At 40.3% G+C, this 49,901-nt stretch carries 66 protein-coding genes; 60 read left to right on the top strand and 6 right to left on the bottom strand.

Annotation, left to right across the window (positions count from 1 at the left end):
• Nucleotides 1-181: 181 nt before the first annotated feature.
• The 37 genes from EC604_RS27455 (at nucleotide 182) to EC604_RS27640 (ending at nucleotide 24,523) form a co-directional block, all read left to right on the top strand.
• Nucleotides 182-982 (top strand): hypothetical protein, encoded by an 801-nt coding sequence (locus EC604_RS27455; RefSeq protein WP_123067176.1) that lies wholly within the window; start codon nucleotides 182-184, stop codon nucleotides 980-982.
• A 218-nt stretch (nucleotides 983-1,200) separates the two neighbouring features.
• Nucleotides 1,201-1,650, top strand: a complete 450-nt coding sequence (locus EC604_RS27460) for a hypothetical protein (protein ID WP_123067177.1) — start codon at nucleotides 1,201-1,203, stop codon at nucleotides 1,648-1,650.
• Between the two features lie 225 nt (nucleotides 1,651-1,875).
• The gene (locus EC604_RS27465; RefSeq protein ID WP_240037256.1) at nucleotides 1,876-2,517 is read left to right on the top strand and encodes a hypothetical protein; all 642 of its coding nucleotides are present in this window, start codon (nucleotides 1,876-1,878) and stop codon (nucleotides 2,515-2,517) included.
• Nucleotides 2,518-2,696: 179 nt separating this feature from the next.
• Complete coding sequence (locus tag EC604_RS27470) at nucleotides 2,697-3,173, top strand: GNAT family N-acetyltransferase (RefSeq protein ID WP_123067179.1); 477 nt, start codon at nucleotides 2,697-2,699, stop codon at nucleotides 3,171-3,173.
• Nucleotides 3,174-3,269: 96 nt separating this feature from the next.
• Nucleotides 3,270-4,340: a serine hydrolase domain-containing protein gene (locus EC604_RS27475; protein ID WP_123067180.1), complete on the top strand. Its 1,071-nt coding sequence runs from the start codon at nucleotides 3,270-3,272 to the stop codon at nucleotides 4,338-4,340.
• Between the two features lie 254 nt (nucleotides 4,341-4,594).
• On the top strand, nucleotides 4,595-4,999 hold the full coding sequence (locus EC604_RS27480; protein ID WP_123067181.1) for a hypothetical protein: 405 nt from the start codon (nucleotides 4,595-4,597) through the stop codon (nucleotides 4,997-4,999).
• 260 nt (nucleotides 5,000-5,259) lie between these two features.
• Nucleotides 5,260-5,928, top strand: coding sequence for a hypothetical protein (locus tag EC604_RS27485; RefSeq protein ID WP_123067182.1), 669 nt, complete (start codon nucleotides 5,260-5,262; stop codon nucleotides 5,926-5,928).
• A 382-nt stretch (nucleotides 5,929-6,310) separates the two neighbouring features.
• A complete protein-coding gene (locus tag EC604_RS30060; RefSeq protein WP_429351325.1) occupies nucleotides 6,311-6,376 on the top strand; it encodes a putative holin-like toxin in 66 nt (21 codons plus the stop codon).
• A gap of 822 nt (nucleotides 6,377-7,198) precedes the next feature.
• The gene (locus EC604_RS27490) at nucleotides 7,199-7,576 is read left to right on the top strand and encodes a DUF6547 family protein (protein ID WP_123067183.1); all 378 of its coding nucleotides are present in this window, start codon (nucleotides 7,199-7,201) and stop codon (nucleotides 7,574-7,576) included.
• 164 nt (nucleotides 7,577-7,740) lie between these two features.
• Complete coding sequence (locus tag EC604_RS27495) at nucleotides 7,741-8,247, top strand: hypothetical protein (RefSeq protein WP_123067184.1); 507 nt, start codon at nucleotides 7,741-7,743, stop codon at nucleotides 8,245-8,247.
• Between the two features lie 4 nt (nucleotides 8,248-8,251).
• On the top strand, nucleotides 8,252-8,623 hold the full coding sequence (locus EC604_RS27500) for a hypothetical protein (RefSeq protein ID WP_151458128.1): 372 nt from the start codon (nucleotides 8,252-8,254) through the stop codon (nucleotides 8,621-8,623).
• 154 nt (nucleotides 8,624-8,777) lie between these two features.
• A complete protein-coding gene (locus EC604_RS27505; RefSeq protein ID WP_123067186.1) occupies nucleotides 8,778-9,575 on the top strand; it encodes a phosphotransferase in 798 nt (265 codons plus the stop codon).
• Nucleotides 9,576-9,681: 106 nt separating this feature from the next.
• The gene (locus tag EC604_RS27510; protein WP_123067187.1) at nucleotides 9,682-10,356 is read left to right on the top strand and encodes a hypothetical protein; all 675 of its coding nucleotides are present in this window, start codon (nucleotides 9,682-9,684) and stop codon (nucleotides 10,354-10,356) included.
• Nucleotides 10,357-10,578: 222 nt separating this feature from the next.
• Nucleotides 10,579-11,445, top strand: coding sequence for a serine hydrolase domain-containing protein (locus EC604_RS27515; RefSeq protein WP_240037258.1), 867 nt, complete (start codon nucleotides 10,579-10,581; stop codon nucleotides 11,443-11,445).
• Between the two features lie 228 nt (nucleotides 11,446-11,673).
• Complete coding sequence (locus tag EC604_RS27520) at nucleotides 11,674-12,162, top strand: hypothetical protein (protein WP_123067189.1); 489 nt, start codon at nucleotides 11,674-11,676, stop codon at nucleotides 12,160-12,162.
• A gap of 3 nt (nucleotides 12,163-12,165) precedes the next feature.
• Complete coding sequence (locus tag EC604_RS27525) at nucleotides 12,166-12,393, top strand: GNAT family N-acetyltransferase (RefSeq protein WP_123067190.1); 228 nt, start codon at nucleotides 12,166-12,168, stop codon at nucleotides 12,391-12,393.
• A gap of 74 nt (nucleotides 12,394-12,467) precedes the next feature.
• Nucleotides 12,468-13,235: a nucleotidyltransferase domain-containing protein gene (locus EC604_RS27530; protein ID WP_123067191.1), complete on the top strand. Its 768-nt coding sequence runs from the start codon at nucleotides 12,468-12,470 to the stop codon at nucleotides 13,233-13,235.
• Nucleotides 13,236-13,251: 16 nt separating this feature from the next.
• Entirely contained in the window at nucleotides 13,252-13,644 is a 393-nt protein-coding gene (locus EC604_RS30685; RefSeq protein ID WP_240037260.1) for a hypothetical protein, read from the top strand.
• 19 nt (nucleotides 13,645-13,663) lie between these two features.
• Nucleotides 13,664-14,077: a DUF7674 family protein gene (locus EC604_RS27540; RefSeq protein WP_123067192.1), complete on the top strand. Its 414-nt coding sequence runs from the start codon at nucleotides 13,664-13,666 to the stop codon at nucleotides 14,075-14,077.
• A 75-nt stretch (nucleotides 14,078-14,152) separates the two neighbouring features.
• Nucleotides 14,153-14,647, top strand: a complete 495-nt coding sequence (locus tag EC604_RS27545; protein WP_161557074.1) for a GNAT family N-acetyltransferase — start codon at nucleotides 14,153-14,155, stop codon at nucleotides 14,645-14,647.
• A gap of 185 nt (nucleotides 14,648-14,832) precedes the next feature.
• Nucleotides 14,833-15,414, top strand: coding sequence for a DJ-1/PfpI family protein (locus tag EC604_RS27550; RefSeq protein ID WP_123067194.1), 582 nt, complete (start codon nucleotides 14,833-14,835; stop codon nucleotides 15,412-15,414).
• Nucleotides 15,415-15,448: 34 nt separating this feature from the next.
• Entirely contained in the window at nucleotides 15,449-15,772 is a 324-nt protein-coding gene (locus EC604_RS27555) for a hypothetical protein (protein ID WP_123067240.1), read from the top strand.
• 137 nt (nucleotides 15,773-15,909) lie between these two features.
• Entirely contained in the window at nucleotides 15,910-16,176 is a 267-nt protein-coding gene (locus tag EC604_RS27560; protein ID WP_275670058.1) for a DUF2834 domain-containing protein, read from the top strand.
• Between the two features lie 40 nt (nucleotides 16,177-16,216).
• Nucleotides 16,217-16,678 (top strand): SRPBCC family protein, encoded by a 462-nt coding sequence (locus EC604_RS27565; RefSeq protein WP_123067195.1) that lies wholly within the window; start codon nucleotides 16,217-16,219, stop codon nucleotides 16,676-16,678.
• 140 nt (nucleotides 16,679-16,818) lie between these two features.
• On the top strand, nucleotides 16,819-17,394 hold the full coding sequence (locus tag EC604_RS27570; protein ID WP_123067196.1) for a dihydrofolate reductase family protein: 576 nt from the start codon (nucleotides 16,819-16,821) through the stop codon (nucleotides 17,392-17,394).
• A gap of 176 nt (nucleotides 17,395-17,570) precedes the next feature.
• Nucleotides 17,571-18,161, top strand: coding sequence for a GNAT family N-acetyltransferase (locus EC604_RS27575; RefSeq protein ID WP_123067197.1), 591 nt, complete (start codon nucleotides 17,571-17,573; stop codon nucleotides 18,159-18,161).
• A 207-nt stretch (nucleotides 18,162-18,368) separates the two neighbouring features.
• Nucleotides 18,369-18,797, top strand: a complete 429-nt coding sequence (locus tag EC604_RS27580; protein ID WP_123067198.1) for a hypothetical protein — start codon at nucleotides 18,369-18,371, stop codon at nucleotides 18,795-18,797.
• A 24-nt stretch (nucleotides 18,798-18,821) separates the two neighbouring features.
• Nucleotides 18,822-19,067: a hypothetical protein gene (locus EC604_RS27585; protein WP_123067199.1), complete on the top strand. Its 246-nt coding sequence runs from the start codon at nucleotides 18,822-18,824 to the stop codon at nucleotides 19,065-19,067.
• Nucleotides 19,068-19,192: 125 nt separating this feature from the next.
• Nucleotides 19,193-19,672: a hypothetical protein gene (locus EC604_RS27590; RefSeq protein WP_151458129.1), complete on the top strand. Its 480-nt coding sequence runs from the start codon at nucleotides 19,193-19,195 to the stop codon at nucleotides 19,670-19,672.
• 216 nt (nucleotides 19,673-19,888) lie between these two features.
• Complete coding sequence (locus EC604_RS27600; protein WP_123067202.1) at nucleotides 19,889-20,398, top strand: hypothetical protein; 510 nt, start codon at nucleotides 19,889-19,891, stop codon at nucleotides 20,396-20,398.
• 171 nt (nucleotides 20,399-20,569) lie between these two features.
• Nucleotides 20,570-21,043 (top strand): hypothetical protein, encoded by a 474-nt coding sequence (locus EC604_RS27605; protein WP_123067203.1) that lies wholly within the window; start codon nucleotides 20,570-20,572, stop codon nucleotides 21,041-21,043.
• A gap of 49 nt (nucleotides 21,044-21,092) precedes the next feature.
• Nucleotides 21,093-21,467, top strand: coding sequence for a pentapeptide repeat-containing protein (locus tag EC604_RS27610; protein ID WP_123067204.1), 375 nt, complete (start codon nucleotides 21,093-21,095; stop codon nucleotides 21,465-21,467).
• Nucleotides 21,468-21,870: 403 nt separating this feature from the next.
• Nucleotides 21,871-22,104: a hypothetical protein gene (locus EC604_RS27620; RefSeq protein WP_123067206.1), complete on the top strand. Its 234-nt coding sequence runs from the start codon at nucleotides 21,871-21,873 to the stop codon at nucleotides 22,102-22,104.
• A 480-nt stretch (nucleotides 22,105-22,584) separates the two neighbouring features.
• Nucleotides 22,585-23,241: a DUF4367 domain-containing protein gene (locus tag EC604_RS27625; protein ID WP_123067207.1), complete on the top strand. Its 657-nt coding sequence runs from the start codon at nucleotides 22,585-22,587 to the stop codon at nucleotides 23,239-23,241.
• A 73-nt stretch (nucleotides 23,242-23,314) separates the two neighbouring features.
• Nucleotides 23,315-23,659, top strand: a complete 345-nt coding sequence (locus tag EC604_RS27630; RefSeq protein ID WP_151458130.1) for a DUF6933 domain-containing protein — start codon at nucleotides 23,315-23,317, stop codon at nucleotides 23,657-23,659.
• 185 nt (nucleotides 23,660-23,844) lie between these two features.
• The gene (locus EC604_RS30690) at nucleotides 23,845-24,084 is read left to right on the top strand and encodes a hypothetical protein (RefSeq protein ID WP_240037263.1); all 240 of its coding nucleotides are present in this window, start codon (nucleotides 23,845-23,847) and stop codon (nucleotides 24,082-24,084) included.
• Nucleotides 24,044-24,523 (top strand): hypothetical protein, encoded by a 480-nt coding sequence (locus EC604_RS27640; protein ID WP_123067209.1) that lies wholly within the window; start codon nucleotides 24,044-24,046, stop codon nucleotides 24,521-24,523. Before EC604_RS30690 ends, EC604_RS27640 begins: the two co-directional genes overlap by 41 nt.
• A gap of 65 nt (nucleotides 24,524-24,588) precedes the next feature.
• Here EC604_RS27640 and EC604_RS27645 read toward each other — a convergent pair whose 3' ends face one another.
• Nucleotides 24,589-25,116, bottom strand: a complete 528-nt coding sequence (locus tag EC604_RS27645; RefSeq protein WP_151458131.1) for a hypothetical protein — start codon at nucleotides 25,114-25,116, stop codon at nucleotides 24,589-24,591.
• A 212-nt stretch (nucleotides 25,117-25,328) separates the two neighbouring features.
• On the opposite strand from EC604_RS27645, the gene EC604_RS27650 reads away from it, so the two are divergent.
• The 13 genes from EC604_RS27650 to EC604_RS27710 all read left to right on the top strand — a co-directional run bounded on the left by EC604_RS27650 (nucleotide 25,329) and on the right by EC604_RS27710 (nucleotide 34,720).
• Entirely contained in the window at nucleotides 25,329-25,895 is a 567-nt protein-coding gene (locus tag EC604_RS27650) for a histidine phosphatase family protein (RefSeq protein WP_123067211.1), read from the top strand.
• A gap of 12 nt (nucleotides 25,896-25,907) precedes the next feature.
• Nucleotides 25,908-26,177: a hypothetical protein gene (locus EC604_RS27655; protein WP_123067212.1), complete on the top strand. Its 270-nt coding sequence runs from the start codon at nucleotides 25,908-25,910 to the stop codon at nucleotides 26,175-26,177.
• A gap of 31 nt (nucleotides 26,178-26,208) precedes the next feature.
• Nucleotides 26,209-26,934, top strand: coding sequence for a hypothetical protein (locus tag EC604_RS27660; RefSeq protein WP_123067213.1), 726 nt, complete (start codon nucleotides 26,209-26,211; stop codon nucleotides 26,932-26,934).
• 31 nt (nucleotides 26,935-26,965) lie between these two features.
• Nucleotides 26,966-27,505, top strand: a complete 540-nt coding sequence (locus tag EC604_RS27665; RefSeq protein WP_123067214.1) for a hypothetical protein — start codon at nucleotides 26,966-26,968, stop codon at nucleotides 27,503-27,505.
• Nucleotides 27,506-27,526: 21 nt separating this feature from the next.
• Complete coding sequence (locus EC604_RS27670) at nucleotides 27,527-28,405, top strand: alpha/beta fold hydrolase (RefSeq protein ID WP_123067215.1); 879 nt, start codon at nucleotides 27,527-27,529, stop codon at nucleotides 28,403-28,405.
• Between the two features lie 34 nt (nucleotides 28,406-28,439).
• Nucleotides 28,440-29,126 (top strand): hypothetical protein, encoded by a 687-nt coding sequence (locus EC604_RS27675; protein ID WP_123067216.1) that lies wholly within the window; start codon nucleotides 28,440-28,442, stop codon nucleotides 29,124-29,126.
• A gap of 28 nt (nucleotides 29,127-29,154) precedes the next feature.
• A complete protein-coding gene (locus EC604_RS27680; RefSeq protein WP_123067217.1) occupies nucleotides 29,155-29,736 on the top strand; it encodes a chloramphenicol phosphotransferase CPT family protein in 582 nt (193 codons plus the stop codon).
• Between the two features lie 362 nt (nucleotides 29,737-30,098).
• Nucleotides 30,099-30,926, top strand: coding sequence for a transporter substrate-binding domain-containing protein (locus EC604_RS27685; protein WP_123067218.1), 828 nt, complete (start codon nucleotides 30,099-30,101; stop codon nucleotides 30,924-30,926).
• Between the two features lie 27 nt (nucleotides 30,927-30,953).
• Nucleotides 30,954-31,649: an amino acid ABC transporter permease gene (locus tag EC604_RS27690; protein ID WP_123067219.1), complete on the top strand. Its 696-nt coding sequence runs from the start codon at nucleotides 30,954-30,956 to the stop codon at nucleotides 31,647-31,649.
• Nucleotides 31,646-32,356 carry an amino acid ABC transporter permease gene (locus tag EC604_RS27695; protein WP_123067220.1) on the top strand — a complete coding sequence of 237 codons (711 nt, stop codon included), beginning with the start codon at nucleotides 31,646-31,648 and terminating at the stop codon, nucleotides 32,354-32,356. Before EC604_RS27690 ends, EC604_RS27695 begins: the two co-directional genes overlap by 4 nt.
• Nucleotides 32,353-33,105 (top strand): amino acid ABC transporter ATP-binding protein, encoded by a 753-nt coding sequence (locus EC604_RS27700; RefSeq protein ID WP_123067221.1) that lies wholly within the window; start codon nucleotides 32,353-32,355, stop codon nucleotides 33,103-33,105. Before EC604_RS27695 ends, EC604_RS27700 begins: the two co-directional genes overlap by 4 nt.
• A 48-nt stretch (nucleotides 33,106-33,153) precedes the next feature.
• Entirely contained in the window at nucleotides 33,154-34,164 is a 1,011-nt protein-coding gene (locus EC604_RS27705) for an LLM class flavin-dependent oxidoreductase (RefSeq protein ID WP_123067222.1), read from the top strand.
• A 61-nt stretch (nucleotides 34,165-34,225) separates the two neighbouring features.
• Nucleotides 34,226-34,720, top strand: coding sequence for a DinB family protein (locus tag EC604_RS27710; RefSeq protein WP_345789286.1), 495 nt, complete (start codon nucleotides 34,226-34,228; stop codon nucleotides 34,718-34,720).
• A 142-nt stretch (nucleotides 34,721-34,862) separates the two neighbouring features.
• Here EC604_RS27710 and EC604_RS27715 read toward each other — a convergent pair whose 3' ends face one another.
• Nucleotides 34,863-35,234: a hypothetical protein gene (locus EC604_RS27715; protein ID WP_123067224.1), complete on the bottom strand. Its 372-nt coding sequence runs from the start codon at nucleotides 35,232-35,234 to the stop codon at nucleotides 34,863-34,865.
• A 127-nt stretch (nucleotides 35,235-35,361) separates the two neighbouring features.
• Nucleotides 35,362-36,063, bottom strand: a complete 702-nt coding sequence (locus EC604_RS27720; protein ID WP_123067225.1) for an NAD(P)-dependent oxidoreductase — start codon at nucleotides 36,061-36,063, stop codon at nucleotides 35,362-35,364.
• Between the two features lie 195 nt (nucleotides 36,064-36,258).
• Between EC604_RS27720 and EC604_RS27725 the strand changes: the two genes are divergently transcribed.
• From EC604_RS27725 to EC604_RS27740, 4 genes are all read left to right on the top strand, one after another.
• Complete coding sequence (locus tag EC604_RS27725) at nucleotides 36,259-36,819, top strand: TetR/AcrR family transcriptional regulator (protein WP_345789287.1); 561 nt, start codon at nucleotides 36,259-36,261, stop codon at nucleotides 36,817-36,819.
• Nucleotides 36,820-36,845: 26 nt separating this feature from the next.
• Nucleotides 36,846-37,124: a hypothetical protein gene (locus EC604_RS27730; protein ID WP_123067227.1), complete on the top strand. Its 279-nt coding sequence runs from the start codon at nucleotides 36,846-36,848 to the stop codon at nucleotides 37,122-37,124.
• Nucleotides 37,125-37,275: 151 nt separating this feature from the next.
• Entirely contained in the window at nucleotides 37,276-38,316 is a 1,041-nt protein-coding gene (locus tag EC604_RS27735; RefSeq protein ID WP_123067228.1) for an ABC transporter substrate-binding protein, read from the top strand.
• A 1-nt stretch (nucleotide 38,317) separates the two neighbouring features.
• On the top strand, nucleotides 38,318-39,094 hold the full coding sequence (locus EC604_RS27740) for an IucA/IucC family C-terminal-domain containing protein (protein WP_123067229.1): 777 nt from the start codon (nucleotides 38,318-38,320) through the stop codon (nucleotides 39,092-39,094).
• Nucleotides 39,095-39,529: 435 nt separating this feature from the next.
• On the opposite strand, the gene EC604_RS27745 is transcribed toward EC604_RS27740, so the two are convergent.
• The 3 genes from EC604_RS27745 to EC604_RS31135 form a co-directional block, all read right to left on the bottom strand.
• Nucleotides 39,530-40,249, bottom strand: coding sequence for a peptide ABC transporter permease (locus EC604_RS27745; RefSeq protein ID WP_205127959.1), 720 nt, complete (start codon nucleotides 40,247-40,249; stop codon nucleotides 39,530-39,532).
• Between the two features lie 5 nt (nucleotides 40,250-40,254).
• On the bottom strand, nucleotides 40,255-40,890 hold the full coding sequence (locus tag EC604_RS27750; RefSeq protein WP_123067230.1) for an ATP-binding cassette domain-containing protein: 636 nt from the start codon (nucleotides 40,888-40,890) through the stop codon (nucleotides 40,255-40,257).
• A 152-nt stretch (nucleotides 40,891-41,042) separates the two neighbouring features.
• Nucleotides 41,043-41,246, bottom strand: a complete 204-nt coding sequence (locus EC604_RS31135) for an epipeptide YydF family RiPP (protein WP_123067232.1) — start codon at nucleotides 41,244-41,246, stop codon at nucleotides 41,043-41,045.
• A gap of 317 nt (nucleotides 41,247-41,563) precedes the next feature.
• Here EC604_RS31135 and EC604_RS27765 point away from each other — a divergent pair, with 317 nt between their 5' ends.
• The 6 genes from EC604_RS27765 to EC604_RS27795 all read left to right on the top strand — a co-directional run bounded on the left by EC604_RS27765 (nucleotide 41,564) and on the right by EC604_RS27795 (nucleotide 49,556).
• Nucleotides 41,564-43,291 (top strand): helix-turn-helix domain-containing protein, encoded by a 1,728-nt coding sequence (locus EC604_RS27765; protein ID WP_123067233.1) that lies wholly within the window; start codon nucleotides 41,564-41,566, stop codon nucleotides 43,289-43,291.
• Nucleotides 43,292-43,591: 300 nt separating this feature from the next.
• Entirely contained in the window at nucleotides 43,592-47,206 is a 3,615-nt protein-coding gene (locus EC604_RS27770) for an S-layer homology domain-containing protein (protein WP_123067234.1), read from the top strand.
• Between the two features lie 362 nt (nucleotides 47,207-47,568).
• Nucleotides 47,569-47,991, top strand: a complete 423-nt coding sequence (locus EC604_RS27775) for a hypothetical protein (RefSeq protein WP_123067235.1) — start codon at nucleotides 47,569-47,571, stop codon at nucleotides 47,989-47,991.
• A 289-nt stretch (nucleotides 47,992-48,280) separates the two neighbouring features.
• Entirely contained in the window at nucleotides 48,281-48,511 is a 231-nt protein-coding gene (locus EC604_RS27780) for a hypothetical protein (protein ID WP_123067236.1), read from the top strand.
• Between the two features lie 49 nt (nucleotides 48,512-48,560).
• Nucleotides 48,561-48,974, top strand: a complete 414-nt coding sequence (locus EC604_RS27785) for a hypothetical protein (protein WP_123067237.1) — start codon at nucleotides 48,561-48,563, stop codon at nucleotides 48,972-48,974.
• A 273-nt stretch (nucleotides 48,975-49,247) separates the two neighbouring features.
• Nucleotides 49,248-49,556 carry a hypothetical protein gene (locus tag EC604_RS27795; protein ID WP_123067238.1) on the top strand — a complete coding sequence of 103 codons (309 nt, stop codon included), beginning with the start codon at nucleotides 49,248-49,250 and terminating at the stop codon, nucleotides 49,554-49,556.
• The last annotated feature ends 345 nt before the right edge of the window (nucleotides 49,557-49,901 follow it).

Here is a 49,901-nt window from a genome sequence, read left to right on the forward strand (position 1 = left end):
AGAGAAATGTGCAGTAGATTCGAAGAAGGCAAGACCGTCCAATAACATCATATTCAAGCAGCGGCTCCGTTGGAGCCTCGGTCTGCGAGGTGGATTTCGAAGAGGCATTTCAGCAGACAACCCCTTCGGGGTTCATGAATACCGAAACGATAGACAAAATTAACTTGAAAGGATGAAAAATTTGAAATTATTTAAGAACACAAAAGAAATAATATATTTGCTCATTACATTTGCTGTATTAATTAAACTATTATTAACCGATTTTACAGGCTTCAAATTGCCCGAGAATTTAACGGATATCATTTCTCTTGCCTTAGCCTTATTCTCTGTTGGGCTATCAGCATTATTTTACTTCAAAGCAAACGAAGCAAGTAATCAGTTTTACAACAATACATATCAATTCACAAAAGACATTTCTGAAAAGATCGGTAGAATAGAAGAACGGTTTGGAAAAGATCTGGATAATATTGATAAAAATTATTCGAGAATGCTTGATAGAATCGATCGACTCCCCATTACTGAAACAATTCAGAAAGAAATAGAGCAAAAAACTGATAGTGAGAAACAAATTGTCGAAGAGAAAGAACGAATTATTAATGACTTAATTGAAAAATCAAGTATATCACAGGAAGAAAAAGAAATTATAACTCGACAACTTCATAAGAAGGAAAGAGAACTTGAAGCTGTTAAAAATCAACTATATGATTTGAATAATCAATTGGAAAACACTATTAATAAAAATAAATATCTAATACCTACACACACAATAAACATACTGTCTACTATAGTAGAGGGAATTATTGATAATAATGGAATTCCAGGTGACTTCAGAGAACTGATGGAGCTAGTAGAGAAAAGAATATCAGGGTTAAACGATAATAATAAAATTATATTAATGAATGAACGTATTATTGATTCAAATAATAAACTTAAAACTAGAGGAAAAAAAATAATTAGCAGTTTAATCAGTGAAGCAAGTTAACTCCGTCTAACAACGTTTTCACGCAGCGGGCCTTACAGCCCTTGGTCTGCAGTGGCATTTCGAGGAAGTGGAATCAGCAGACAACCCTGCACTGGCTAAGTCCGTCGGACCCGGCAGCTGAAGCTGTCTTAAGCCAGCGAGGGTTCATGAATACAGGAACGTTATGCGAAACCCTTGCAGAGTAAATCTGATTAAAGCCCAGTAATGGATGTGATGAAATGGATTTTAAGCTTGTAACGTGTACACATATAGGTGTGTATGGACACGCCCTTACCAAAGGGGGAATTTATCAGGCAGTGGATGAAGAAACAGATCGATTTAGAATCATTGGAAACCATCATAAGAGAGTATGGATAGATAAATGTTATTTTTCAGAGGGGGAAGTCGAGGTTCCCATTTTAAGTAGCTGGAAGTTTGATGATCGATTAGAAGATTTTGATCTAATTGAAGTAACCCTAACCTTTAATAACGGAATGAAGAGATGGTGTCTAATTACAACACCGGAGAGGTTAGTCAAACACTTTGAACAATCTCATTTAGACCCACCAGGGTTTAATATACAGCACTTAATCATTGTAAGAACGATTAATAATGATGATATTGAACAAACTTTAAAACACTTAGATGAACATGGCGAGATTGAGAAAGCAACCCTATTTTTAGGATAGAAGATTCGAAGAAGACAAGGGCATCGCATAACAATATATTCAAGCTGCGGGCATCCTTGATCCGGCAGTCGCCGGATACTCGACATGCGTCGAGTCGTGAATACAGGAATGTTAGCTGAAACACCTGAAATTACTTATTGAACTTTTGTTGTACATATTCAAAAAGAAATTTGAATATAATAGTTAAATTGTGTAAATCACTTCGTTAGATAGGGGATTATAAAAATGAGCGAGCAATTTAAAGAGATCATCAAAGTAGCTAACAATATTAATCCAACTTTCGGTGAAATTGTTCAGTCTGGCATGGAGTACGCACCGTATCTAGGAAAACTCTATCAAACAATAAAAGTAAATAGATTAATCAGAAGATTTAATGAGCATAGTGAAAAACTCGAAAACATAGGTCAACTATCAATAGATTCTCGTTTAAGTGCAGAATTTATAAATGAGAGAATTTTTCCTATAGTTTTTTCCGATCTTTTCGAAGAACATGAAGATGCAAAGATTAATTATATATTAACAGGTTTTGAAAATGTATTCATTGAGGAGAATAAACATGAATCGCTTGTAATTAGTTTTTTTGATACGTTGAGATCACTAAGGTATGCCGATATAAAAAGACTTTTTTATTTTTCAAATATAATAAAAGAACCTCTGTTTTCATTTTTGGAGAGTGATGATCATGTTTTACAAAGAAATAATGACCATAAATTAGAGTCTTTAGGATTAGTTTCGATAACAAAGATGTGGAGCGAACAAGAGAAAGATACGAATAAGGAAGATGTAAGAATAAACTTGTATGGGGATAGATTTTTAAGGTTTATTTTAGAAAAAGACATACTTGAGGAATACCTTAGTAATAAATAATTAAAATCATCTTGGATGTAATTCGAGGAGGGCAGGTGCATCAGCTAACATAATATTCACGCTGCGAGCATTCGCTCTTGGTCCGACATGCGTCGGACACCCGGCATATGCCGGGTCGTGAATACAGGAACGTTATCGGAAATAACATGCAGGTAAGAATTAAAGCGGAGGATTATGAAATGAATTTTGCTATCGTTCAAGTCAGTCAAAAGCTTAGAGAAGTATTAAATAATCTTATGCAATTTTATATTTATGATCTTTCCGAATTCCTCAACTTTGATGTAGAAGAGAATGGAAAGTATAGTCCTTACCCTTTAGATGATTATTTTAAAGAAGGAAACCACCATTTTGCTTATTTAATTAAGCGAGAAGAGAAGTATGTAGGATTTGTTTTAGTCCGTTTAATAGAAGACCTTGGACTTCGACGTTATTCGATTGCAGAATTTTTCATATTAAAGAAGTACAGAGGAGAAGGAATGGGAAAGTCAGTAGCAACTGATATATTTAACCGACATAAAGGACCGTGGGAGGTGCATCAAATTGAGAGTAATCAAGGAGCGCAGGTATTTTGGAAAAGAGTGATTAATGAATGCACGAAAGGTCAATTTGAAGAGCGGATAGAAAACGGAAAAACCATACAAACGTTTGTCAGTTAACTCAAGAAGAAATGTTACATCCGATAACATAATATTCACGCTACGGACATTCGTCCTTGGCTCGGCATTCGCCGAACACCCGACATACGTCGGGTCATGAACACAAGAACGTTAGGCGAAACCGCGAAGGTCGTAACCCTAAGAAACAATATTATTCCCGAAAGTGGTGATTTGGTGAATGCATTAAGCGCAATAAATAGTTATTTAGAAAGTAAATACCAGAAAGAAGAGTTTAGTGGTGCGGTTCTTGTTTCCAAGAACAACGAAATATTATTCAATGCGGGTATTGGAATAGCCAATAGAGAACATCAAATTAAATGTACACACGAAACTAAATTCCGTATTGGTTCAATAACTAAACAATTTACTTCAATGGCTATTATGATGCTTTCAGAGCAAGGGTTTCTTAGCGAGGGTGATAGACTTGCCAAGTTCTTTCCACTTTGTCCCTATGGCGAAAGTATAACTATCCATCATCTATTAACTCATACATCAGGAATCCCTAATATTACTCAACTTCAAGATTTTAAAAAATTAATGAAGGAATATACTCCACTACATATAAGCATAGAGCTAATAATGAAACTCCCATTGGATTTTCAGCCGGGATCTCAATTTAGATATTCGAATTCCGGTTATTTATTATTAGCTTACTTGATTGAGATGATAACAGGACAGTCCTATGAAGAATTCTTGATTGAGAATATTTTCTCCCCTTTATCTATGAATAGTTCAGGACCGGATAAGTATAAGGAGATTATTTTACAAAGAGCATCGGGGTATGAGTTCGATCATAAGATCGGCATTGTTAATTCTGACTTTATTGATATGTCTATTGCATCAGGCGGGGGAAACCTCTTATCGACCACAGAAGATTTGTATAAATGGGAGCTTGCTCTAACTTCAAACACATTAGTTTCAAATAAAGCAATGCAGCGTCTGTTTACTGATTACGGATTTGGCTATGGGTATGGTTGGTTTGTAAAAGACGAACTAATTTACAACAAAGCTCTTAAGAGTGTCTACCACGGAGGCGGAATTGTAGGATTTAAGAACAGAATAACCAGGTATCTTGACGAACATGTGTGTATTATTGTTTTGAATAATCTTTCGACTACGGACGTAGACGACGTTACTAATAACATCGCTAAATTAATATTTCAATAAATATAAGAACGTATGGGGTATCTCAAATCGGCATCGCCTAACAACGTATTCACGATGCGCGGCTACGCCCCTGGGTCTGCCGGGAAGGTTTTCGGGGAAGAAGAATCAAGCAGACAACCCTGCACTGGCTAAGTCCGTCGGACCCAGCGCTAACGCGCCTTAAGCCAGTGAGGGTTCGTGAATACAGGAACGTTATATGCAATCCCGGAGATTTAAGTTCCAATTGAGGATGAATGTATTAGGAGGGAAGGATGATGAATAATGGTATGGCATCATGGCAAGAACTGAAAATAGATTATGAAATTAATCAAATATCTCCCAATATATCAACTAGACTAGAAGATATTGAACGTATCCCTACGGAGCTTGGAATAAAAATACTCACTATCCTTATTGAATGGGCATGCCAGCCACAAAATACCCACCCAATTGAAATAGCGAGGAAAAAGATTAAAACAATTCCTTCTGATTGGCTAATAGAACATCTTCCTAATGTAGCTAAAACAGCAATTTGTCTTGACGATGAATGGGAGTATCGTAGATTGTTAGAGCTACTTTCAGAGGCAATTCCAAAATTGCTAGATTGGGGAATTGAATTGGGGATTAATTCTAAAAATGAAGAAATTAAAGAGGCAGCAAATGACTATAAAGAAAAATAACAGTTTTGTAGAGTGCAATGAAAATGAGAATGTAGATGTGGATTGAAGAAGTCGGTACGGCATATAACATCCTATCCACGCATCGGACCTGACGGTCCTCTGTTCGCCTGAGGGATTTCAGAGAAGTGGGGCTCAGGCGAACAACACTGCGAACGTAACCGCATCGCTGTCGGGAGCTGAAGCTACCTTAAGGTTCTCGGGCTCGTGAATACAGAGCGTTATAGTAAATTCTGGCAAGTTCAAAAAAAAGGAGTTACTCAATGAAAATTATAAGTTCAATAATTATATGTGTTATTTTACTTCTCATTGTTGGTTGTTCTGATTTCAAGGAAGAAAATTCCTCAATTACTGCTACAAATCCTTCGATAGAATCGCCAACGACAATTGCAAATTCAGAATCAGATTCTACAGAAGAGGCTGTATCAACTGATCCGCCAGTTTCAACTCTTGAATTAGGAAATATTAAAGAAGATAAATATTATTCAATAAAATATAAACAATCCCTTGTTCAACTGAGAGATGATGAAAAGACTGTAGTGCATATATTAGGGGAGCCAGACGAAGCTTCTCAAGTTAAGCAGCTCGGTGATGGAGCAGATACCTTTAGTGGTATGTATTCTAAGGATCTCTATTATAGTGGATTAACATTAAAGTTTCTGGGAATGGAAAAAAGCAGTCTATGGCTTTCAGAAATTATATTAGATAAGAATGAATATGAAACATCTGAAGGGATAAAAGTTGGGGATCATTTAGATAAATTGAAGAATGCATATTCAAATATTAAATATGAAAACCTGAAGACGATTGAGAACAAACCAAATTTAAAGATATATGAATACTTTCAAGGTGATCTTGGATTCTTCGCAGAATTTATTGTTGATGAGAGTGATGTCATAGAAGAGATTCATATGTATTTTCTTTTTGATTAATTGAGTATCCAGTAACTCAGGAAGGCCGGTACATCCTATAACAACATATTCAAGCTTCGGGCCATTCGGCCCTCGGTCCGGCAGAAGTTGAAGTCGATTCGGGGAGGCAATTGCAGTTGCAGGGGAGCGGATTCAGCTGGACACATCCATTTCCCTAAGATAAGAGCTATCTAAGGGGAAAGGACGTTGCGAATATCAGAACGTTATGTGATAGAAATGATGGGCTGAAAATAGAATAAAGGAAAGATACAAAAAAGTAGATAAGAACACTTGTACGGAGATGTAAACACAGGTAAAATATAGATACAATTGAATCTTGGGTGGGTATGGTTTCCCTTCGAAAGGAGGTGAAACCATGGAAGTGAAAGATGCGATGACTCTAATGCTGTTATTCGGAACATTCATTCTTGCACTTTTAACGCACATTAATAACAACAAGAGAAAGTAAAAACCCACCCCAAGGTTGAGAGCCAAAGGTGGGTTTTTGTCCTGACTTGACTTAAGAAGGGATTAACCATCCAAGCCAATTGTACTGACCAAGTGTTCGCCGCACTTGGTCTTTATTTAAGAATATGATAACACATCTGAAAAGATGAATCAAAATAAAAAGAGCAATGAAAAAGAGCGGATAGTAAGAAAGACCAAAGAAGAATTTCCATCATATAACATAATATTCAAGCATCGGCTTCGTTGGAGCATCGGTCTGCGGGATAGATTTCGAAGAGGAATTTCAGCAGACAACCCCTTTGTGGTTCATGAATACAAGAACGTTATATGAAAGGACGAAGTTTATAGAAAGAAATAGTGCGAAAAGTTATTATCATAAAAAGTTTACATTATCTATGAGGAGAAAACTATTATGTGGGGTGTTGTGTCAACGGTGTTTAGCATCATAAGTTTAATAGCATCAATAATAGCATTGTATTTTCTTAATGGAAAAATCAAAGGAGACAGTGTTCAGACATTAAGAAAAGTGAAGTTTATATATATATTTTGATTGCAATCAACGGGATTAGTCTACTTTTTAGACTAATTTAAGTTAATAAAAATCTAGGGGATTGAAAGTAACTCAAGGATCCTACGTATAACAAAGCATTAGCGCATTATCGCAAGCTCTTCGGTCACGGATAAGAAGTTGCAGAGAAGTGGATTCACGTGCCAACCCTGCAAGGCTAAGTCTGCGATCCGTTTCGCATTCGCTTCACTTAAGCCTTTCGGGTTCGTTAATGCAAAAATGTTATACGAAATTTCAAAGGTTGCGGAGGAGCATATGCAAGAAGACAAACATTCAAACAGTCTTCAGAACTATAAGGATTTTATTGATGGATTAGTCGAAATTCGGCCTGGAGTATTATCAAGATGGGTATTGACTACTGGGTGGCCAAAGACAGAAGAAAACATAAAAGTTAATGAATTCATTGGTTCGCTGTCTGAAGAACAAAAACAATTACTAGCACAAATCATTCAACAATCACGAGATAGTGGTATACATGACGTTTTGGTCTACTTAAATGATGAAATAAACCTTAATGGAATGAAATTGATAAAAAATGACATTGAAATAGCAAAGGAACCTTTTGATTCAGAGATGTATTTCGACTGGGTATGTAGAAGAGAAGGAGATCCGTGGCCGGATTCGGAGAAGTAGTGAAGCTTCTTATAACATAATAGTCTAGCTGCGACTCCTTCAGAGCCTTGGTCTGCGAGGTGAATTACGAAGATTCATTTCAGCAGACAACCCCTTCGGAGTTCATGAACACAGGAACGTTATGTGAAAGAATAAATTCTACAAATAAATGAAGAGGTCAAATTATGAACCGTTTTTATACATTATTACGTTTTGTTTGTATGCCTTTAATTATGATTTGTGGGCAAATTTTGGATGGTATGTACTATGCATTATTTGAATCTAGATATCTATCAAAGGAAAATACTAAAGAAGACTTACTTCGAATATTAAAAAAAAGAAAATATCATAAGGTGAAAAATATGCCAAGCCCTAAATACTATTTAATGCAAGTAGGTTTCTACCTTTTGTTTTCATCTAAAAGAACTGAAAAATGGTTTGATAAAATTTTATATAAGGAAATAGTATTTGAAGGAGTAGACAAAAATATTATATTTTCCTTAAAGGAAATGTTCGTGGAAACAGACAGAATAACAAATATTACTTTGAGTCTTTTAAATACTGATTCTTCTGAATTTATAATAAAAAATTTGAATTGTATATTAAGAATCAATAATAAGGATATAAAGTTTGAAAAAATAATAGAGAATGAAGATTTAGAACGAAGAAAAAGAGTATTACTTAAATTTTGAAGATATGAAACGAGAATATTTAATGCCTTCAAATATGATAACTATAAAGATCGAAATAAATAAGAATACAAAAAATAGAAGGTTTATTGCTTGTGATACCATATTGGAACAACAAGTGCCTATTAAAGTCCAAGAAATTATAGATAATAATATTTCTCTTAAAACCTTGTTTTCATTTTTAAGTACAGGTGGTTACTTTTTAATCGCTTTTCCGTTAAGTTTACCAATCCTTACTTTAGCCGCCCTATTTGGTGGGAAATTCATATTGCTTCTGAGTGTTTTCGTTACAATGGTTTTATTTTTAATCGCCTTTTATTTAAATAGAAGATTCACTCAGATTTATTGGTTGCTTCAGAAAAAGAAAATAGAAAAATAACTTGCTGGTTTAATTCCTTCATCTAACATAAAATTCACGTTGCAGACAGTAGTCCTTGATCTGGCGTTTGTCAGATACCCGCATACTTCTGGTCGTGAATAAAGTAAAGCTATTTGAAATCAGCGCAAGATTCAAAAATGAGGAGTACAAAACCATGGATAACAGATTATCAATACCAAGTAAATTAATCAATCTATCCGAATTAATTAGTGCCACAGCCATTGAAAAAGGAAGGCATTATCAATCGATGTACATTTTGGAGTTTAGTAATTCTGTAAAGTATGTATTAAAAGAAAAAAATGTTGAAGATTCCGGAAGTTTGATGGACGAAGCAGAAAGATTAAAATGGCTCGATGATATAGTTCCAGTTCCTAAAGTTATTGGTTATCTAAAGGAGAACGGTAAGGAACATTTAGTTATGACCTACATAGAGGGCTGTGCCGCCGAAGAATACAAACTGGAAGAAGGTCAAAAAAATCTAGGTTATATTTTGGGAGAGGGATTAAGAACAATACACAATATCCCCATTAATCATTGTCATTTCAACGATAATTTGCCGAATAAGCTTATTGATATGGTAAGGAAGAACAGTATTGAGAGAAAACATGAAGTCATGGATGCTATTAACCATTCATTTCCCAATCATACCATTGAGCAATTGATGGATTTTTTGGAAATGTATAAAGTGTCGACAGAAGAACTGGTTTTTACGCATGGTGACTATGGTTCGGGAAACGTTATGATACATAAGGGGCGGATTGCAGCATTTATTGATGTAGGAGCATCTGGGATATCGGATCCATACTACGATATTTATTATCTTGTAAAAAGTCTTACATGTTATACGGATAGGGAAGAAGAAATAGATGAGTTCATGAAAGGATATGGAATATCTGAATTAGATGAGAATAGAATGAAATTTCATCAAATCATCGATACTTTATTGTTGTGAAATCCAAACTCAAAGGGGTCTGGTGACCTTAAGCCTCTTGGGTTCGTGAATACACGAACGTGATAAGAAAGTCGGGCAAAAAAGGAAATAAGGGGAATCTAAACAAATGACAATTATAAGTATCGAGGGAGCAAGCGCTGCAGGGAAAACTACAACATCGGCTACGCTTGCAAATCAAAATGGATCATTTCATATTCCTGAGGTTGCAGCATGGTGGGAAAAGCCAGAATTAGTTTATCCAGAATGGTTTTTTGAGAGACAGGTAGACCGCTGGAAGATTGCGACCGAGAAAGAAAAAGATGGTTTAGTAATTATTGATATCGATTTATATCAGCCGTTCTGGTACAATTGGGCTTTTAATTTTACGTTATTTGATGGGCAGTCATTAGAATTTGTTGAAAATTTTTATAGACCACTATTCAATCAAAGGAAGCTGGGGTTTCCTGACAAATATTTCATTCTACACACACATGAAACTAATCTGAGACAAAGAAAAGCAAGTGATGAAACTAGATTGAGAAGAGGGTTTGAACTGAATTTAGGATTTATAGAGCCCCAAAAGAGATATTTTCAAGCACTAGAGGATTTTTGTCCAGGATTAGTTTGTTTTATTGAGTCAGATAAAATTGAGACCAACGTAAGAAAGATACAAAGTGAATTACCAAATTGTAAGAATACTCATAGATATTCGATAGAGTTATTTGATTTTATGGTTTATTGGCTGAGGGAGAATAAAGCATCTTGTGCGAGTAAACTCGAAGAAGGCCCGACTATTTTATAACAATATATAAGCTACTAAGCTATATTTTCTTCTAAGCTATAGTCTGCTGGATGTATGTAGAAGAGGTATTTCAGCAGACAACCCATTAGACCTTCGTGGTTTCGTGAACACAGTGAGCGTTAAATAAAATAATATACGGATAAGGATGATAGAATGAATTCGAAGACGCTTGATGAATTTGCGCGAGCGATAAAAAAGACAAAGATCAAGAGCTGTCTAATCATGAAGGAAGACAGTTTAGTGTTTGAATACTATAAAAATCGTAAAATAGAGAACAATCCTCAAAAAATCAATTCTTGCACTAAAAGTATTTTATCTATACTTATTGGCATTGCGCTTGATAAGGCATACATCAAGAGTGTTGCAGAACCAGTTATTAGTTTTTTTCCGGAATTAATGAATATCCTTGATGATCCTAGAAAACGAGACATCACTATTGAGGATTTACTTACGATGTCGGCGGGGTTTGAATGGCCCGAATTCGGTGAATGGAATTATTCGACTCCAATGCTGTTTAGTTCAGACATGATAAAGTATGTGTTTGAACGGAATCTTGAAAATAACAGAGGAGAGAAAATGAATTACAATTCTGGTTGTTCGCATGTGTTAACAGCGATCTTGCAGAAGACCACAGGAATGAAAGCTATAGAGTTTGCACACCTCCATCTGTTTAAACCTCTTGGCATCACGAATGTACATTGGTACGAAGACAATAAAGGGATTAACCGGGGTGCAGACGGCTTGACGATGACCACTGTTGATATGTTAAAGATTGGTACGTTATGCTTGCGACAAGGGAAATGGAAAAACACTCGTATTGTTTCATCAGATTGGTTGAAAAAATCGACGCAACCTTATTATTTAACATATGAATCTATTGGTCATTATGCTTACCATTGGTGGGTAAGACACCTTAATATGAACAATACAGAAGTAAGTGGGACAGAAATGATATTTGCATTGGGCTTTGGGGGTCAATATATATGTATAATCCCTAGTTTGGATATGGTTATTGCAATAACTAGTGACATGTATGAAGACTCATTGAAACCGTTACGAATACTTGAGGAATGCCTTATTAATTTATAGCAGGGCAAATTCTCGAAGAAAACATATTACTTGATCTTAATCTAACAGCACATTCATACAGCGGTGCCTGCTGGCTCCTTATCCGCAAGAGGCATTTCGGTGAGTCGTTTGCAGCGGAAAACCCTGAGAACCTAACCATGTCGTGGTATGAGTATAGGTCCTTTAAGCTTTTCAGCTTCGTGAATTCCAAACGTTATCTGATATTTTTGCATGAGGTGAATTTATCTAATGATAAAATTGAATATAAAAGTAATGACCTTGATCCTATTTTTAATTTTGACTGCCTGTTCGGCTAGTAATGAAATAGATCCTTCTGACTCCATCATTCAGGTTGGAGTAGATGAAATTACAAATGTTAAAGTCAACGAAACTTTTCAAATCGTAGGGTATTTGAATAATTCATCTAATAAGACAGTGGAGATATCTCATGGATCAGGTATGTTCAGTTATGAGATTTATAATGAAGCTGGCGAGAGAATTCTTCCAAAGGCAACCATGTTATTAGAACACGCTATTGGCTATCAGGTTGAGCTTCGAACTGGTGAAGAATATAGAAATAATGGACAAGATCAACGAAGTAAGGAATATTATGAATTCGTTATCCACCAGCCAGGCAATTACAAAGTTAAAACGAATGTCGAATTTATGATGAATAATGATGGCAAGCAAAAGAAAATAAGCTTATCGAGTGAATCCAAAGAATTCAAAGTGCAGTAGAGGATTGCAGGGAGGTATGAGGAGCAGGTCATAGGATATGGAAGAATTGTAGGCGACGGTGGTTTTACTTTTTACATACAAGATATTATCGTGTTACCTTCCTATCAGAGGCTAGGCTTAGGCAATAAAATAATGACGGAACTGATGGAGTATATCACAGAATTTGGATTCATGGAGAGACCCAATGAAAGTTATGGTGCAGGAATGATGCAATTCATAAAGAAACAATAGTAGAGGCATTTCGAGCAAGAGAAATTCAACCGGACACATAGCCGAAAGAAGTTCTTAAATGAGGAGGACCTTATATGATATTAGAAAAAGTTATAAATCAAATTAACATACAGAGCGAATATAAGGATTTGGTTGATAAGTACATAGATCATTTACTTGCGGAATTCAAAGATAAGATTCATAGCATTTATATGTGTGGCTCGATTCCCAAAGGAACGGCTCAACCTTTTAAGTCAGATGCAGACTTTACGATTGTATGTGCAAATCCCAAAGATATTGATTACGAAAAATTGTCAAATATTAAAGATAAGCTTTTGGAAGAATACCCATTTGTCACGAAGATGGATACGATCATTTGCTCGATGGAAGATGTATTAAGTAGACCGAATGATTGGGGGTTTTGGGTTAAGATCATTTGTGTTTGCATACATGGGGAGGACATTGGTGAAAAAGTACCCCCGATCATTATCTCTCCAGAATTCATCTTAGACTTAAATACAGATACCAAGGAGGAAGTGGATCGTGTACATCGTTCACTTTCTAATGCTAGTGATGACGCGATGAAAACTAGATATACCAAAGGTTACTCGAAGCGATTACTTCGTGCATTATACTCATTGATTATCGAAGATACAGGGATATGGGAAGACGACATAACTAAGATGAAAAATGCTATATTAGACTATTGCGAGATTGACCCCGCTTTAGTTGAATATCTGTATGCTTGTTACTTGGATAGTCGTCATGTACCTGTTGAAGAGTTTCTAAGAAATGCAGAGGAAGTATATCGCTATTTCGAGAATGCCTTACATACAATGGCTGCCTCCAGAAATTTAAAATGAATGTGAGGTGGGACAGATGAAGGAGACTACTCCTAAATATGTTGAACAAGCATCCATGGAAAGTCTCATACAAAAGTTGAATCTGCCGCCACTCACTCCATTTTCACAGGACTGGGAGTATACGTCGGCTGATGCATCGAGATTAGATGAATTCATTACGTATTACGAGAATCATCCATTAAACGACAATGATAAATTCACACTGATGATCATTATGATCTCTTCATTGGATGACTACCTTTCCGAAGGAAAAGGAACGGATGATCACAAACTATGGAATAGAATAAAACAAAATCTACGTAAAGACTATGAGTTACATATCCATACTATTAATTACTGGGCTCAAGATGAGAGCGATCTGGAAGACTGTTTTGCAGTCACACCCTATGTCAGAGAAATGCGAACCTGAAACGAAGGTGAATACGACAATGATTGAAAAAGAAGAAATCATGGAGAGGTTATTAATAGTCGTGCCCTCCTATAAGGATAGATACGATCGGTACATCCAAGAGAACTATGAACTTGGAGAAGAGAGATTGATCTATGTCGATATAAGTGACTTCGTCAAACATGTTATTGAGTGTTATCAACGTAAAAAGACGGATGAATTCGATGCACTATTCGAAGTCATTGAAGAGCTTCATACGAATGGAGAGTCATTTGTTAAAGAATTTGCTACAGTCGGTATTCTTGAATCATTTCAGAACCAATTACCGGATGAGAATATTGAGTATATTGAATTTGAAAAATGTTTAAAACCAGAATCAAAACGATGGTGGAATCATGTAATTGATTTTTGGAATGGAAAGACTCCATACATTGGAGGACCGATGAAGGAATAATCATAATTTTCTGGATATTGGTGATTTAGAAACAACCCTTGAATCATTCAAAAGCCCGAAAAGGAGATGAATCGTATGAAAGTCACGCTTCGCTTTGTCTTACCTAGTGATGCTGAATTTGTACAGCAATATGCTAGTTACCCTGAAATTTCAGAGACAAGCAACGTTCCCTATCCTTATCCAGACGGAGCAGGAGAATCATGGGCAAAGATGGTGATGGCTAAGCGCGAACAAGGAATATCTTATGTATTTACAATTTTATTTGAGGATCAATTCGCGGGTGTCATGTCTTTAAATGCTGTGGATCTAACTGAGAAAACCGCAGAGTTGGATTACTGGATTGCAGTTCCTTTTTGGAACCGAGGCATAGGTACAGTCGCAGCTCAAAAGGCTATTGACTTTGCGTTTCATGAATTGGATCTTCAAATTCTTAGAAGTGCATGTTTGGTGAGCAATAAAGGATCGTTAAAGGTCCTTGAGAAGAACGGATTTAAAAAAGTAAATGACTTTGTTTTTGAAGACGGCAAGTTTAAAGATAAAACAGGATGTAGACTTGAATTACATAGGTGACAACCTTTAGGTTGCAAACCCCGATGAAAACTTTATGGAGCCTGTGATTGATTAAATGGAGTGAGCGGGAGAGATCTTCATCCTCTACTGCAGGCAATTCTTGATTACGATCGAAAAGAGATCGATAAGGTATTTAAGAATATTTCATAGAAGTGAATCACTTGATATTGGAGAGGAATGATTCTATGAGGATGGCATTCATTTTATTCAATGGAGTAACATTTCTTGATTTTGTTGGTTTCTATGACGTTATCTATCGATTGAACTTATTTGACCAAACCAAAGGAACGACATGGGACATCTGTGGATTGACCGAGGAAGTGACAGATGAACTTGGGATGAGCGTAAAGGTGAATGTCATAAAACCTGATTTATCTCAATATGATCTTGTTTTTGTTCCAGGAGGGATGGGGACTAGAAAACTAAAAGAAGATATTGAATTTGTGGATTGGATTCGAACTGCCGAATCGGTAAGTTACAAAATCTCGGTTTGTACGGGTTCACTTTTGTTAGGGGCTGCCGGTTTCTTGGAGGACAAGATCGCAACAACCCATCCTAATGTATATGACTTACTTGAGCCTTACTGCAAAGAAGTAATGAAAACGAGAATCGTTAAAGATGGAAACGTGATAACTGCCGGAGGCGTAGCGACATCGATTGATTTGGGACTATATTTGATTGAATTGTTTGCAGGCCAAGAAGAGGCAGATGTAGTAAAGAAGCAAATTGATTATCCCTACACTGCAGTAGGAATCATTGAGGTGTAGTTTTTTGCAGAGGACAAATCAAAGGGTGAAGGAAATGAATAAGAAAACGTATCTTGTTAAGGTTGCTTATTTAATGGATCTAAGTGATGAAGAATACCAAGAAATTGGCGACAATTTGATTCCAGAACTTGAGAATGAAATGACAGTCAGGCAACATCTAAAATTAAAATGGGAGAGTAGTTCTACGATCCTACTGGATTCAGAAACAATGAACTGCGGAAGGTGCTTCAAATGTAACTCGTGGGTAACCGACAGAGAAAAACCGGATTCTATAGATGAATTAAACAACGGAGCGGTTGTCGATGATCAACTACTCTGTGATGAGTGTTTGCCGGAGAATCATAGGTGGGCATTCTAGAATCCGAGGGTTTGTATGTATTCCAGAAGAAGAAAATAGATCAACATATTATCATTGAGGTGAGAGATTTGAAGTATTTTTATGGGGTGTTAGCCATTTTGGGAGTAGCATTGCCTTACATGACGTTTATTCCGTGAATTGGTGAAAACGGATTCAATCTAACGATGTTATTCAATGAAGCAAGACAGAATCGAATTAGCGAGTTTGCATGGTTGGATGTACTGATCTCCGCAGTTGTATTGATTGAATTTATCATATATGAAGGAAAACGAATTGGCATAAAGCATATGTGGATACCGATCATAGGAACATTAACCGTGGGTGTTTCATTTGGGCTGCCATTATTTTTGTTTTTGCGTGAAATTCGAATGGATAAAATGAAGACCTATGCACATAAGCTCTAATCCAAATCAGTTACTTATTTACTTGGGGAGTTGTTCTTAGATGGTTATCGTTACGACAGAGATTCTAATAGATGCTCCAATAGAGTTATGTTTTGATATGGCTAGAGATATCGATGTTCATACACAAACCGTCTGGAAACATACGAAAGAGAAGGCTGTCGCAGGTATTACTTCGGGAAAAATAAATCATGAAGATACAGTAACTTTTGAGGCCAGACATTTTTTGATTAGGCAAAGGTTATCGTCAAGAATCTCAGCATACCAAGCCCCTTATTATTTCGTAGATGAAATGCTTAAAGGTGCGTTTAAAAGCTTGCGCCATGAGCATATTTTTGAAGAACATAACGGAAAGACACTCATGAAAGATCGGCTTACTATGGTTGCTCCGTTTGGGATTATAGGCTGGGTGACTGAAAGACTTATATTAAAGTCCTATATGAAGCGTTTCCTCATGCATCGAAATCAACAATTAAAATTATTAATAGAGATGAAGATTGAATAGAAGAAGGTTATATACATCTTTTTGGAATAGTAGTATATTTCATTTGTGGTTAGCAAACCATATGAGAAAACAAGATGAATCATGCCCCAATTTAGTTCAGAGTTTGCGGAGATATCCCTCATAAACAAGGAGAAGTGAAGATGAGAAAACTCGTTTTATTTCTGCACGCATCGCTTGATGGTTTTGTAGAAGGACCAAATGGTGAAATGGACATTGGCTGGGTTTCTTACGATGCGGATTTGGAGAAACACGCGAAAGAAGTTCTGAGCACTGCTGACACGGTCATTTGGGGACGTGGGACTTATCAGATGATGCACGGTTACTGGCCATCTGTACGTTCAGACGCATCAGCTTCTCAGCATGAACGGGAGCATGCCGAGTGGATTGAGAAGACAGCCAAAATCGTTTTTTCGACAACGCTGGATGATGTAGAGTGGAACAATTCCCGATTGGTAAAAGAAAATATTGAGGACGAGATCAAAAACCTCAAACAACAGCCAGGTCAGGACATGGTTATACTCGGTAGCCCTCGGTTGGCACATTATCTTATGCAACTTGATTTAATAGATGAGTATAAAATTACGGTGTCTCCTGTGCTGATCGGAAGTGGGTTACCGTTATTCCGAGGTCTTAACCAAAAGATCAATCTTCAACTTATTGATAATAAAACCTTTGATTCCGGGGCGTTAGGTCTCGTTTATCGGGCGATAAAATGAAGGGATTTCTTAAAGTCAAATAAAGGGAGAGAATCCCATCACACACGACCCAGTCTAAGATAAAATGATCTAAGGCTGGGTCATTTCTATAGGGTTAGATGATTAATATCAATTAATTGAACGCGAAATGGTTGATTAGCATTAAAGTTAAACGACTTAAACTGGAGGTTTTAAAAATGAAGATTGAAGATATCTACAATGATTTACCTGTACTTGAGACCTCAAGAACGATACTTAGAAAAATTGAAAAGAATGATGTACAGGATATCTATTCTTATTGTAGCGATCCGGAAGTTTCCAAATATACAACATGGCATCCGCATATGAAAATAGAGGATACAGAGAATTTTGTTGATTTTATCATAGATAAATATAACAAAAGCCAAATAAGTCCATGGGGGATACAAGATAAAAAGACAGATAAGATCATCGGAACATGCGACTTTGTAGGTTGGGATATTAATCACCATAAAGCAGAGATCGGATACGCGTTGTCAAGAGATTATTGGGGACAAGGTTATATGACGGAGTGTGTGAAGAAAATAATCGAATTTGGTTTTGAACATATGGACTTAGTTCGAATTGAAGCTAGATGTATATCAGCGAATACGGGTTCTTCAAGAGTCATGGAGAAATCAGGAATGGAATTTGAAGGGGTTTTTAGAAAACATGTATTCATTAAAGGGAAGTTCGAAGACCTCAAAATGTATTCCATTATAAATGAGAAGTCAGCGAAAAGAGTGGAAGATAACATTGCCATCCGATAACATAATTATTAAACAAGGTTCGAAAGCATTTTACTCATCAAGACCAAGCTTGGGAATTGACTTAGACACGAATATTGTGAGGGTTACATCATGAAGGATGTAGACAGAAAAAGAAGGATGGGTCTATCGAGAAGAGAGGCAGGTTATTGAAATCTTCCATGATGGAATAGTAAGAGTGATAAAAAAGAAAGAATGAGGGTAGTAAGAATGAGGATCATAAGAGATAAAGAAGAACTCGAAGGCACTTGTTATATTGAAGTTTTACCAGGAAAGTATCTTGAAACGTGTTGGAATGAACACTCTATTTTTTTGGATGAAGAAGTTTTTGGTTATTTAGAAAAAGCCATATATGATATATATCCTAAATATGATCATTATGCATTTACTGAAATACATCGAGATACCTGGATGTTAATTCTTGAACAATTAAATGAGCTTGTTATTCTACTTGATGAGAAGGTAACAATGGATGAACTCAAAGAACATGTATATTTCTTATTCGGCAGCTCTGAAGATGAGTTTCAACAAGACTTTGATCATAACGTTCAGAAGCTTAGAGAATTAATTATAGAGTTTGAAACATGGATTAAAGAACAATTGAAAACTCAAGAATATATTTCAGTTCTGGGGATTTAACCAAGGATGTTTGGAGGGGGAATTTTGCGAGTAAGTACATTTCTCGAAGAAAAAGATTTTAGATTGAAAGATATGGAATACTTGTCTCCAGCAATCAAAGCGCCGGTGGTCGATCATCACATTAATGTCCCACAATTCGGATTGTACGAAGGTCATGATCCAAGCGTTGCATCAATTGACGTTCAATTTCTTGTTGGAATATTTCAATTTGATAGTTTTCCATTCAAGGGAAGCTACGAATCTTCTCGACAAGGAGAAAATGAGATTTAAGCATTTCATGATCAATGATGAACTATATTATAGGTCGACGCTTACTCAGTATAAAGAAAAGTTAGGTCATGCAACTGTAACGAAATTAGGTGGGAGGCAGGAAATTGCTCCAAAATATGATCCATATGATAAAAGAAAAAAACATAGAGGACATCAATGTGTCAGGGTTTATCTACTTAGAAGAAAATGGGATGTATGAATTCACTCCAATGCTTACATTTGTATATGTCAAATTCGGAGAAGAATACTTGGAGTTTGCTTCCATAGAACAATATTCGAGACTAAGAATTACGATTGTGCCCTCGATCAGACATGATTTTGAATTGGTTGAAGATTTATATCCAGCGGTGTCTTCAATCAGTGATGTGGTACTCACTAATCCTACATCGCTGACGAATATGGTTTCGAGTATTAAAATTTTTAGTATGGAAGAAAAAGAAAATGAAATTATATGTGATAGCATTTTGATTAAGCTGAAGAATGAACAAGTACTGTTTTTTGATCCAACTTTTCTCTCTGGCATTAATATAGGTGGAATAGAGCAGTATGAATTTTGGCGGATTCATAATGAAGAGGAAAAACAAGAGGTATATATCGAGATTTAACAATACGATTGGGAAGGAGGGAGAATCGCCGACATCGGTCAGATCGGATTAGAATGGTTACCTATCGCAAAAATCAAACATTCATTAATACAGAAAGAGATCTTAAACATAGAACATATCATTTTCCCAGGACAACGCATGACTTTTTACAGGAGTATTTGTTAGAAGAGATTCAAGAAGTCTACTTATGCAGGGATTTTAGCAGAGGAGGTCATCATGACATTATCGAGTACTGATTATTTAAGCAAGTTATCTTTTGACATGGAAACAACGACAAAAAAGGTATATAAAAATATAACAAAAGTAAAAGGAAAAATGGTTACTGTTGTTGATACCCAAATTTCTTTGTTTATAGACGGTCATAAACTGGATGAACATGAGATCTTTTTAGAAGATGTTTACTTCAACTCGTTACTTTATCCAGGGAGATATCCCATGTTCACTTGTACTTGTAGAATCTTTGGATGTGGAGGATACCATGTAGAGGTTGTACATACTCAAGATACGCTGATGTGGAGAATGGAACAATCCCCTTTTATGGATAAAACAATCAGAGGTTCGAATGAGTTTGTTTTTTCATGGAGTAATATAATTGAATTTTCAGGAGAATGGATCGAGAGATTAGAAAATCTCCAAAATCTAATGTTATCCCATGAATTAAAATTTCAATGTGATCTTGAAAAGTATAAAAGTATTGTTGAAGAAGTTAAAACGATGAGATGCTGAGTGAGTCTAGGGAATGAGAGAAGAGCAGCCAAAATGGGAATTAATCATGTTATTTTGGAATTGCATGGAAAGAAAGAACTACAAGCAAAGTAATCCCTCCAACAGGAGAATTTGGGAGAATACAATATAAACACAAAAAAGAAAGTTATGATGGGAGAGAGAGTGAATTAAATGGATACACTTGAAGTCATTGAGCAAACGAGTGAATATGTCGATGTTAAGCATCCTGTAATTGTTATCAATGGCAATCCACTCGATATCTATCTCGATCAGTACTATCCTGATCACCATTTCCTAGGTTTAGTACCGACAGTGACTGAATGGATTAGTTTTAAAGAAGAACTAGATTTATTACTGACTCGGTATTATTCTGAACAAGAGAATGCGATTTTGCCTATTTTGATGTGCCCAGATGATACTAATCTGATGTGCACTGTAATTGTGGCTGAAGTTACAAAGAATGATAAAGAAGTGATTTGGAGCAAAATCGGGATGGATATGAGCGAGCTAGGCATACCTTTTAATTATGAACTTATAGGCACCACTGTAAATTGGCTGGATCTCATACCTGAATTACGATTTGATAAAAAGATTTATTTTGAAGCTCTCAAAGAAATTTATAAACCGAAGGATGAGCTTCGATAATTGGGGGAGAAGTACCAAAGTGAAATGAAATAAAGAGGAGTCATCCAGGATGATCATAGAAACTGAAATGACAATTGAAACATTAAAAGATCTCGTAGGTGCAGGAACAAAGCATTTTAAAAAAGTCGAAGTAACAGAATATGGAGGTATTCATTATTTTAATTTTGACGAAGTGATTTTTGAAGAATGTATACTGTCCTTGGACTTTACTGGCTCATCTTTTAGACATGCAAAGTTTATTCATTCGAACATTAAAGCTTCAATGTTTGATGAAGCTAATTTATCTCATTCAGAGTTTATTGATAATAGTATTGATGCTTGTACGTTTAAGAATGCCCAAATTGATGGAATTGTTCTTCTTAATAATACTCAATACTCAAGTGAAAATACAATTGAAGATTTAAAAGAAATGGTAGGCAAATAAGAAATTATGTGATAGTAAAACCCAAGTATCTGTCTACAAAGAAAGCTAACAAAGTTATCTGAAACAACGAACGACTTTTGGACGTCTATATAAGAACCAATAAATCGTAAATTGTCACAGACAAGAGTATGCATAACGGGTCAGGGGAAGGAATGAATCAAATCATAGCCAACATCTTAACGAATATAGAGTTTTATCTAAAAGCATTATTCGGATACGATGATATTGTTAATTACCATTTTAGATTTGTAACTACATTTCTGGGGATACTTATCTGGTTGTTCATAGGTTACCTGTTAGATGTAATGATGCGATCAAAACATAAATCGAAGTTGAATCAATCCAAAGGATGAGTACTAGACAAAGCGTACATAGCAGACTACATACAAAGGAGTTATACATAATGGTAAATCATATGACCAAATTGGGATTTCGTGTGCATTCCCCAGAAGATTTTGAAAATATCGCCGAGTATGCAATTTCAACTGGAACCAGAGTCTGCTTGAAGACTGAAGAACTACTCACAAGGATTATCAACGAATGGGACCCGCTTGCACTTCTGGCTGGTGGGGCACCAAGTAATGAATATGATATTGAGGTAAAAGTGATAAGCAAACAAGTAAACCTAGCTACCTAGCTACGAACGAAACTCAAATAGCTCAAATCATTTATACAACATTCAGAGACAAGACGGGGATAGAATTAAATCTATTGAGCTGCTTGAAGTGTGCGTTTCAAATGGTCCAGGAGATAAAGGGTTAATCAACAATGAAAATAGAATAAAAAAACTGAACCATGTATGTCGTTTTGTTAAATAGTCACTTCTAGGCTGACATCTCAGCCGTACAACTGTGATGTCAAACATGAGCCCCGCGATTCATTGTCGCGGGGCTTCTCCATAAGGTGCTGCATCCAACTATAGCAGCACCCCACTCTTACGCGGCTTACCCGTCCACAGCCGCGCCATGCTTCACCTTTTACAAGAATATTGACGCAAGCGTAACTGGACTTTCTGAATTGACAAGATAGAGAAGAAATGTCATGTTTTTAATACGAACTATGATTAGATGCTGGCCCTGAATGATTGATACATATCGAATCTGAGGAGTGATGGTGGTTGGATATTAAAAATCAAAACGGTGATTTTCTTGGTAAAATTCAAATTGAATCGTTGGATAGCGAAGATGGTATGGACCAGATCATAGGCAATCTGAGACCTGGTGACGGGAAAGCCATATATATTGCCGACGCCAAAGAGAATTCATTCACGCAACAGACGAATTATGCAGCCGTTGAATGGGAGAATGGCCTGGAGCAGTTAAAAGAAAATTTAACTTCGTGGAAACCTAGATTTCCGGCTCAGGTTGAGCACAATTCCATTCAGGTCTACTATGGATTCGATAATCTGACACCGGATGAGATTGAAGCGATGGCGGAAGAAAGTAAAATGACAGGAAAGAATGTGATCGTCCGCGATCTGAAACCGAACAATAAGCTTGTAGGTGTGAGCATCACCTATGGAGGAGAGAAGTCGTTTACACTCCGGATTTTCGGAACTACCAAAAGTCGAATTGGGTTGTCTGAATCTGAGTTGGCTCAGGTGAGAACATTACATGTACGAGGTGTAGAGGCCTTTTATTTTACAAACCATGGTACAGACCGCTTGATTTGGATTGAAGAAGGAAGTAGTGGAAAGGCGCTACAATATGAACTATTTGGCAAGCCAATGCCTGCCGATATCCTTATTAACATAGCAGAATCAATGACTACGTAGAACGGGAGAATCGAGAGTATGGATGATTTCACGAAAAGACGCATACAAAAAATAATGAACAGCTACACTGAAAATGCTATACCTAAGCAGAACCAAACAGGCGAATAAGCTGTTAGCCATTTTTAAAAAGAATCTGGAAGCATATATGGCTTTTGAGGGCATTCCCCAGGAATGGGCACAGTATTATCTGGACCAATGTAACGACCGCTTGATTACCAAAACGGACAGTCGAAGTGTAATCGGGAGCATGAACGAAATCATATTTGTGATGAAGGCTCTTGAAGGAAATGACAATGATTTTAGAGATGAGAATGCACGACACAAATTTAACAATCGCGGCATTTACAAGCCAATTGATTATCATGAGCCGATCAAGGTGTTTGTTAAGGAGCTACAGATGAGGTTTGAGGCGAGGTGAAAGGATGGGTGTTGGTCAAAAATATAAACGCAAAATCATGCGATCTAATCGATTATTCTATTGGTATGTAAAGCCGGATCTGGACGATGAAGGGATCATTAAGTTACATATCGTTTCTGAGGATAAAAAGCTTATCGTAACCTATGAGGTGGGACAATGCAGTAGAGGCCATAAGGAGTTTCCCCATGTTAGTCATCATCGGCAAGGAATTCGAGGGCTGGACAGCAGAGTATGTTGGTCACAGAAGAGCACTAACACCAATATGGAACGATGAAATTGTCGCTCCAAGGCTGATTGGACAGATCATCGACTGGTGTTTACTGAAAGATAAAGAGATCAGAGAGATGAACTGGAAAGGTGAAATTATTGCATTAGGAGGGTGTCATGGATATTGTAACCAAACAGCTGAAGCTGGAAGAGCTTAGTGATTTGAAATATGAAGTGCATATTGGAGACTCCAAGGCAGTAAGTTATTGCAAGACGATGATTTTAAAGTTCGTGGGTGAATATGGTTATGGTTCTGGGGGGAATTCAGATGCCATCTATATGTGTGCAATAGGGAAAGCGGTTTTGGAAGCCTGGGAACCAGCGGGTTTGATCCTTGATTTCAGTGAACTGTCCTATGAATGGGGAGATCAACTCGAAAATGTTTTCTATATTGGTGAGGATCAGTATCGTAACATTCCTTTTCCAGTAGCACTTATTGTAGGCGACCACTCGGAAGAAGCGATCAGAACGTTGATATTGGGTGTATACAGTGATCAGACCACCGAGGACATTGACTGGCTACATCGTGATCTGAACAGCGCGTGGATGTTCATTGAGGAGAAATTGACGGAGTATGATCGAGATAAACGATTGTGAAATCTGTCGTGATAACCAGTTGTAAATAAATCCTAATGAAACAGCCCCAATGTCGGGGCTGACTCCTAGTCCGGATTGTATTTCTTCATAACGGCATCCCGAAAGATCTGGTAATCGGATAATTGTTGTGATGTGGAGGATTCAGGTAAGCTATATTGGCTTACGCCTTCCAAGCTGAATTTTCCCAAGTTATCATTAATCAAACCGTAATCTCCATAGGAGTTTCTTAGCAAAAAAAGCACACTTGGTTCACTCTTCTGCAGTTCTACATAATCATTTGCCGTGTACTTGACATTCCCATCCAGGCTGACAGGTTCGATGACTGTCAATTCGGTTAGATCTGAAGGGAAATCCTCAGGTTTCTTTAGTATTTTCGTAATCTTGATGTTGGCGTTGGTGTGGAAAGATTGCATGGTTCCATCATCAAATGCAGTTATCACATGCTCACGATCCGCAAACCCGTCTGTTGCATAACCAATCACGATTAATTCAGCAAACGCATCCAGCTTTTCCACTTCACTGAAGGTGATGGAGTTGGCAGGTAGATTGACTACGGTATAAACGCTTTTCTCCGGTTTGGATTGAACATTCATATATGTGATGATCGATACAGTGACGACGAATATGCATAAAGCGAATATCAGAACAGATCTCTTTTGGAATGAAAACATTAGCTTATCCTCTCTTAGATATTGCTTTTCTTCACTTCTACTATCACATAAATGAGAATTCTTGTAAATTATCTATATGAGTAAGAAGCGATAGTTAAAAGGATTTAGGAGTAGGAACCGAAGGAGAGAAGCCTATGAAAACGATCATTTATATGGTTAGGCATGCCGAGTCTCCGTACAATGAAGGAACGGAAAGAACAAGAGAACTTACCTTGAACGGTAAGGCGAATGCAATCAAAGTAACAGAGATATTAAAGGGAAAAGGGATACATACCATTATTTCAAGTCCGTATGCCAGGGCTGTTCTAACTTTGGAGGGGCTGGCAACGGCTTTAGGATTAGATATGCAGCTCATGGAGGATCTGCGAGAAAGGCATTTTTCAGATGAGGTTGTTGCGGATGAGGATTTTAGCGCTATTACGGAAAGAATGTTTGCTGACCCTGAATATGCATTGCCCGGAGGCGAGTCTAACAAGGTGTGCCAGCATAGAGCTGTGAGTGTATTGAAACAGATTTTAGAAGAGTATTCTGGGAAAAAAGTAGCGATCGGCACACACGGACATGTCATGACGTTAATGATAAATGCCTTTGATCCAACGTACGGAGTGGATTTTATCAATCAGATCAGCAAACCGGATATCTATCAATTACAATTTGACGGGATGAGACTAGAGAAAGTAACTAGACTGTGGGAAGAATAGGAGATGATCCGAATGACGCTACAAAACTTGTTTCAAGAAAAACCTACGAAACGATGGAATCATAGAATGATCGAAGACGGAGATGAACTTTTCACAGAAGAGAGAATACGGATGTCGGAAAAAGTTGTGGTCACCTTCAATGAAATGAATGAAGCGCATGATTATTTTATTGAAACGATGGAACGTGAGGAACTGGCTGATTTTATCGACAAGGCGGCTAAATTGGCTGGTTTGCACATCAAGGAGGATGAAGATATTACGGAAGAATGGAGAGAGTGGTAGGGTTGCTTAAAAAAGAGGGGAGAGAGTATGGATGGATCAGCAGGAATATGGTCGTTATTTACTAGCAATGGGCGGAGAAGAGTTTGAGCCGGAAGAAGAAGAACAGGTGAGCGAGGAACATCTTTATGGTTTTTTTCAATGGTTTATGCCAGTGGGAGCGGGTGTTGAAAGAGTGTTTGAGCCAATTCCAAGTGGCGATCGTTTTCTGGACCGAATACGTCCAATCTATGAGATGCTGAATCCCGAGGATTTCACCGGAGAATATGTACCAGGCTATTTCAACGGTGGACAAGGGACTGCTTCAGAGGAAATGTTGCGAAGACTGGGCGAAGATCTGATCAAAGGATTAAAAAGTCTGTTCTCTATCGTACCAGAAGATGATGAAGCAGCGGAGATCGCTAAGGAAGCGTTACAAGACTTGGCTTGTGTGAAGGAAGTCGTTGTGTTACCACAGGGTGAACTAGGCAAGTTAGAGCAGAGGGCTATTCAAGGTACGAATGAGGAAGATAGTGATGCAGTATATGAAGCACTAGGAGACCTCCTTCGCTCGCGCAGTGACTACGATGAAGCGATTGAAATTCTGAGTGAAGCCTACTATTCTATCGCTTGTGATTATTGGGTCGCCTATTATTTACAATGGCCTCGTTATAAAGGTCTGCAGGAAGCAGAAAATTGTCTTTATCCATACTTTGAGCTGTACCGTTATGGGTATAATCTTCATTGGACTAAGACAACATTATTCATTGGCAAGCGTTAATCCTATTAGAGCGTATAGAAGGAGTATGTTTATGAAAATAGAACCAACGAAAGAGTTTGCTTGTATGATGAGTATTATGCTGGAGAGTAAATTAATCTGGTACAAGCACTTTCACCTGTTTTGTGATGACATTATCCTGGCATACGAGAAGCCGCCATATTGGATCATTGAATTAGCAGCAGCGAGATATCAAGGAGACACTATTCAGATCGTTAACAGATATATTCACTCCGAACCTTTTATCGATGATTATCTTAACTCACTACACGATCATTACATCGCTTGTTTGTATATGAAGTATGATAGAAGAGAAATATCCTGGGCCAGTTTTTTGCTGGGTTCCGGTCAGTATGCTGACCATTACCAAGCAGTGAAAGTGGAGTGCGAATATGTATATAAAATGTTAAATGAATATGAGGCTGAAGAGTTCGATATGGAGCTTGAGCACAAACAAAGTGAAGAGATTCGGGAAACATTTCGGAATGAGATCATGGAAGTGCAGAATATCTATGATGTGTTTAGGGTGTATTTTAAACAATATATAAAAAAGGAAAGAGAAGCACCCATGTAAAGGGAAGGAAAATGATGCCTGATGGAGCGATATAAATCATTTCAAGGAAGACAGCTCATCTACCAGTCGTATGACAAGTTGCTGCAATCGTATGATGTTCATGTCGAAGAGGAGTATATCGAAACGAGCTTTGGACAGACACATGTAATTACTGCCGGAGATTCGCAGAATCCATCCTTGTTACTTTTGCATGGCACTGCGGATAATGCGGCAATGATGTGGGTGTACAACATGAACGAGCTATCCAGGAAGTTCTATGTCATAGCTGTTGATTCAATTGGAGGATCGGGGAAAAGTGAGCCGAACGCCGACTATTTCAAACGTTTTGATCAGGTGAAATGGATGGATGACATCATGGATGCCTTTCAGCTCCACGATTCGTATATTTGCGGCGTGTCTTATGGTGCATATCTATCCTATTTCTACACATTAAAAAGACCTGAGAGAATCCGAAAAGCGATGTGCCTGGCAGGCAGAATTCCATCGAGTACGTTTGAAGTGATGTCTAAAATGATGAAAGCCTTTATGCCTGAAGCGTTGTTCCCATCGGAAAAGAATTGTGAGAAGCTGCTTCGAAAATTATGCGGCCCTAACTATGCGGTCTTTGCCGAGAATGAAGAATTGATGCGACACTGGTATTATTTGCTGAAATATTTCAACAACAAGTCTATGATGAAACACCGGATTCAATTTGTTGATGATGTGGAACTTGCTACACTGGTAGGAAAGGCCAAGTTTCTGATCGGCGAACATGACATCCTCTCTAACTATCCAAAAGCAATACATAAGCTACAGCGCAACCAGTTGAATTATGAGATCATTCGAGAAGCAGGTCATGCGATTAACCACGAGCAAGCGGATCTGGTAAGCCAGAAAATAATTGAATTCTGGAATGAATAATGGCAGTGAAGCAGCAATACAAAGGAGAGAGTACATGAAGCTTTTTCATGGAAAAGAAACCATCGTTCAACAGGCGATGCCTGCGATGCCGTCTATTTGTACACCTCTGGGCACCCTTGAGTTCTCACTTTCGATCTCGAACCAATCCTATCTTGCAACAGATTATGCAGGGCTCACCAGCGGTGGATGGTTGTATAAGTATTACTACGACTCATGGGACTGCGAACTCGCAATTTGTAGAGTGGATGTAGAACTTGCTTGCGATCAGGCAGTAGATGAATGTTGGGGAGCTGTATTCCGAATCAAACCGAATGGTGGGCACCGGATTGATGAGTGCAACTTCACGGCCTCGTGGAAAGAGGGATATAACTGGACAAGCTGTGGATCGGATACTGGAGAAGGACTCGAAGCGATTGAATATAAAAATCAAACTGATCAGTTACATATCGGTACACAAGACGGAACGCTGTTAATGATGAGGAGAAACCAAGGTGATCGGATTCCGAAATCCTTTGGTAAAGGTATTGATGTTGAAGCACAGGGATACATCCTGAGTTCTGGAAAAGGGATTAATGTGCCCATGTCACAGATGGAATCGGATGAAATATGTGAAATTCATGTTGTAATCGCTTGGAAGAAGTATGTAGAAGAAGACGTGTCTACCTGGCTCGCTGTGGATCAATTTTCAAAGGATATATTAAAAGGAGAAGGGCTCAGATAGGCAGTACAATTTTGTGGAGGTGATACACATGGAACGAGGACTCATTATCTTTTTAAACGGAACGTCAAGTTCAGGCAAGACAAGCATTGCGCTGGAAATGAAAAAGCAGGGAGAGATGCCGCTGCATCATCTGTCTGTAGATCAATTTTTTCAAAATTATGATCATTTTATTGACACGACATATCCAGATATGAAGCCAACAAGGGAAGTGGAGCCGGGTGTGATGTCAGATATCCTTTTTGGCCCGATTGGCTCATTGTACTATGCAACAATCAAACTATTTTCGGAGTTGGGCCTGAATGTGATTGTGGATACGGTTATCAGCGATGACAAGTGGTTTAACGAATTTTATGATTTGCTTGCAGATTATCCGATACTGTTTGTTGGTGTGCACTGCTCCAAAGAAGAACTCACCAGAAGAGAGCAGAGCAGGGGAGATCGTGAGATGGGACTTGCCCATTCCCAGTTCGATTACATATATGCCTATGATGAGTATGATCTGGAAGTGAACACGGAAGAACTCAGTTCAGTTGCATGTGCGGAAAAGATACTAGGTTATATGAAGTCCGAGAAGAAGTACTCGGCATTTAAGAAGTTAAGTCGAAGATAACTAGAAGATAAGTGAAGGAGAAGGGGCGGCTATTTATAGTTTCATAAGGGTGTTGGACATGTTGAACCTAACGATTCTTCGTTAGGTTTTTTCTTGTTTCTCCGAGATCATCGATAGATAACGATAACGATCAGGTTTAGCGTAAAAGTCGTCTGTGTTATTGAAAGTGGGCATTCTAGGTGCTGTTAAGTTGAGGTGTAATCGTACCCATCGAATATTTTATTTATATATAGAATTGTTCTATAAGTAAACCCGTTGACGATGTTCCTGTTGGAATGCTATTTTTAGATCAATTAATTCCTAGTTAACATGTAAGAATTAGTGGTTTAAAAATAATGGCACACATAACGGGGGAGAAAAACATGAAAAAATGGTCTGTTCTAACACTTACAACTGCAATCGTATTGGCGCTCACAGGGTGCAGTACCGGGGGAGACACGAAGACGGCATCGGGAGCTGGTGGAGCGAACGAACCAACCAAGATTATTGTGGGAACAGGCACGCAATTTCCGAATGTCGCTTTTATTGACGAAAATAACAAACTGACGGGATATGATGTAGAACTCGTCAGAGAAATTGATAAACGGCTGGATGATTACGAGTTTGATCTGCAGACGATGGAGTTCACGAACTTGTTGCTCAGCCTCGAAACGAACAAGATTGACATGGTCGCGCATCAGATGGAGAAAAACCCGGAGCGCGAACAGAAATATTTATTCAACAAAGAAGCGTATTCCCACTGGAAGAACAAAATCGCGGTTCTCAAAGATGATAATACCATTCATTCCATTGATGATCTGAAAGGCAAAAAAGTGATGACGACAGCAACCAGCGCACAAGCTATCTTGCTGGAAAACTACAACAAGCAGAATAACAACGCACTTGATATTGTGTATTCAAGCGGTGTAGCTAACGATTCCATCGCACAGCTCAAAGCTGGACGGGTTGCAGCATTTGTAGCGGCGGACTTTACGCTTCCACTCATTGATCCGAACGGCGAGCTGAAACTGGTAGGTCCACCACTCAGTGAATCGGACACCCTGTTTATGTTCCGCAAGGATGATCCTGAGGAGCAAAAGCTCGCGGATCGCATCGATGAAGCGCTGAAGGAAATCAAGGCAGACGGCACATTGAAGAAACTGAGTGAGCAGTGGCTTGGCTTTGACGCTACGCAATCGGAAACGAAATAACACGTAGAAGAAAGGCAGGTTGCAGCGATGGGTGCACCATTTGAATTCAGTTATGTCATGGACTACTTTGTAAAGCTCCTACCCACCATCAGTACTACGCTTCTCATCGTCGCTAGTGCAATGGTACTTGGTCTAATCATCAGTTCCATCGCGGCACTGCCGCAGATGTACAATATTCCGGTGCTGAAACAGCTGTCTAAGCTGTATGTATCCTTTTTTCGCGGAACACCGATCTTGATTCAGCTGTTTTTGTTCTACTACGGTGTGCCGGAAATTTTGGGTTTGTTCGGTATTCATGCTAACCGCGCACCTGCCATCTATTTTGTGATTATGACTTACTCGCTCCATAGCGGAGCGTTTATGGTGGAGATGATTCGCGCTTCCGTTGCTTCCGTGGATCGGGGTCAGGTAGAAGCAGCTTATGCCATGGGCATGTCTGGCCCGCAAGCGTTCTTCCGGATAGTATTGCCGCAAGCCTATGTGACCGCGTTACCTATATTCGCCAACATGGTGATCGGTAGCTTGAAGGATACATCCCTTGCGTTCAGTGTGGGTGTCATGGAGATGACGGGCAAATCGTCTACACTGGCAACGATCTCTCGTCATTTTATTGAAGCGTATATCTCGCTGGCGCTCATTTATTTTGTTTTGAGTTTTGTGCTGGAGAGGGTCTTCCATGTACTTGAGCGGAAAGTGCAGAAGAGGGGGTTTGCTCCGATATGAGCTTTGATGCTTCCTTTGTATGGACTGCGTTCGTGCAACTTCTCGGCGTCATCCCGACTACACTGGCTATCACGGTGGTCTCGGTGGTGCTTGGTTTTATCATCGGTACAGCGGTTGCGCTTCTCCGCCAGTTTCGGATTCCTGTACTGAGCCAGCTGGCGACGGCCTATGTTACGTTTATTCGCGGTACACCGATGATTACACATCTGCTACTGATCTATTTCGGTCTACCGATGATCATTGACAGTTTGTCTTCATCACTCGGACTTGGGTTCAACTCGTCGTCCATTCCATTGATTGGTTTTGCTTATCTGGCGTTCTCGATTACGGCTGGAGCCTATGCGTCAGAGATTGTCAGATCTGGCTTGCTCGCGGTGGATCGCGGTCAGATCGAAGCGGCGTATTCTCTGGGCATGACAGCGACGAAGGCATTGCGCAGAATTGTGTTGCCGCAGGCTTTTGCAGCCAGTCTACCCAACATTTCAAACATGCTGATTGGCATGTTGCATGGATCTACCTTGGCATTTGCAGTTTCGGTGGTGGAGATTAACGCCAAGGCGCAAATTGTAGCATCGACCAACTGGAAATTTTTTGAGGCATATGTGGCGGCGGCTCTCATCTTCTGGGGACTGACCGTCATGATCGAAAGACTGACCGCAGTGGCAGAGAAGCGGTTCAGATCGTACAACCGGGGAGGCGTGTCATGATTGAACTTAAGCAAATACACAAAAGCTTCGGAGACAATAAGGTGCTGTCAGGAATTGATCTGAACGTGGCGCGCGGAGAGGTCGTTGCGATTCTGGGACCCAGTGGATCAGGCAAAACAACGCTTCTGCGCTGCATTAACTATTTGGAAAAACCGGATTCCGGGCATATCACACTCGGTGATTTTACCTTGGATTACGGCAAGCACGCCAAAAAGGACATCCATGCCTTACGCCAAAAATCAGCGATGGTCTTCCAGCAATACAATTTGTTCCGCCACAAAACAGCATTGCAAAATGTGATGGAAGGGCTTGTGGCTGTTCGTAAAGTGGCTAAAGAGGAAGCGCGGACGCGGAGTATCGCTTTGCTAGAGAAGGTAGGTCTCGGAAACAAGCTCGATTCATACCCTAGCCAGCTTTCAGGTGGACAGCAACAACGTGTGGGTATTGCACGGGCACTGGCGATGAATCCAGAGGTTATTTTGTTCGACGAACCGACTTCGGCGCTGGACCCGGAACTTGTAGGCGAAGTGTTGGCGGTTATTCGCCAGATTGCACAGGAAGGCATAACGATGATTATCGTGACTCACGAGATGGGTTTTGCCCAGGAAGTCGCGAACCACGTTGTATTTATGGATGGCGGGGTCATTGTGGAAGAAGGAGAGCCGAAGCAGCTGTTCCGCTATCCGAAGGAAGAACGTACGAAGCAGTTTCTCAAACGCATTACACCGGATACTGCATATTCCATATAAGAAAACGGGATCAGAAACATGATAAGGAATATCCAAGGGGGAAGAGATATGTCATTTACATTAGGGATTTTGGATCAAAGCATTGTATTTCCGGGCCAGTCGGCTGCGGAGGCGTTGAAAAATACCGTAGAACTGGCGAAGCTTGGAGAATCACTTGGATATGACCGGTTTTGGGTAGCGGAGCACCATGACTCGGAAGGTGTTGCCGGATCATCGCCAGAAGTGCTCGTTTCGTATTTGCTTGCACAGACTCAAAAGATTCGGATCGGCTCCGGTGGTGTTATGCTCCAGCATTATAGCCCATATAAGGTCGCTGAAAGCTTCAATGTGCTCGCGACACTAGCTCCGGGAAGGGTTGAACTTGGGATCGGGCGTGCCCCGGGCGGCTTGCCTCGTTCCACGAAGGCGTTGCAAAAGGGAATTGCCGAGCCGGAAACGCTGGATGATAAACTGGTGGAACTGAGAAACTTCCTGAACGCTCCGGCAAGTGAAACCCATGCGCAGCCAGGACTGACAGCACATCCGTTGCCGGGACAGCCGGCACGTATTTATATGCTGGGCACGAGTGTTTCCAGTGCGGAACTGGCAGCCAAGCAGGGGCTACCTTATGCGTTTGCGCTGTTTATCAACAGTGATCCCGAAACGGCACGCACCGCTCTGGATACGTATCGCACGCAGTTTAACACTGAACATGGCGGAGAGCCTGAAGCCATTCTGGCCTTGTCGGTCATTGCTGCAGATACGGAAGAAGAGGCGAATGCGCTGGCGGGACAGCACAAAACGGTGCGTGCAACGCTGGCGAGTGGCAAAACCGTGAATGTGCAGACGTTGGAGCAGGCAGCGGAATTTGCAAGGCAAGCGGGAGAAACGTATACGGCGGTTGAGCGCGAAGCGGACATTACACGCGGCACCAAGGAAACCGTGCGGAAGCGGCTGCTGGAGCTTTCGGAGGAATATGGTGTGAACAGCTTTGTGTTTACAACGATTATTCCTAATTTTGAACAACGGACACGTTCATTCCAATTGCTCAAAGAAGCATTTACGGGGGAACTGGTGTAAGCACAGCCATGGCTAAAGTCAATATTGTAGTTGAACTTATATCGATGGGAGAGTGGTCATGATGGGGAACACAACAGTGAATATAGAATCCATTATTTCGGCATATGTACACGCGTATGAAGAGATTGAACAGGAGATCGCAGGACTGACCGAGCAACAGTTGAAGTGGAAGTCTTCTCCATCCTCCTGGAGTGTTACCGAAGTGCTGGCACATCTGGTGGATCATAGCATCGTCGTATCCTTCCGCATCCGTGAAATATTAGCGGGATCACCGGCGACGCTGCCTGGTTTTAATCAGGAAGCGTGGATCACTGGACAAAAAGCAAATGAGGAACAGATCTCTCAGCTGATTACGATTGCTAATGGTCTGGTTCAATACAATTCAGGACTACTGGAGCGTCTGAGCGACGAAGAATGGGAGAAAACCGGCGTTAACTTCAAAGGCGAGACGGTATCTCTGACCGCGATCATTCCGGGTTTTGTCGCTCATGTGCAGAACCATCTCAACCAGATTCGCAGAATCAAGCAAGCCGCAGCTGAAAAGCAGGTGCAGTAATAGGAAATGCGGAGGTCAGAGCGACGGAAAAGCAGGCATCCGTTATGCCTAAGTCCGTTATGTCTATGATTCTATGGTGGATAAGGATCTGGAATTGAATAGGGAGTGACCCGGAAGAGTGGAATATGGCTTCAGATGAAAGTCAGGGCTGGGGCCAAATCTTTCTTTTAGCGTTGTCCTGCCCTACTAAGTAGATTTCAGCAATATCTCCATAAGTATTAGTGAACGAGATGTTGAAGTCCTTATCACCTCTAATGGGAAATTTGCTGCCTTTGATCTGAATGAATAGTGAATGATCATGATGTGAGATGTTATAACCGTGATATTTGCTGATACTGTCTCCAAATCCACCTTGTATCGTAATAAGCTCTGGAGAAACTTCAGTTTTCGTAATCATAATCTCTTCCGGATCGACAACCTTGTTTAACATAAAGAATCCAATGATAATAGGAAAAGCAATAATGGCAACGGTGAACACTATAGTGATATACTTCCTATTTAGTTGCATACTCATGATTCACCTCATAGTTAGATGATATGAATCGATGTCTCCGTCATTATGGGGGTATCGATTCTTTGGTTTTAAACAAAGGCCTACATAGAGTATATAAGAAATTGAACGAACCTCCAATCCGAACGACTTATCTCCCTATATTCACAATTTTCCCGGTCCAATCGGGCTGGCTGACTGCCGCACGTACTAGCCCATCAGCACAATCTGCAAAAGGAAGTGCAGCAACTGGATTGATGTGAGCGAGTGGACCAGCCGTATATTCCAAGTTCCCTTCTGCATACTGAAGCACGGATGCACGCATGATGACCCATTCGAGATCACTTTGGATGAGCGCTTGTTCCGCGATACGTTTATCCTGAATGGCCTTCCAAAAAATACGGCGCATCAGACGCACGGCGAGACGGTTGACATAAGAAAGCTCTCTCCCATCGCTCAAATTAATGCCGCTCTGCATCACAATACGTTTAACCCCTGTATGCTGACAGGCTGCAATAATATTTGGAATTCCCACAGACATGACCGTACCTGGTGAGAAATTAGCCTTAATTGTAAGTAAAGAGGCACTGAGATTACCCAAGCCTTTCTTAGCGGAGGTGGATGATACATTGAGGGGAGGGCCTATACAACTGATGACAGCTTCTGCCCCGGAAATCGCCTGAATCATAACAGGTAAATCGAACACATCCCCTTTTCTAACGGTAAGTCCTTCTGCCCCTGAAATAGCTTCGGGACGACGAGCAACGGCAATAACTTCATGTCCTAATGCAAGGGCACGTTCAATCACTTTTTTTCCCGTTCCTCCGGTAGCCCCAATGACTGCAATTTTCATATGGTTAAACTCCATTTCTCACTGTTTTTACTGTGAATTAGTGCACAGTAGTGTATTATTAATCGTATTTGTATAATGGTATACGTAAATAAAAATCTTACAATGGCTAAAAAGCTGGATTGCGTGCAGTTGTGCACAGATGATTTGAAAGTGCGTATTAACCATGAAGAAAAAGGGTGATGTGAAGTGGTCAAGGTGGATCGAAGGATACGCAAATCCCAAGAAGCGATCAAAACGGCGGTTATTGAACTGATGATGAACAAAGATTTTGATCATATTACGATCCAGGACATTGCAGGCAAAGCGGATATCAGCCGCAGAACGATCTATCTTCATTACACAGATAAATTCGATCTTCTGAATAAACTCATCACAGAGCATATTGAGAATTTGCGTGAAATCTGTGAATCTACGGAGATGGACAAGGGTTATAACAACATGGTATTCATGTGGTTTGAATATTTTGAGAAGCATTTTTTATTTTTCTCCGCATTGCTGGAGAGTAAAGGCAGTTCTTTTTTTCGTAAGCAGTTTCTGGACTTTTTTATCCATGAATTACAGAATGGGAACGAGAGCGTTCCAGGTGCTAAGAACACCGAATTATTGAAAGATCAACTTGTGGAGGTTCAGTTTGTGGGGGGAGCTATCATTGGGGTCGTGGAATGGTGGTTTACACATGAAAGGCCTCTCCCACCTTCCGTGATGGCTGAACGTATAGGAGCAATGCTTGAACGAAATCTGGATATGAATCCTTAAAAATATTCCTTTGGAGGAGATCCACTATGAATCCAGAAGGGCATATTCAACAAATGTTACATACAATCATTGAGAACACACAATCCATCATCAACGATAATCAGAAACAATCCTTCGGCTCTCTGGAATATTTCCTGGGACATATTCGGGAGTATCAAGATGAAAAGCAATACCTGACAGATGAGTGGCATATCCGCACACCTCGCTGGCTGGGGGAGTATGGCAATACGCCGGAGGAAGAAGAACTTCTTGCAGACATTTACCGTCTTCATGCTTACATTGCTAAGAAATTAAAAGGCGGATAGTGGATAGTTAAAATATCAATCATGATGTCGCATTAGTCCGACTGAAATGTCGCAAAAGTACATGGTAACACGATACACAGATCGTTTATACTCTCTTTATGTTTCGATAATGAAAATCATTATCACTAGTATACATAAGGGGGATTTACAAATGAAACAAGGAACAAACGGGCAAGCAGCCAGAAGCAAAGGCTATCCTGCTCACAAATCACGATTACTCATGGGCTTGATGTTGGCCCTGATTCTCATCCTGACGGCTTGCGGAGCCGGAACAGGTACAGATAGCGGTAAACAATCTGCGGCAACGCCTTCGGATACACCTGCGAGTACAGAGACGAAGACCGATGGCGCTTTTCCAGTAACGATCAAAGGTATGAAGGGGGACATCACGCTAAACGAAAAACCGAAGAAAGTTGCAGTTCTTGATGTTAAGTTTTTGGATCAGATGTTAGCCGTTGGCGAAAAGCCGGCAGGTAGTGTTATCGCTGGAGGTAACACTGATTTTCCAGAATACTTGGGCGATCAGGCAAGTGGCGTTGAAGTTCTCGGTACACGGGACGAGCCTAACCTCGAAGCCATTGTAGCCTTAGATCCAGATTTGATTATCATGACTGACTTCCAAGAGAAACAGTATGAGAGTGTAAGCAAAATCGCACCTACCCTGGTACTCGATTTCTACGAAGATTGGCGTGATACGTTAGCTACAGTAGCTAAGATTACAGACAAGCAGGACGAAGCAGAGAAAGTACGTACAGCTTATGAAGAGAAAGTGGCAGGAATGAAAGCGAAACTGGCTGAGAAGCTGGGCGATGAGACGGTAGCATTGATTCGTCCGCGTAAAGAAGGTATCCGTGTTCATGGCATCGAGCACCGCACAGGCGGCATTCTGTATAATGATCTGGGCTTGAAAATGCCTGCACTCGTTGAAGGAATCAAGGATGATACTTCCGTAGAGATTTCTATGGAGAAAGTGCCTGAGATTGGGGCAGATCGTTATTTTGTATTGTCGGATGAACTGTTTGCCGCAGAAGCAGAGGCGATGGTGAATAATCCGGTATGGAAGTCTCTTGATGCTGTAAAAAATAACCGTACTTATGATGTAAACTCCACACTTTGGATCGCATACTACGGACCGCTTGCGATTAATCTGATTGTAGATCAGGCATCGGAAGCCCTGCTGGGATCGAACTAATATGAGCCGATATCTCTCGACAGACGTATGGAAAGAGACGGTGGAGGATCATTCGATTTTGCTTGGCGAGCCGCCTCAACATAGTGTCCGTAGCATTGCGCTGAGTGAGCTGCATGACGAAGAGGCGTGCCGAGAGTATATCAGCTGGTTTCAACATTATATCGATGCACCAGACATGAAGGTTGCCGCTTCCATGTTAGCCAAGCGACTTGGCTATCTATGGACGACTCCGCTGGTGACCGCGATGACTTTTCATCATCAGCATGTAACCTTTCAGCTGGAGAACAGCTTTCTCTATCATCCGAAGCTCGAAGAACATGAGGAGGGTACACGATTTCCTTTTCTAGCGGTGAACGAGCTTCGGGCTGAGGAATGGACTGGAGACAGAGCCGCGTGGCGGGAGAAGGTTGTTCAGGAGATGTTTGCGGTTCAACTGACACCGTTGTTAAAGACACTTGCTGCGATTGCGCCTCTTTCGATGAGTATTCTTTGGGAGAATATCATGGTACGGATCGGCCGACTATTCGCTCCTGACGAAGGCGAGACGGAGCAGGAACGTAAGATCATTCGAGAGGACTTCTCCTATCTGACGCAGGTGGCTTCTGGGCAAGTGTTTGGTGAGAGGAAGAATCCATTGACCCGTTTCACCGATTGTAAGGACAATGTGCATGTTGCCAAAAGTGATCGGCTCACCTGCTGTTTCTGGTACCAGATGTCAGGGGAATATTGTCTCAAATGTCCGAAAATTGACAATGAGAAAGAATCTCAACTACAATGACAGCAGCAACATTCTAGCTTTGCTATGGGAACTATAGAAGTTGAACGAATTATTTACACAGGAACGGAGGGGACAGAAAAAACCTGAAAAAGCGAAGCGTTCGCCTTTATCACCAAATTTTTACCTTTGAGAAAAGGGAATCAAAAAAATCTGGGGATAACAGCGATTGGAAGGTTATTCTGTCATCGGAGTGCACGTGTAAACATCTTTTGTTCAGCTTATATAGTAGAGACATTTGACTTAGCAAATAATGCGATTGTCAGGAGAGGATAGAAATGCCGCTGCTGTCATACGGAGGGGAAGGGGAGCTTGCAATGGATGGCGAGGGTTGCCACATTGGAGCTTCTTTTGCTTGTCATAGAGGGACAATCCACATAATTGTGTGAAAAAAGTTCATATCAGATTGCCCCAAATTTCAACGTGTACATCAACTTTTTAGTCAATTCCAAGCTTTAACCAACGTTTGTTCATCAGTTTACCGATCAGAACACTCACTAAAAATAAGATAAGATTATACACAATAACCGTTAATACATTACTTAAAGAAATGAAATTGTTTCCTTTTGCAAACACTTGGTTAATGTGGCTATAAAGGTAATTTGAAGCATCGAAAACAGCAACATATGTTAATTTATCCGAACTGGCTACTAAAACGACACTTAATATCCAGTATAAAATACTTAAACCAATACTCATCAAGATATTAGATGAAAGCAAACTGATCGTCCCAATGATAAGGATGTATTGTGTGACTACAGAGGTCAACAAAAATACCATAAGCAAAAACAGACTAAAATCCTGGTACACAATAGATACAACGGAAAGGAATATGGTGATTAAAATAAATGATTCAATAAAAAGTACGGCAAATTTATTCAAGAAAAATTTAAGACTATCATAGGATAACAGCCTATAAAACAGAATGGTTTTGTTCGAGTATTCCTTATTCACGAAGAAAGCAATGATGAACGAGAACATTAAAAATCCAAATTGAGTAAAGACAGTATAGGTACTGAAGAGATACTCTCGATAACTTAGGGATGTAACTTTATCAAGGCCAATAGGAAGGAACCAACCGATTAAGAACGACAACACAAAAATAAGTGCCAGAAACATAAATACTTTATTAAATAGGCTTTTTGCAAATTCAATCATAGTCACTATTCCTCAATATATATTTTTATTAGTTGATCTTTGTTCTCGTATTGCACTAGCTTTTTGTCTTGAAAAAGGAAGTATCTTCCATAGATGTTTTTGAGGTCTGATAAATTGTGAGTGATGTTCAATATGATTTTGTTTGGATGCTGTCTGCTATAAATGTTAAGAAATTGGTGAATCTCATTGACTGTTGCTTTATCTAGAGAATTAGTGATCTCGTCGAGTATGATAATTTCCTTATTTTCTAAAAGAAACGATACCAGCTTAAGCTTCTGTTTCTGTCCATCACTTAAATTTTTAATGAGAATGTTGGATGGTATATTTTTAATATTCAATAAATCACTAAGCTGATCCAACATCATCCGATCATATCTTTTGATTAATATCTTAAAAAGCAATTTGGCTGAAATATCTTCAGGTATATTAGAATAACTTGAGATTACGGTTAGATTTGAGGATAGTTGTTTCGGGAAAAAACCGCTCTTATTTAGAATAAAGTCTTTCGCCAGTCTGGATTTCCCCACACCGTTCTTCCCTACAATATGGTTGACACCCCCTGGTTGAAAATGTAAATGTGCGTGATCAAGCAAGAGATTATTTTTGATTCTTAACGTATAGCCACTGATATCTAAAACCATGGCATGAATTCCTCCTCATTTAAAACCACAATAATACTGAACGTATAGCTAGTAATACTCCAATAATCTGAATTACTTTAATAATCAAATGATTTTTCTTGGAGTCTTCAAATTCATCTTTATTCAAAAGTGTAAGTAAAATTTTATATCCATCAGAGTTCAACACGGGGATCACATTCCATATTAATGCTAAAAAGAAGAAAATATAGGATACCGACAACATATCCATTTTCAAGAATAACGTATTGATGATCTGGACTGTTAAAATAAATCCAAGCACCTTCTCCAGATCTAATAAAGTACCAAAAGTCATTAACTTTAAGCAGTTTCTCCGATTTAGAAATCAATTCATTAATCTCTAATTTTCATATGTATTAACTTCCTTTCAATCACCATTATTATACATGTAATTGTTATACAGACAAGTAAAAAAATATGTTAAACCTATTAAGTGATTGGATACTGATGGGTATTAACGAGACTTTGATCAATATTGCTGAAGCTTCGCCTAACAACTGAATACTATTTTCTTTCATAATGTCCGTACCATTGCTCTGGGTGAGTTGCATGACGAAGAGCCGTGCCGAATCTAAAAATTGACAATGAGAAAGAATCTCAACTACAATGACAACAGCAATGATTATACCTATGCGATTGTCAGGAGATGAGAGAAATGCCGCTGCAAGAACAGACAAGTGGTTGGAGTGATACAGCGATCAAGATGCTTGACGGATATAGCGGTACTTTGCAGACAGGCAGCGTTTTACACGAAACAAATGTAACTTCTAATGTACTGCTACTGGCATACGGAGGCGAAGGGGAGCTTGCAATGGATGGCGAGGGTTGCCACATTGGGGCTTCTTTTGCCTGTCATGCGGTGAAGGGATCATCCTACACGCTGACGGTCAGATCAGAGGACATTCATTATATAGTGATCAAGTACAAGGCTTCTTCCATGGAGGGAGCCTCTATTGTTATGCCTTCGTACCGTAAACATCCGTTGCGCAGATCCTTTGTGCAGAACTCGGCAGCCCATGCCGAATGGATCGAAAACGCCGAAAAAATCGTGGCCAAATGGCGCCGCGGCGAAGGACTGGAACGATTTTATGCGAACGCCTTGCTCCAAGGGATGATCTATGAGCTGATCATGGCATATGAACGTGGTCAGGGGGGAGCGGAGTCCGACATGGTGGATGTGGTCGCTTCCTATATCGCGTCGCACTATCGTCAGAACCTGGAGCTGAAAGAGTTGGCTGCCCTTGCAGGTTGTAGCGTAAGACAGCTGCAGCGTCGTTTCAAACAAGAAAAGCAACTCGGACCGATGGAGTACGTCATTCAGCTCCGCATGGAAAGTGCTTCACGCATGCTGCGTCATACGGACGCTTCCATCGGAGAAATTGCAGACAAACTGGGCTATCGGGATATGTATTATTTCAGCAGGGCGTTTAAAAAATATGTTGGCGTTCCACCGCTGCATTATCGGCATGCCGCCGCTTCTAGAACGGATGCAGACTATGCGAATGCCTTATTGCAAAACCGCACAGCTTCATCCTATGAATCTGCTCAAGGATCGGTCATCTGTCATATGAAGGGGGAGTACACCGTCACCGAAACACCCCAGCGTATCGCTGTTCTTGATGTGCAATATGCCGATCATTTGCTTGCTCTGGGCTTGGCCCCGGTAGGAAGTGTCGGACTAGGAAGCAGCGTGTTATCCTTCCCACAGTCCCTTCGGGCAGGACTCCAGCACACCGAATTACTAGGTACATATGAATATCCCGATTTGCCTGCGGTAGAACGACTTGCACCGGATCTGATTATCTGCACCGAGGTACATGAGCAGTATCTTGAACGATTAAGTGCGACCGCTCCAGTTCTGATGTTTAAGCGTAATGAAAACTGGCAGACGATCCTGAGTCTGTTCGCTGAACTAACAGGCAAGCGAGCGGAGGCTAAGCAGATTATTGCGGATTATCTCCGTCGCACGGCTTTGTTGTCTGAGGAGTTGGCTACGGTATTGGCAGGCAATAGTGTGGCCTTGATCCGTCCACTGGACTCTCTCGTTCGTGTCCATTCCGCCGCTCATCGCACAGGTGCGGTGCTGTACCGTGATCTAGGTCTGCCCGTCCCGTTGTTTGTAGCAGACACCTCCGACACGGCCTATCACATCTCGGTTGAGAGATTACCAGCAGTTCAGGCGAGTCACTACTTTTTACTGAGTAATGAGCTTATGCAGGATGGGATATCGGCGACAGAGCAACGGGTTTTGGAGATGCTTGGTGGGGGAAAGGAGCAGCGAGTGCATTCGGTAGATGCCGCAACTTGGATTGGGTGTTATGGACCGATGGGAATTAATGGGATTGTGGATCAGGTTGAGCAGGCGTTGTTGGGATTTACATAAAGCATTTACCCTAATCGGAGTTCAAATAGCTATTCTAAAGACTATAGACAGGTCATCTTTTCTCTCAGTAAAGAGGATAGGTGACCTGTTTTTTGGGTTTTAACGAGTTGGAATAGGGCGAAAGTTCTAAAGATAGTTCTTAAAGCACAGGAATTCTTTTCGATAATGCCGCAAAATGGATTTTGTCTATGTAGTAAAGGTTATATAAGGGGTTCAACGAATTCCAGTATTACTTAATGCTTATGTTTCAGCAATAGTGAGATTCTCAGGATTGAATCTAAATGATAGGGAGAGTAGTCGATGAAGAGCTTATTACGAAAAATGTTGGTCCTGGTCACCATTGCATTAACCTTTCAGGCGGGATTCGGTAATTATATTACGCCGACAACCTTTGCAGCGACGGGTCCTATATTAACTTTAACTGGTGGTTCTGCTTCGTTCGTGGCTGGAGATAATTCGTCCTCAACTCCGGTTGCTATCGACTATGGCATAACGGTAACCTCGGATAGCGGTACTACTCTTGAAAGCGCAACAGTGGCGATTACAGGTAATTTTCATGCTGGAGAAGATGTGCTGATGTTCATTAATCACGGGCAGACCATGGGGAATATTACAGCCAGCTATAATGCAGCTACTGGCGTGCTGACGTTGACATCAGCTGGCGCAACCGCAACGTTGGCGCAGTGGCAAGCCGCTTTGAGAACAATTACTTATACAGATACAGCGATCACGCCAAATACAGCGACACGTACGGTTAGCTTTACGGTGACGGACGGTGTTGATACAAGTAACACGGCAACACGAATTATAACGGTTGTAGCTACCAACCAGACTCCAATTTTGACCACAAGCGGTGGTTCGACGAATTACATCTCCGGTGCTTTGACTCCGGTGGCGATCGACAGCGGTCTAATGGTATCAGACCTGGATAATGCAACCTTGGCTAGTGCATCGGTTAGTATTATAAGTAATTTTGACGCGGGAAAAGACGTATTAGTATACACGAACGACGGGCAGACCATGGGAAATATTACAGCCAGTTATACTGCATCTACTGGTGTGCTGACACTGACATCGGCGGGTGCAACCGCAACGTTGGCACAGTGGCAGAGTGCGTTGAGAAGTATTTCATTCTCAAGTACAAGTGCTACGCCAGGGCAGCGTATCATTAGCTATTCCGTAAATGATGGAGTGAAGACCAGCGTTGCTGTTACACGTACAGTGGAAGTAAAGGTGATCACGCCTCTGAGCCTGACTACAAGCAGTGGTTCGGCTTCATTCGTGGCTGGAGATAATGCGTCCTCAATTCCGGTCGTTATCGACTCCGCCATATTGTTAACAATAGATAGCAGCACGACTCTTGCAAGCGCAACAGTGGCGATTACAGGCAATCTTCAAGTTGGAGAAGATCTGCTGTTGTTCACTAATAACGGGTTGAACAAGGGAAATATTGTCGCCAGTTATACTGCATCTAATGGTGTGCTGACATTGACATCCGCAGGCTCTACTGCAACGTGGCCACAGTGGCAGAACGCCCTGAGATCAATTGCTTATGCTAGTGCAGCGATCACACCGAATACGGCGGACCGTACGGTTAGCTTCAATGTGACAGACGGAGTGGATACAAGTAATACGGCGACACGAATTGTAACGGTTGCAACTACGGATCAGACACCAATCGTGACCACAAGTGGGAGTACGACGAATTACATCTCTGGAGCTTCGACTCCGGTATCTATTGACAGCGCTCTAACTGTATTCGACCTGGATAATGCAACCTTGAGTAGCGCAACGGTTAGCATTGCGAGCAACTTCGACGCGGGAAAAGACGTATTGGAATACACCAATGATGGGGTGACCATGGGAAATATTACGTCGACTTATAGTGCATCTACTGGCGTACTGACGCTGATATCATCAGGCGGGACCGCAACGTTGGCGCAGTGGCAGAGAGCGTTGAGGGGAGTTTCGTTCTCAAGCACGAGCGCCACGCCAGGGCTACGCAATATTAGCTATATCGTAAGCGACGGAACAAAGACAAGCGTTGCTGCTACACATACTGTGGAAGTGACGGTGATCGCACCTCCGATGCTGACTACAAGCAGCGGTTCGTCTTCATTTGTGGCTGGGGATAATATACCTTCAACTCCGGTCGTTATCGACTCTGGCATAACGGTAACAGCAGATAGCAACACTACCCTTGCAAGCGCAACTGTGGCGATTACAGGCAATCTTCATGTTGGAGAAGATGTGCTCCGTTTCATCAATGACGGGCTGACCATGGGGAATATTACAGCCAGTTATAATGCATCTACGGGTGTGCTGACGCTGACATCATCGGGCGGAATGGCAACGTTGGTGCAGTGGCAAGCCGCTTTGAGATCGATTACTTATACCAATACGGCGATCAAGCCAAATACGGCGACACGTGTAGTAAGCTTCACGGTGACGGATGACGACAATGTGAGCAATACAGCGGCAAGAACTGTGATGGTGATGGATACCAACCAGACACCTATTGTGACTACGAGTGATGGTTCGACCAATTATATCTCTGGAACTTCGACTCCGGTCGCTATTGACGGCGGTCTGACGGTATCCGACTTGGACAATGCAACCTTGGCTAGTGCAACAGTTAGCATCGCGAGCCACTTCGATGCTGGAAAAGACGTATTGGCTTACATCAATGATGGAGCGAGCATGGGGAATATTACGGCGAATTATGATGCTCTCATGGGTGTTTTGACGCTGACGTCCGCAGGTGGAACCGCAACGTTGGCGCAGTGGCAGAACGCATTGCAAGCAGTTACTTACAGTAACACACAAGTTTCTACGAATATGACGACGCGCACGATCAGCTTTACCGTAAGCGACGGCAACAAAATGAGCGGCATTGCAACAAAGAGCATTACCTTGCAGGGATTAAACAGTTTAAAGACCGCTACGAATACGTTGAGCGTATCGACCGGACAAACGGTTTCTGTAGCGATTACAGCTGTTTTCTCAGATCAGTCGCAAAGAGATGTGACCTCATGGGTAACCTGGACTGTTCGCAATCCGTCAATTGCTAATGTTACCAGTGGCAGGGTTACAGGTAAGGCAGCGGGCAGTACTGTCGTCAGTGCTGTGTATGGAACCCAATCGGTAGATATAAACTTAACAGTAACCGGTACGCCAGTTACGGGGTCAGGATCCTCTCCGAGCAGTTCAACCAATACCAGCACTTCGATCGATAATAGTACTCCGGTTAAAACGGAACCTTCAATACCTCCTGCTAAAGAGACCAAGCATTTTCAAGCTCTTGTTGAAACCGATCGGCTTGTAGCTTTTATCAAAGGGGCATTGGCTGGTAACACAGTCGCAGTAACCTTCCAGGATGCTGCGTCCCACTGGGCTTCCAAAGATATTTTATCCGCTGCCAAGATAGGTATAATTAATGGGTACCCAGACGGCCGATTCAAGCCGGATGCTTCTATTACGAGAGCAGAGTTCAGCGCACTTCTTGTTAAAGCATTCGCTCTGCGTTCAGGAAGCGGAACGATTGAGTTACTGGATATTCAGAACTCCTGGGCGCGAGAGTCTATAGAAATTCTTGCTTCCAATGGAGTTATTAACGGGTACTCTGACGGAACATTCCACGCTGATTACAGGATTACACGAGCCGAGATGGTTGCTATGATCTCGAAAATCCTGATTGTTCAGAATAGTGCACCTGGCGATGCAGCAACATTCGTTGACGTAGCACCCAAGCATTGGGCGAAGGAGATCATTGAAACGGCTGCAAAGTCAGGATTACTTGAGGGCAAGAGCCAGAATCGGTTTGAACCGGACGCCAACCTTACGAGGGCGGAAGCCTTAACGGTGATCATGCGCATGCTGAGAGAGAATCCAACGATAGATCAATTGCTGGGTTAACCATGAAATAGCCCATAGCTTTTAAGCTGAGCAGATATAAGACAAAGAAAAGTCCCCCTTTTCGGTAAGCAGTGTATGGATAAAACCTGCTACAGTGAAGGGGGATACCTATTTAAAATTTGGTTTCTTGGATATACCTTCAGGGAGCATTCGGTAAGTAGATAACTTCTTATAACAAAGATTTATAGAAGATTAAAATGAATTCCCTCTAATGTGTGTGAACTGTGGCCCGTAAAAGGCACTTTTTTCAAAGTGTCCATCTTACGGGTCACAGTTCAACGCTGGTCATACCCAGCGTTTTTTTATTAAATAAGATCGAACAATTCAGATGTAAATTTCGTTAAAGATTGAGGAGGAATATGATGAAAAAATATTCACTTTACACCTTAATTTGTGCTTCATTTTTGATCTTGATTCTTAGCAGCTGCCAAATTTCTAATCAGTCCGATCAGGTGGAAGTAAGCAAAGAACCCAAAGAATTAGAAACCTTTTATCCCGGGGATATTACACAGGTTGATTCTATTAGAATAACGAGCAGTGATGGCACTAAAAAAACAACTACAGATCAAGCACTAATTAAGGAATGGATTGAAAAGGTTCGCCACTTAAAAATCGTACTTGATCCTGACCAAGAAGATACAACGGGGGTTTTGTTCTATGTCACTATGTTTGAGCAGGGGGAAAAAATGTTAAATATGACGCCTACTACTATGAATAATCAGCGAATGGAGCCGCAATTGGAATTAGCAGACCAAATGACGGAGCTTTACAATACTATAAAATAATTGATAATCGCTGGCTAACTTCTAAGTACAATGTAAAGCAACGCTCGTTTAAAATGATGGGGCGTTGCTTGCTTTACTCTTCTAAGGTTGACAATTTTCAAATTGTTTTTTACTTCTAAACACTTTTGAATACTTCTGTGGCCTAAGTAGTATATGAGTTGCTGCCTAGGAAAGGTGAGATCAGACCTTAATGAAACTCGCCTTTCGCCGAGCCGTTGATTAGTTTGACTAACCTATATTTTAAAATGATAGAAAGTTTTAAAAATACGAATAATAGGAGGTATAGCACATGAAATGGCAGGAAGTGAGAGAGCTATTCCCTGACAAATTTGTTCTGGTTTCTATCCTTCAATATCATGAGGAAGATAACAAAAAAGTCGTGGATGAGGTTGCACCAATTCGTACTGTATCCGAACAAGATGCGAATAAAGAGTTTTTTCGAGTAGAACCTGGTAACGTTGTATATCATACTTCAAATCCAGACTTTGTGATTCATCTCCGCAAAGATCCATTAATGTGAGCGGGATATTGAACGGATATATGGAGCAAAAGATTTAGAAGGAGAGCCTATGAGCGAAAGAACTGAAAAGAAATTGAAAATGCAATTTGGCTTCATCATAATATTTATTTTTATCATTGGCGTGCAATTAATTGTCAAAAACTACTTCGTGAATGATACCCCTGCATGGACAACTGGATTATCCATTTCTTGTTTTATTATATTTTGTATACTTGGACTGCTAACCTACCTTGATCTCAAGAACCAAGAACAATTCGTAACCATTGGACAAATCGTAGATGTGAAGCAGGATAAAAATATCATTATAGTCAAAGGATTGGGAAAAGGGCATCGCAAAATATTAATAAAAGATAGTCATATCCTGAATATGATGCAGCCAAATGAACTAATCGAAATCACGAGATTGAATTATACTAAGATGATAACGAAAAAAGTATATCAGAACCAGGAGCTACAACTTTGATCAAGTGATGAAAGAGTTGTGGCTTTTTATTTATCGATGACCGTAGTAATTAACGAAAGCAGATTCTCCTGAAGCCCGAGGTTGTGAAAAAAAACTATGCCCTTGATGAAGCTCAAGCAAGCATTCGAGCAGCAAGATTTGCACCTGAACTCCATTCTATTGAGCGTTATACTTTAATGAGAGATGCCATGGTTAGACTACACACCGCCCGAACTACGGGTACGAAATGTCAAAGGGGAGCAGTACATAGATCAGAGATAAGGAGGTCAGGGAATGGAAATAAAAATGCTGTTTGGCGTGGGTTTGGTCTTCGATACACCTGAATACGGAACCATTGTGATGGGGGCAAATGAAGAGTTGGACGATCTTCTTCCTTCAACCATTCAAGAGATGATCGGTGATCAAATCATGATTAAAACAGTGGATGGGGAAGAACGAGTATATAACGTTGTTTCTTCTCAGATCAATCATTCGATTGCGGGTAAAAAGAATGTTGGGATATGTTTGGGAAAAGGGATATCGCCAGATGAAATAGTGGCTGGTTCAATTGTTTATTATTATTCATCAGAACCAATTGATTAGTAGTGCAGCATGGGTAAAGAATTAAGAAGGTATCGGAAGGTCAATTGATTCCCTATGGGATGAAGAAGGACCTTCCTTTTTGTTTTGACATTACAAATACTCGAAGTGTTCAAAGTCCATTGGATCGTATGGACATGAGGGCATGCGTATCGAATTTCCTCTCTTTTTCACCAAATTTTTCTTCGCAAAAATCACTGCATAGGTTATCATATACGTAATTCGGATATCAGATAGAATGTGTGGTATTTACGAAGTACATAGATTAGATGTTATAAGACATTGGCGCAAGATATTAAGAACCGGGGTGATACCTATGAAGTTCATATTGATATTTGGCCCACAGGC

Source organism: Paenibacillus amylolyticus, assembly GCF_003719335.1.
GTDB lineage: Bacteria > Bacillota > Bacilli > Paenibacillales > Paenibacillaceae > Paenibacillus > Paenibacillus amylolyticus_D.

Excerpts from the sequence above, each read along its gene's own strand:
- EC604_RS27460 (WP_123067177.1), top strand. The coding sequence starts at position 1,201 with ATGGATTTTAAGCTTGTAACGTGTACACATATAGGTGTGTATGGACAC.
- EC604_RS27465 (WP_240037256.1), top strand. The coding sequence starts at position 1,876 with ATGAGCGAGCAATTTAAAGAGATCATCAAAGTAGCTAACAATATTAAT.
- EC604_RS27470 (WP_123067179.1), top strand. The coding sequence starts at position 2,697 with ATGAATTTTGCTATCGTTCAAGTCAGTCAAAAGCTTAGAGAAGTATTA.
- EC604_RS27475 (WP_123067180.1), top strand. The coding sequence starts at position 3,270 with ATGAACACAAGAACGTTAGGCGAAACCGCGAAGGTCGTAACCCTAAGA.
- EC604_RS27480 (WP_123067181.1), top strand. The coding sequence starts at position 4,595 with ATGAATAATGGTATGGCATCATGGCAAGAACTGAAAATAGATTATGAA.
- EC604_RS27485 (WP_123067182.1), top strand. The coding sequence starts at position 5,260 with ATGAAAATTATAAGTTCAATAATTATATGTGTTATTTTACTTCTCATT.
- EC604_RS27490 (WP_123067183.1), top strand. The coding sequence starts at position 7,199 with ATGCAAGAAGACAAACATTCAAACAGTCTTCAGAACTATAAGGATTTT.
- EC604_RS27495 (WP_123067184.1), top strand. The coding sequence starts at position 7,741 with ATGAACCGTTTTTATACATTATTACGTTTTGTTTGTATGCCTTTAATT.
- EC604_RS27500 (WP_151458128.1), top strand. The coding sequence starts at position 8,252 with ATGAAACGAGAATATTTAATGCCTTCAAATATGATAACTATAAAGATC.
- EC604_RS27505 (WP_123067186.1), top strand. The coding sequence starts at position 8,778 with ATGGATAACAGATTATCAATACCAAGTAAATTAATCAATCTATCCGAA.
- EC604_RS27510 (WP_123067187.1), top strand. The coding sequence starts at position 9,682 with ATGACAATTATAAGTATCGAGGGAGCAAGCGCTGCAGGGAAAACTACA.
- EC604_RS27515 (WP_240037258.1), top strand. The coding sequence starts at position 10,579 with ATGAAGGAAGACAGTTTAGTGTTTGAATACTATAAAAATCGTAAAATA.
- EC604_RS27520 (WP_123067189.1), top strand. The coding sequence starts at position 11,674 with ATGATAAAATTGAATATAAAAGTAATGACCTTGATCCTATTTTTAATT.
- EC604_RS27530 (WP_123067191.1), top strand. The coding sequence starts at position 12,468 with ATGATATTAGAAAAAGTTATAAATCAAATTAACATACAGAGCGAATAT.
- EC604_RS30685 (WP_240037260.1), top strand. The coding sequence starts at position 13,252 with ATGAAGGAGACTACTCCTAAATATGTTGAACAAGCATCCATGGAAAGT.
- EC604_RS27540 (WP_123067192.1), top strand. The coding sequence starts at position 13,664 with ATGATTGAAAAAGAAGAAATCATGGAGAGGTTATTAATAGTCGTGCCC.
- EC604_RS27545 (WP_161557074.1), top strand. The coding sequence starts at position 14,153 with ATGAAAGTCACGCTTCGCTTTGTCTTACCTAGTGATGCTGAATTTGTA.
- EC604_RS27550 (WP_123067194.1), top strand. The coding sequence starts at position 14,833 with ATGAGGATGGCATTCATTTTATTCAATGGAGTAACATTTCTTGATTTT.
- EC604_RS27555 (WP_123067240.1), top strand. The coding sequence starts at position 15,449 with ATGAATAAGAAAACGTATCTTGTTAAGGTTGCTTATTTAATGGATCTA.
- EC604_RS27565 (WP_123067195.1), top strand. The coding sequence starts at position 16,217 with ATGGTTATCGTTACGACAGAGATTCTAATAGATGCTCCAATAGAGTTA.
- EC604_RS27570 (WP_123067196.1), top strand. The coding sequence starts at position 16,819 with ATGAGAAAACTCGTTTTATTTCTGCACGCATCGCTTGATGGTTTTGTA.
- EC604_RS27575 (WP_123067197.1), top strand. The coding sequence starts at position 17,571 with ATGAAGATTGAAGATATCTACAATGATTTACCTGTACTTGAGACCTCA.
- EC604_RS27580 (WP_123067198.1), top strand. The coding sequence starts at position 18,369 with ATGAGGATCATAAGAGATAAAGAAGAACTCGAAGGCACTTGTTATATT.
- EC604_RS27590 (WP_151458129.1), top strand. The coding sequence starts at position 19,193 with ATGATAAAAGAAAAAAACATAGAGGACATCAATGTGTCAGGGTTTATC.
- EC604_RS27600 (WP_123067202.1), top strand. The coding sequence starts at position 19,889 with ATGACATTATCGAGTACTGATTATTTAAGCAAGTTATCTTTTGACATG.
- EC604_RS27605 (WP_123067203.1), top strand. The coding sequence starts at position 20,570 with ATGGATACACTTGAAGTCATTGAGCAAACGAGTGAATATGTCGATGTT.
- EC604_RS27610 (WP_123067204.1), top strand. The coding sequence starts at position 21,093 with ATGATCATAGAAACTGAAATGACAATTGAAACATTAAAAGATCTCGTA.
- EC604_RS27620 (WP_123067206.1), top strand. The coding sequence starts at position 21,871 with ATGGTAAATCATATGACCAAATTGGGATTTCGTGTGCATTCCCCAGAA.
- EC604_RS27630 (WP_151458130.1), top strand. The coding sequence starts at position 23,315 with ATGCTATACCTAAGCAGAACCAAACAGGCGAATAAGCTGTTAGCCATT.
- EC604_RS30690 (WP_240037263.1), top strand. The coding sequence starts at position 23,845 with ATGTTAGTCATCATCGGCAAGGAATTCGAGGGCTGGACAGCAGAGTAT.
- EC604_RS27640 (WP_123067209.1), top strand. The coding sequence starts at position 24,044 with ATGGATATTGTAACCAAACAGCTGAAGCTGGAAGAGCTTAGTGATTTG.
- EC604_RS27645 (WP_151458131.1), bottom strand. The coding sequence starts at position 25,116 with ATGAATGTTCAATCCAAACCGGAGAAAAGCGTTTATACCGTAGTCAAT.
- EC604_RS27650 (WP_123067211.1), top strand. The coding sequence starts at position 25,329 with ATGAAAACGATCATTTATATGGTTAGGCATGCCGAGTCTCCGTACAAT.
- EC604_RS27655 (WP_123067212.1), top strand. The coding sequence starts at position 25,908 with ATGACGCTACAAAACTTGTTTCAAGAAAAACCTACGAAACGATGGAAT.
- EC604_RS27660 (WP_123067213.1), top strand. The coding sequence starts at position 26,209 with ATGGATCAGCAGGAATATGGTCGTTATTTACTAGCAATGGGCGGAGAA.
- EC604_RS27665 (WP_123067214.1), top strand. The coding sequence starts at position 26,966 with ATGAAAATAGAACCAACGAAAGAGTTTGCTTGTATGATGAGTATTATG.
- EC604_RS27670 (WP_123067215.1), top strand. The coding sequence starts at position 27,527 with ATGGAGCGATATAAATCATTTCAAGGAAGACAGCTCATCTACCAGTCG.
- EC604_RS27675 (WP_123067216.1), top strand. The coding sequence starts at position 28,440 with ATGAAGCTTTTTCATGGAAAAGAAACCATCGTTCAACAGGCGATGCCT.
- EC604_RS27680 (WP_123067217.1), top strand. The coding sequence starts at position 29,155 with ATGGAACGAGGACTCATTATCTTTTTAAACGGAACGTCAAGTTCAGGC.
- EC604_RS27685 (WP_123067218.1), top strand. The coding sequence starts at position 30,099 with ATGAAAAAATGGTCTGTTCTAACACTTACAACTGCAATCGTATTGGCG.
- EC604_RS27690 (WP_123067219.1), top strand. The coding sequence starts at position 30,954 with ATGGGTGCACCATTTGAATTCAGTTATGTCATGGACTACTTTGTAAAG.
- EC604_RS27695 (WP_123067220.1), top strand. The coding sequence starts at position 31,646 with ATGAGCTTTGATGCTTCCTTTGTATGGACTGCGTTCGTGCAACTTCTC.
- EC604_RS27700 (WP_123067221.1), top strand. The coding sequence starts at position 32,353 with ATGATTGAACTTAAGCAAATACACAAAAGCTTCGGAGACAATAAGGTG.
- EC604_RS27705 (WP_123067222.1), top strand. The coding sequence starts at position 33,154 with ATGTCATTTACATTAGGGATTTTGGATCAAAGCATTGTATTTCCGGGC.
- EC604_RS27710 (WP_345789286.1), top strand. The coding sequence starts at position 34,226 with ATGGGGAACACAACAGTGAATATAGAATCCATTATTTCGGCATATGTA.
- EC604_RS27715 (WP_123067224.1), bottom strand. The coding sequence starts at position 35,234 with ATGAGTATGCAACTAAATAGGAAGTATATCACTATAGTGTTCACCGTT.
- EC604_RS27720 (WP_123067225.1), bottom strand. The coding sequence starts at position 36,063 with ATGAAAATTGCAGTCATTGGGGCTACCGGAGGAACGGGAAAAAAAGTG.
- EC604_RS27730 (WP_123067227.1), top strand. The coding sequence starts at position 36,846 with ATGAATCCAGAAGGGCATATTCAACAAATGTTACATACAATCATTGAG.
- EC604_RS27735 (WP_123067228.1), top strand. The coding sequence starts at position 37,276 with ATGAAACAAGGAACAAACGGGCAAGCAGCCAGAAGCAAAGGCTATCCT.
- EC604_RS27740 (WP_123067229.1), top strand. The coding sequence starts at position 38,318 with ATGAGCCGATATCTCTCGACAGACGTATGGAAAGAGACGGTGGAGGAT.
- EC604_RS27745 (WP_205127959.1), bottom strand. The coding sequence starts at position 40,249 with ATGATTGAATTTGCAAAAAGCCTATTTAATAAAGTATTTATGTTTCTG.
- EC604_RS27750 (WP_123067230.1), bottom strand. The coding sequence starts at position 40,890 with ATGGTTTTAGATATCAGTGGCTATACGTTAAGAATCAAAAATAATCTC.
- EC604_RS27765 (WP_123067233.1), top strand. The coding sequence starts at position 41,564 with ATGCCGCTGCAAGAACAGACAAGTGGTTGGAGTGATACAGCGATCAAG.
- EC604_RS27770 (WP_123067234.1), top strand. The coding sequence starts at position 43,592 with ATGAAGAGCTTATTACGAAAAATGTTGGTCCTGGTCACCATTGCATTA.
- EC604_RS27775 (WP_123067235.1), top strand. The coding sequence starts at position 47,569 with ATGAAAAAATATTCACTTTACACCTTAATTTGTGCTTCATTTTTGATC.
- EC604_RS27780 (WP_123067236.1), top strand. The coding sequence starts at position 48,281 with ATGAAATGGCAGGAAGTGAGAGAGCTATTCCCTGACAAATTTGTTCTG.
- EC604_RS27785 (WP_123067237.1), top strand. The coding sequence starts at position 48,561 with ATGAGCGAAAGAACTGAAAAGAAATTGAAAATGCAATTTGGCTTCATC.
- EC604_RS27795 (WP_123067238.1), top strand. The coding sequence starts at position 49,248 with ATGGAAATAAAAATGCTGTTTGGCGTGGGTTTGGTCTTCGATACACCT.